The sequence below is a fragment of the Tenacibaculum ascidiaceicola genome (assembly GCF_047470925.1).
GTDB classification, from domain to species: domain Bacteria; phylum Bacteroidota; class Bacteroidia; order Flavobacteriales; family Flavobacteriaceae; genus Polaribacter; species Polaribacter discolor.
In genome coordinates, this window is the sequence record NZ_JAZKJP010000004.1 from 57,672 (window position 1) to 115,342 (window position 57,671).

Annotated in this window: 50 protein-coding genes (1 of these 50 only partly in view); 18 read left to right on the forward strand and 32 right to left on the reverse strand. The window is 31.2% G+C overall.

Going from position 1 to position 57,671, the window contains the following annotated elements; genetic code table 11:
• Nucleotides 1-850 carry the beginning of a response regulator gene (locus VBY68_RS02125; RefSeq protein ID WP_415268729.1) on the reverse strand. The gene continues 1,274 nt to the left of window position 1, outside the view, so 850 of the gene's 2,124 nt are visible here — the first part of the coding sequence; it begins with the start codon at nucleotides 848-850; its stop codon lies off the left edge, out of view.
• A gap of 242 nt (nucleotides 851-1,092) precedes the next feature.
• Between VBY68_RS02125 and VBY68_RS02130 the strand changes: the two genes are divergently transcribed.
• The gene (locus tag VBY68_RS02130) at nucleotides 1,093-5,106 is read left to right on the forward strand and encodes a PKD domain-containing protein (RefSeq protein WP_415268730.1); all 4,014 of its coding nucleotides are present in this window, start codon (nucleotides 1,093-1,095) and stop codon (nucleotides 5,104-5,106) included.
• A gap of 224 nt (nucleotides 5,107-5,330) precedes the next feature.
• A complete protein-coding gene (locus tag VBY68_RS02135) occupies nucleotides 5,331-6,170 on the forward strand; it encodes a hypothetical protein (protein WP_415268731.1) in 840 nt (279 codons plus the stop codon).
• A gap of 72 nt (nucleotides 6,171-6,242) precedes the next feature.
• Here VBY68_RS02135 and VBY68_RS02140 read toward each other — a convergent pair whose 3' ends face one another.
• From VBY68_RS02140 to VBY68_RS02150, 3 genes are read right to left on the reverse strand one after another with little or no spacing between them, the layout of a single operon-like run.
• A complete protein-coding gene (locus tag VBY68_RS02140; protein WP_099214552.1) occupies nucleotides 6,243-6,800 on the reverse strand; it encodes an RsmD family RNA methyltransferase in 558 nt (185 codons plus the stop codon).
• Nucleotides 6,800-7,627 carry a DUF3822 family protein gene (locus VBY68_RS02145; protein ID WP_099214551.1) on the reverse strand — a complete coding sequence of 276 codons (828 nt, stop codon included), beginning with the start codon at nucleotides 7,625-7,627 and terminating at the stop codon, nucleotides 6,800-6,802. Before VBY68_RS02145 ends, VBY68_RS02140 begins: the two co-directional genes overlap by 1 nt.
• Nucleotides 7,605-8,339, reverse strand: coding sequence for a hypothetical protein (locus tag VBY68_RS02150; protein WP_099214550.1), 735 nt, complete (start codon nucleotides 8,337-8,339; stop codon nucleotides 7,605-7,607). The genes VBY68_RS02145 and VBY68_RS02150 overlap by 23 nt, the downstream gene beginning before the upstream one ends.
• Before the next feature lie 103 nt (nucleotides 8,340-8,442).
• Between VBY68_RS02150 and VBY68_RS02155 the strand changes: the two genes are divergently transcribed.
• From VBY68_RS02155 to VBY68_RS02170, 4 genes are all read left to right on the forward strand, one after another.
• On the forward strand, nucleotides 8,443-9,870 hold the full coding sequence (locus VBY68_RS02155; protein ID WP_121146711.1) for an ATP-dependent DNA helicase: 1,428 nt from the start codon (nucleotides 8,443-8,445) through the stop codon (nucleotides 9,868-9,870).
• 131 nt (nucleotides 9,871-10,001) lie between these two features.
• The gene (locus VBY68_RS02160) at nucleotides 10,002-12,503 is read left to right on the forward strand and encodes a PIG-L family deacetylase (protein ID WP_415268732.1); all 2,502 of its coding nucleotides are present in this window, start codon (nucleotides 10,002-10,004) and stop codon (nucleotides 12,501-12,503) included.
• Between the two features lie 173 nt (nucleotides 12,504-12,676).
• Entirely contained in the window at nucleotides 12,677-17,665 is a 4,989-nt protein-coding gene (locus VBY68_RS02165) for a leucine-rich repeat domain-containing protein (protein ID WP_415268733.1), read from the forward strand.
• Nucleotides 17,662-18,345 carry a fibronectin type III domain-containing protein gene (locus VBY68_RS02170; protein ID WP_415268734.1) on the forward strand — a complete coding sequence of 228 codons (684 nt, stop codon included), beginning with the start codon at nucleotides 17,662-17,664 and terminating at the stop codon, nucleotides 18,343-18,345. Before VBY68_RS02165 ends, VBY68_RS02170 begins: the two co-directional genes overlap by 4 nt.
• Nucleotides 18,346-18,400: 55 nt before the next feature.
• Here the strand turns inward: VBY68_RS02170 and VBY68_RS02175 are convergent, their stop codons facing one another.
• The 6 genes from VBY68_RS02175 to VBY68_RS02200 form a co-directional block, all read right to left on the reverse strand.
• Nucleotides 18,401-20,011, reverse strand: a complete 1,611-nt coding sequence (locus VBY68_RS02175) for a class I SAM-dependent methyltransferase (protein ID WP_415268735.1) — start codon at nucleotides 20,009-20,011, stop codon at nucleotides 18,401-18,403.
• Between the two features lie 74 nt (nucleotides 20,012-20,085).
• A complete protein-coding gene (locus VBY68_RS02180) occupies nucleotides 20,086-20,706 on the reverse strand; it encodes a hypothetical protein (protein WP_415268736.1) in 621 nt (206 codons plus the stop codon).
• A gap of 18 nt (nucleotides 20,707-20,724) precedes the next feature.
• The gene (locus tag VBY68_RS02185; RefSeq protein ID WP_415268737.1) at nucleotides 20,725-21,273 is read right to left on the reverse strand and encodes an NUDIX hydrolase; all 549 of its coding nucleotides are present in this window, start codon (nucleotides 21,271-21,273) and stop codon (nucleotides 20,725-20,727) included.
• A gap of 57 nt (nucleotides 21,274-21,330) precedes the next feature.
• Nucleotides 21,331-22,419, reverse strand: coding sequence for a M42 family metallopeptidase (locus VBY68_RS02190; RefSeq protein ID WP_099214543.1), 1,089 nt, complete (start codon nucleotides 22,417-22,419; stop codon nucleotides 21,331-21,333).
• Nucleotides 22,420-22,465: 46 nt separating this feature from the next.
• Nucleotides 22,466-23,281, reverse strand: coding sequence for a lysophospholipid acyltransferase family protein (locus VBY68_RS02195; RefSeq protein ID WP_099214542.1), 816 nt, complete (start codon nucleotides 23,279-23,281; stop codon nucleotides 22,466-22,468).
• 60 nt (nucleotides 23,282-23,341) lie between these two features.
• On the reverse strand, nucleotides 23,342-23,968 hold the full coding sequence (locus VBY68_RS02200) for an NUDIX hydrolase (protein WP_121146719.1): 627 nt from the start codon (nucleotides 23,966-23,968) through the stop codon (nucleotides 23,342-23,344).
• Nucleotides 23,969-24,071: 103 nt separating this feature from the next.
• Between VBY68_RS02200 and VBY68_RS02205 the strand changes: the two genes are divergently transcribed.
• Nucleotides 24,072-24,365: a hypothetical protein gene (locus tag VBY68_RS02205; protein WP_047789548.1), complete on the forward strand. Its 294-nt coding sequence runs from the start codon at nucleotides 24,072-24,074 to the stop codon at nucleotides 24,363-24,365.
• 64 nt (nucleotides 24,366-24,429) lie between these two features.
• Here the strand turns inward: VBY68_RS02205 and VBY68_RS02210 are convergent, their stop codons facing one another.
• On the reverse strand, nucleotides 24,430-27,006 hold the full coding sequence (locus VBY68_RS02210) for an endonuclease (RefSeq protein ID WP_415268738.1): 2,577 nt from the start codon (nucleotides 27,004-27,006) through the stop codon (nucleotides 24,430-24,432).
• Nucleotides 27,007-27,179: 173 nt separating this feature from the next.
• Here VBY68_RS02210 and pheT point away from each other — a divergent pair, with 173 nt between their 5' ends.
• From pheT to VBY68_RS02240, 6 genes are all read left to right on the forward strand, one after another.
• Nucleotides 27,180-29,606, forward strand: a complete 2,427-nt coding sequence (gene pheT, locus VBY68_RS02215) for a phenylalanine--tRNA ligase subunit beta (RefSeq protein ID WP_415268739.1) — start codon at nucleotides 27,180-27,182, stop codon at nucleotides 29,604-29,606.
• Between the two features lie 64 nt (nucleotides 29,607-29,670).
• Nucleotides 29,671-30,705: a quinone-dependent dihydroorotate dehydrogenase gene (locus VBY68_RS02220; protein WP_415268740.1), complete on the forward strand. Its 1,035-nt coding sequence runs from the start codon at nucleotides 29,671-29,673 to the stop codon at nucleotides 30,703-30,705.
• Nucleotides 30,706-30,708: 3 nt separating this feature from the next.
• Entirely contained in the window at nucleotides 30,709-31,323 is a 615-nt protein-coding gene (locus VBY68_RS02225) for a LysE family translocator (RefSeq protein ID WP_121146723.1), read from the forward strand.
• Between the two features lie 112 nt (nucleotides 31,324-31,435).
• The gene (locus tag VBY68_RS02230; RefSeq protein ID WP_099214534.1) at nucleotides 31,436-31,996 is read left to right on the forward strand and encodes a helix-turn-helix domain-containing protein; all 561 of its coding nucleotides are present in this window, start codon (nucleotides 31,436-31,438) and stop codon (nucleotides 31,994-31,996) included.
• A 98-nt stretch (nucleotides 31,997-32,094) separates the two neighbouring features.
• Nucleotides 32,095-32,331: a hypothetical protein gene (locus tag VBY68_RS02235; protein WP_415268741.1), complete on the forward strand. Its 237-nt coding sequence runs from the start codon at nucleotides 32,095-32,097 to the stop codon at nucleotides 32,329-32,331.
• A 161-nt stretch (nucleotides 32,332-32,492) separates the two neighbouring features.
• Complete coding sequence (locus tag VBY68_RS02240; RefSeq protein WP_099214532.1) at nucleotides 32,493-32,822, forward strand: cupin domain-containing protein; 330 nt, start codon at nucleotides 32,493-32,495, stop codon at nucleotides 32,820-32,822.
• A 23-nt stretch (nucleotides 32,823-32,845) separates the two neighbouring features.
• Here VBY68_RS02240 and VBY68_RS02245 read toward each other — a convergent pair whose 3' ends face one another.
• Both VBY68_RS02245 and VBY68_RS02250 read right to left on the reverse strand, forming a co-directional pair.
• A complete protein-coding gene (locus VBY68_RS02245; RefSeq protein WP_415268742.1) occupies nucleotides 32,846-33,376 on the reverse strand; it encodes a YfiT family bacillithiol transferase in 531 nt (176 codons plus the stop codon).
• The gene (locus VBY68_RS02250; protein ID WP_415268743.1) at nucleotides 33,376-34,062 is read right to left on the reverse strand and encodes a tetratricopeptide repeat protein; all 687 of its coding nucleotides are present in this window, start codon (nucleotides 34,060-34,062) and stop codon (nucleotides 33,376-33,378) included. The genes VBY68_RS02245 and VBY68_RS02250 overlap by 1 nt, the downstream gene beginning before the upstream one ends.
• Nucleotides 34,063-34,293: 231 nt before the next feature.
• On the opposite strand from VBY68_RS02250, the gene lon reads away from it, so the two are divergent.
• Entirely contained in the window at nucleotides 34,294-36,750 is a 2,457-nt protein-coding gene (gene lon / locus VBY68_RS02255; protein WP_121146726.1) for an endopeptidase La, read from the forward strand.
• A 61-nt stretch (nucleotides 36,751-36,811) separates the two neighbouring features.
• Here the strand turns inward: lon and VBY68_RS02260 are convergent, their stop codons facing one another.
• Together VBY68_RS02260 and VBY68_RS02265 are read right to left on the reverse strand one after the other, a co-directional pair.
• The gene (locus VBY68_RS02260; RefSeq protein ID WP_121146727.1) at nucleotides 36,812-36,991 is read right to left on the reverse strand and encodes a hypothetical protein; all 180 of its coding nucleotides are present in this window, start codon (nucleotides 36,989-36,991) and stop codon (nucleotides 36,812-36,814) included.
• Nucleotides 36,992-37,018: 27 nt separating this feature from the next.
• On the reverse strand, nucleotides 37,019-37,189 hold the full coding sequence (locus VBY68_RS02265) for a hypothetical protein (RefSeq protein WP_415268744.1): 171 nt from the start codon (nucleotides 37,187-37,189) through the stop codon (nucleotides 37,019-37,021).
• Between the two features lie 479 nt (nucleotides 37,190-37,668).
• Here VBY68_RS02265 and VBY68_RS02270 point away from each other — a divergent pair, with 479 nt between their 5' ends.
• A complete protein-coding gene (locus VBY68_RS02270; RefSeq protein ID WP_099214527.1) occupies nucleotides 37,669-37,881 on the forward strand; it encodes a hypothetical protein in 213 nt (70 codons plus the stop codon).
• A gap of 8 nt (nucleotides 37,882-37,889) precedes the next feature.
• Here VBY68_RS02270 and VBY68_RS02275 read toward each other — a convergent pair whose 3' ends face one another.
• Nucleotides 37,890-39,485: a helix-turn-helix domain-containing protein gene (locus tag VBY68_RS02275; RefSeq protein ID WP_164723414.1), complete on the reverse strand. Its 1,596-nt coding sequence runs from the start codon at nucleotides 39,483-39,485 to the stop codon at nucleotides 37,890-37,892.
• Between the two features lie 395 nt (nucleotides 39,486-39,880).
• On the opposite strand from VBY68_RS02275, the gene VBY68_RS02280 reads away from it, so the two are divergent.
• Nucleotides 39,881-40,315 (forward strand): hypothetical protein, encoded by a 435-nt coding sequence (locus tag VBY68_RS02280; protein ID WP_099214525.1) that lies wholly within the window; start codon nucleotides 39,881-39,883, stop codon nucleotides 40,313-40,315.
• Nucleotides 40,316-40,387: 72 nt separating this feature from the next.
• Here the strand turns inward: VBY68_RS02280 and VBY68_RS02285 are convergent, their stop codons facing one another.
• From VBY68_RS02285 to VBY68_RS02315, 7 genes are all read right to left on the reverse strand, one after another.
• Entirely contained in the window at nucleotides 40,388-42,616 is a 2,229-nt protein-coding gene (locus tag VBY68_RS02285; RefSeq protein ID WP_415268745.1) for a M1 family metallopeptidase, read from the reverse strand.
• A 71-nt stretch (nucleotides 42,617-42,687) separates the two neighbouring features.
• The gene (locus tag VBY68_RS02290; protein ID WP_099214523.1) at nucleotides 42,688-43,182 is read right to left on the reverse strand and encodes a DUF6702 family protein; all 495 of its coding nucleotides are present in this window, start codon (nucleotides 43,180-43,182) and stop codon (nucleotides 42,688-42,690) included.
• Between the two features lie 30 nt (nucleotides 43,183-43,212).
• A complete protein-coding gene (locus tag VBY68_RS02295) occupies nucleotides 43,213-44,010 on the reverse strand; it encodes a carboxypeptidase-like regulatory domain-containing protein (RefSeq protein ID WP_121146731.1) in 798 nt (265 codons plus the stop codon).
• Nucleotides 44,011-44,101: 91 nt separating this feature from the next.
• Nucleotides 44,102-44,878, reverse strand: a complete 777-nt coding sequence (locus VBY68_RS02300) for a carboxypeptidase-like regulatory domain-containing protein (protein ID WP_124588452.1) — start codon at nucleotides 44,876-44,878, stop codon at nucleotides 44,102-44,104.
• Between the two features lie 4 nt (nucleotides 44,879-44,882).
• Nucleotides 44,883-45,698: a carboxypeptidase-like regulatory domain-containing protein gene (locus VBY68_RS02305; protein WP_415268746.1), complete on the reverse strand. Its 816-nt coding sequence runs from the start codon at nucleotides 45,696-45,698 to the stop codon at nucleotides 44,883-44,885.
• Nucleotides 45,699-45,702: 4 nt separating this feature from the next.
• The gene (locus tag VBY68_RS02310; RefSeq protein WP_121146734.1) at nucleotides 45,703-46,479 is read right to left on the reverse strand and encodes a carboxypeptidase-like regulatory domain-containing protein; all 777 of its coding nucleotides are present in this window, start codon (nucleotides 46,477-46,479) and stop codon (nucleotides 45,703-45,705) included.
• A gap of 133 nt (nucleotides 46,480-46,612) precedes the next feature.
• The gene (locus tag VBY68_RS02315) at nucleotides 46,613-47,146 is read right to left on the reverse strand and encodes a hypothetical protein (protein ID WP_415268747.1); all 534 of its coding nucleotides are present in this window, start codon (nucleotides 47,144-47,146) and stop codon (nucleotides 46,613-46,615) included.
• Nucleotides 47,147-47,359: 213 nt separating this feature from the next.
• On the opposite strand from VBY68_RS02315, the gene pepE reads away from it, so the two are divergent.
• Nucleotides 47,360-48,067 (forward strand): dipeptidase PepE, encoded by a 708-nt coding sequence (pepE, locus tag VBY68_RS02320; RefSeq protein WP_415268748.1) that lies wholly within the window; start codon nucleotides 47,360-47,362, stop codon nucleotides 48,065-48,067.
• Between the two features lie 151 nt (nucleotides 48,068-48,218).
• Here the strand turns inward: pepE and VBY68_RS02325 are convergent, their stop codons facing one another.
• From VBY68_RS02325 to VBY68_RS02365, 9 genes are all read right to left on the reverse strand, one after another.
• On the reverse strand, nucleotides 48,219-49,691 hold the full coding sequence (locus tag VBY68_RS02325; protein WP_415268749.1) for a serine hydrolase: 1,473 nt from the start codon (nucleotides 49,689-49,691) through the stop codon (nucleotides 48,219-48,221).
• Nucleotides 49,692-49,809: 118 nt separating this feature from the next.
• Nucleotides 49,810-50,904, reverse strand: a complete 1,095-nt coding sequence (locus VBY68_RS02330; RefSeq protein WP_415268750.1) for a helix-turn-helix domain-containing protein — start codon at nucleotides 50,902-50,904, stop codon at nucleotides 49,810-49,812.
• Between the two features lie 184 nt (nucleotides 50,905-51,088).
• On the reverse strand, nucleotides 51,089-51,718 hold the full coding sequence (locus VBY68_RS02335; RefSeq protein ID WP_415268751.1) for a cation transporter: 630 nt from the start codon (nucleotides 51,716-51,718) through the stop codon (nucleotides 51,089-51,091).
• Between the two features lie 161 nt (nucleotides 51,719-51,879).
• The gene (gene folD, locus VBY68_RS02340) at nucleotides 51,880-52,764 is read right to left on the reverse strand and encodes a bifunctional methylenetetrahydrofolate dehydrogenase/methenyltetrahydrofolate cyclohydrolase FolD (RefSeq protein WP_099214514.1); all 885 of its coding nucleotides are present in this window, start codon (nucleotides 52,762-52,764) and stop codon (nucleotides 51,880-51,882) included.
• Nucleotides 52,765-52,829: 65 nt separating this feature from the next.
• Entirely contained in the window at nucleotides 52,830-53,192 is a 363-nt protein-coding gene (locus tag VBY68_RS02345; protein WP_415268752.1) for a four helix bundle protein, read from the reverse strand.
• Nucleotides 53,193-53,274: 82 nt separating this feature from the next.
• Entirely contained in the window at nucleotides 53,275-54,603 is a 1,329-nt protein-coding gene (ffh, locus tag VBY68_RS02350) for a signal recognition particle protein (protein ID WP_099214513.1), read from the reverse strand.
• A 171-nt stretch (nucleotides 54,604-54,774) separates the two neighbouring features.
• A complete protein-coding gene (locus VBY68_RS02355) occupies nucleotides 54,775-55,329 on the reverse strand; it encodes a DUF1572 family protein (RefSeq protein WP_415268753.1) in 555 nt (184 codons plus the stop codon).
• 52 nt (nucleotides 55,330-55,381) lie between these two features.
• Entirely contained in the window at nucleotides 55,382-55,849 is a 468-nt protein-coding gene (gene msrB / locus VBY68_RS02360) for a peptide-methionine (R)-S-oxide reductase MsrB (RefSeq protein WP_273693743.1), read from the reverse strand.
• Complete coding sequence (locus tag VBY68_RS02365) at nucleotides 55,846-56,718, reverse strand: alpha/beta hydrolase (protein WP_415268754.1); 873 nt, start codon at nucleotides 56,716-56,718, stop codon at nucleotides 55,846-55,848. The genes msrB and VBY68_RS02365 overlap by 4 nt, the downstream gene beginning before the upstream one ends.
• A gap of 132 nt (nucleotides 56,719-56,850) precedes the next feature.
• On the opposite strand from VBY68_RS02365, the gene VBY68_RS02370 reads away from it, so the two are divergent.
• On the forward strand, nucleotides 56,851-57,660 hold the full coding sequence (locus tag VBY68_RS02370) for a M48 family metallopeptidase (RefSeq protein WP_415268755.1): 810 nt from the start codon (nucleotides 56,851-56,853) through the stop codon (nucleotides 57,658-57,660).
• Nucleotides 57,661-57,671: the final 11 nt, after the last annotated feature.

Consider the following 57,671-nt stretch of genomic DNA (forward strand, 5'->3'; position numbering starts at 1 on the left):
TTAACTTATTTATTAAGTAGGGAGTAGGTGATATTTTAAAATTAGCTTCCTTCATTTTGGCTAAATCAAGCACATCGTCAACTATGTTTTTAATTTTATTAACCTGTTTGTTTAGGCGGTTTTTAATATCAAAACCTTCTTTTTCGTATGCGGATCCCTTTAGAAGTTCTAATTGGTCTATTTCACCTTTAATTAAGGTAAGAGGAGTTCTGATTTCATGAGAAACATTGATGAAAAACTGAGATTGAAATTCATTTAGTTCTTCCAGCTGTTTTCGTTGGTTCTCTAGAGTTTCCTCACTTTTAATATTGGCATTTTTAAAGTACTGTACTAAAAAAAAGAAAATAATGAATTGAATTAAAATAAGTACAGGAGAACCAAATGTACCTTCCGGATAAATAGGAAAAATATGTATTGGAATAACAAAAAGCAAGTAAGAAATAATAAAAACACTATAAAGTAAGTATTTGTTATTGGTAAAAAGTAAGAGAAATACAGGTACAACAATGTAAAAGTATTCAATATAACCACCTCTTTCAGCAAAATTACAGAACATAAAATTACTGTATAGAATTAACGAGAAAAATAAAATACGTGCTACCATAAATTTACGTTTGTATTGTAAAAATAAGGTAACCAACAACCCTGTTATACTACCTATATGTATTAAAACAGGAAGTGAATAAATTCCCTTTTTCAGAGTGTCTTCTGTGATTAAAATAAGTTCAATTAAAAACCAATTAGAAATAAAGATATTAAGTAAACGAACCCTCTTCATTTCTAATTTAGAAAGTTTATCTGTTACACCAATATTAGTTATGTTAGTATAAAGTTTAGCTATTTCCCCCATTAGAATAATTAAAAGGTCAAATATATTAATCTATCTATAAACAACATCTTTTTTATGATTTGTTACCAGTGTTTTAGAATGTTTGACACAATAGTGAGTGTAATTGAAGTAATATTGACTCAGAGAAAATTTATGTTTGCAATTCGGTTAATGAGTCATGTTAGGTCAATTCTTTTTTGAACCATAATCGAAACTTTTATTATCAATTTATTTTTAGAGTTTCAACAGAAAGAAAGTAGAATATGAAATTAAAATTATTATACATATTTTTATTATTAAGTTATTTAGGTATAGCAAAGTCTATAAAAGAAGAAAAAAAGGGTTCAAATTTTGAATTAACTAGCTTTACAAAAACGAATAATAAAAAAGCACTTTCAAAATATAATTATTTGAATGCTTACAGAATTAATGTCGGACTTTATTATGAAAGTGAGCTAACTCCAATTACCCCAGATACCAACAACATTTTGTATGTCAATAAAAACGTAAGTGGTGGCGATGGTTCGGGTGACTCTTGGGCGAATGCCGTACCCGAGCTTGCCGATGCTTTGCTATGGGCAAGAACCCAGCATGATGCAGACAATAATTGGTTACAAAATGATAGCTTACAGGTTTTTGTTGCCAAAGGAGTTTACAAGCCTTTATATAATGCGGCCGACGGGAACTATACCACCAACGGCAACCGCGATAACGCTTTTGTAATGGTGAATAACGTACAATTGTACGGAGGTTTTGCTGGGAGTGAAGTCAATCTTAGCGATCGTGATCTTAGTCTTGCCGGAAACGCTACAATTTTAAGTGGTGATATAGGGGGGCTTAATGATCTTAGTGATAATGTATATCACGTGGTAGTGGATGCCGGTAATGTGGGTGCAGCCCTGCTAGACGGTTTTACCATCACCGGCGGAAATGCTAATGATAATGTTAGTAGTATAGCTGTCAACGCAAATAGTATCAGAAGAGATTATGGTGGCGGGATGTATAATGCTTTTTCTTCTTCTTCAAGTTTAACCAATGTAACCATCACCGGAAACACAGCAGCAGGTTATGGTGGCGGGATGTATAATGCTTCTTCTTCACCAAATTTAACCAATATAACCATCACCGGAAATACAGCAAATTATGGCGGCGGGATATATAATAGTCAATATTCCTCTCTGAGCTTAACCAATGTGGCGATTGTTGGAAATACAGCAAATTATGGCGGCGGAATATATAATTATTTTTATTCCTCTTCCAGCTTAACCAATGTAACCATCGTAGGAAACACAGCGAATTCTGGCGATGGGATACATAATGAATATGAGTCTTCGCTAACGATAAATAACAGTATTGTTTGGGGAACGATATTTAACATAGGTCTTCTTTACACACCAAATTATTCTTTAATACAAGACAACACTAATACCGCTAACGGCAATATCGATGCTACAGGGCTTACAGCCGAAGACATTTTTACAGACCCTGCTAACGGAGATTATACTTTAAAACTGAGTAGTCCTGCGATTAACGCCGGTAGCAATACATTATATACCGATGTCGGGGGAGACCTAAATAACGATACAGATTTAACCGGCAACCCGCGTTTGTTTGGTAACACCATAGATATTGGTGCTTACGAGTATGATGGAGTATTGGCAGATTTTACAATTTCAGGAGGATATTGTATTGGTAATGTAGTTACTTTTACAGACAATTCTTCGTCTCCTAATGGAGCTATTGTAAGTTGGGAATGGGATTTTGGAGATGGCACAACTTCTACCGAACAAAGCCCAACTCATAGTTACGCTGACTTAGGTAACTTTACAATATCATTAAAAGTAACTGATGTCATTGGAGAAACAAATTCTATAACTAAATCCTTTAATGTACAATCACCAAAAGCTAGGTTTGTTGCTAACCCTACAAGAGGGCAAGCAACACCACATACTGTATTCTTTACAGATCAATCAACGTTGCCGGATTTATGGTTTTGGGAATTTGGTAATGGAAATACTTCAACAGCGCAAAACCCAATACATACATATACTGCTGCAGGAGATTATACGGTAAACCTTACAGTAAGAGATACCATAAATGGGTGTGTTGACAAAGCAACAAGTTTAATAAAAATAGTAATTCCAAAAGCTCAATTTAGTGTAGATGATACTTTGGGTTGTGGTCCCTTTACGGTAAACTTTACAGATGAATCTACAATAGAAGGAAATGATACGGTGGGAGAATGGTTATGGAATTTTGGGGATGGTAATACTTCTACCGAACAAAACCCTACTCATACCTACGAATCAGCAGGAGTATATAATGTAAGTTTAACTATAAAAACGGCTATAACAGGATTTACAAGAACAGATACTAAAGCAAATTTTATACAAGTTATAGGTCTCACTCCTGATTTTTCTTCAGACGTAACAACTGGCTGTACACCTTTAACAGTTAGTTTTACTGATAATACTGTTTTTTATGGTCCATCATCCGACTGGTTTTGGGATTTTGGAGATGGTACTACGAGTAATGAAACAAATCCTAAACATACATATACAACAGTAGGTGTTTTTGATGTGAGTTTAACAGTTTCTGATATTGACGGATGTAGTAAAACAATTATAAAAAAAGCATATATAAACACTACAGAAACTATAGCACCTATGGTCTTAATCCAGAATGTAACAGTACCGTTAGATGCTTCAGGAGTTGCAACGATAACTGCTGCTGATATAGATAATGGCTCTTATGACAATTGCGAGGTAGCCTCCATGAGTTTAGATAAAACTTCTTTTAATTGCTCAGAAGTTGGTGATAATACGGTAACATTAACAGTAACAGACACAAGTGGTAATAATAACACAGCTACGGCTATAGTAACCGTAGAAGATGTAACTCCACCCGAGGCGATTTGTCAAGATATCACAGTGCCGTTAGACGCTTCAGGATTTGTAACTATTACAGCTGCTGATATTAATAATGGTAGTAACGATACTTGTGGAATAGCTTTAATGAGTTTAGACAAAACAACGTTCGATTGTACCAATGTAGGCGTAAATAATGTAATCTTAACTGTTGAAGATACCAATGGAAATACCAATACATGTGCGGCTAATGTAATCGTAGAAGATGTAACTCCACCCGAGGCAATTTGTCAAGATATTACGGTACAATTAGACGCTTCAGGAATTGCAACAATAACGGCTGCTGATATTGATAATGGTAGTACAGACACTTGCGGGATAGCTTCAATGAGTTTAGATAAAACAACTTTTGATTGTAGTAGTGTAGGAATAAATATAGTAACCTTAACTGTTGAAGATACCAATGGAAATACTAATAGTTGCGCAGCAACAGTAACCATAGAAGATGTAACTCCACCCGAGGCAATTTGTCAAGATATTACAGTGCCGTTAGACGCTTCAGGATTTGTAACTATTACAGCTACTGATATTAATAATGGTAGTTCAGATGCTTGTGGAATAGCTTCAATAAGTATAGACAAAACAACTTTTGATTCTACTAATGTGGGAATTAATACGGTAGCCTTAACTGTTGAAGATACCAACGAAAATACAAATACTTGCACAGCAACTGTAACTGTAGAAGATGTTACCCCACCAATAACTATAACAAAAGATATTGTAGTTAGCTTAGATAGTAATGGAAACGCTATTATTAATCCAGAAGATATAGATGATGGATCTTATGATGCATCAGGAATAGCAAGTATGAGTTTAAGTCAAACAAACTTTAACTGTCCGAATTTAACAGACTATACGGTTACTTTAACAGTTATTGACTCCAATGGTTTGTCGAGTTCTGAAGAAGCTGTTGTAACTTTTATATCAGATGATTTAGATAATGACTCGATAGCAGATGTATGTGATAATGATATAGATGGTGATGGAGTATTAAATATAAATGATAATTGTCCAAGAATGTCAAATCCTGATCAAAAGGATTTGGATAATAATGGAATAGGTGATGTATGTGACTCATCAGAATTGTCAGTATATAATGGGTTTTCTCCTAATGGTGATGGAGTAAATGATGTATTTGTGGTAGAAGGTTTACATAACTACCCAAACAATAAATTAGAAATCTATAATAGATGGGGAAACAGAGTTTACCATTCTTATAATTATCAAAACGATTGGAATGGTATAAGTAAAAACCAAGGAAAAAGATTACCTGCAGGGGTCTATTTTTATATGCTTACAATAGAAGAAAATTCAAGAAACTTAAAAGGTTGGGTTTATATTATCTATTAATTATCATAAAGTAGTTAGAAAATAACTAGTGAAACAAAAAGCACCTTATTTAAATAAGGTGTTTTTTAGTTATATAACCTATTTGATGTAATGGTGAGTATGGTTGACACAATATTGATTATGATATTGTTAATATTTGTAAAATGAGGTTTTATCAATTTCTTTTTGGTAACTCCTAGTATAAAATTTAATCAATTAACACATAACTTAAAAACAGAAAAAAAATGAGATTTAAAAATGTATTAACAGGAGCAAACATTAGAGTAGGGTTCTATAAAACTACAGATGGAAAACCATATTTAGGTACAATCCCAGGAATGGAGATTGATATTAATGAAGGAAGTATAGGAGAGCTTAGAGATGATTCTTATCCAACAGTTAAAGTTAGAGTCTGGAAAAAAGAAGGAATAGGGCTTCCTGTAATTATAGAACCAGGTACTATTTACAATATGACAGATGATTTTTATGTGAATTGGAGCAGTGATAAAGGGCACTTTTTACAAAAGGCTGAATTAAAACCAACAGGAGAAAAAATAGAAGGAGAGAATGTGAGAGTATATTACTTTTTTGATTTAAGAAATTTTAATGAAACTGTAAAAAGGACTATTAAAACAACATTTCAAACAGCTTTTTCACAATCGTCTTCTTTTTCAAAATCACATAGCGAAAGCTCTGAATTTAGCATCAATGGAAAAATTGGAGGCTGGATTGGAGGAAAAGATGATCCAGCAGGAGTTAGTACAGAAGTTTCTGCAGGATTTAAGTCAAAAATAGAGGACTCATTTACTCAGAAGTATGAAAACTCAATAACTAGAATTTGGAGCCAGTCTATAGAAGATGAATACACTCTAAAGCCAGGAAAGATTTATGCACTAACCAGTGTCTGGAATATTAAGTATGCAACAGGAGTAATAGAATATTTTAATGAAAAAACAAGCTATAAAATTCTTGATTCTTCTGAAAGTAAATTAACAGAGCCAGTAGCATACGATAATGTATCTCAAATGGATGATAAAACAAGAAAAATGTATGAAGAGCAATTAAAACTTAATACCGTTTTATAATAATGCAGTATGTATTTAAATAATAGAGTAATAAAAAAGGGAGCTAATTAGCTCCCTTTTTTATAGAATGTTTTATTCTTCTTCGTCATTCTCAACGATTTCAAAAAAGCTAAAAACATTACCTCCGTAACGTTTTTCATAGCTATAAAAAGGGTGTTGAGATAAGTCTGTATGTTTAGAGTGTTCAATAATTAAAAGACCATCTTCATTCAATAAACCGCGATCAAAAATAATATCAGCAATTTTTAAAAACTGACTTTCTTCAAAGTCATAAGGAGGATCAGCAAAAATAACATCTGTTTTAAGAGGTGTTTTTTCTAAAAACTTATATACGTCACTTTTATAGCTATTGATTTCCATGCCTAAATCTTTAGCTGTTTGATTAATGAATTTTATGCAAGCATAATGAGCATCAACAGCATAAATACTTTGTGTTCCTCTTGAGGCAAATTCGTAACTAATATTTCCAGTTCCAGAAAATAAATCTAATACTGAAATGTTTTCAAAGTAATAGAAGTTATTTAAAATATTAAATAAAGACTCCTTTGCCATATCAGTTGTAGGACGTACAGGTAAATTTTTAGGAGCTGTAATTCTTTTACTTTTATATTTTCCAGAAATAATTCGCATTAGGCTATAAGTATAAAATTAGAATGGTTCGAAAAGTCTTCACTATCTGCAAAAAAGCTATTCACAGGATTCATAAAATGAATATTTCGAACGTATGTGTAAGTAATAGAGTATGTATCTGATTCTTTTTCAATATCACCAATAAAAGTTAACTGAAAGGTGTTAGGATCCATTTGTAACTGTTCAGCAGTAAAAAGAATGTAATAGATGAAATCTTCTTTTGTATTGTAAGAAAATGAGTTGTAAAACAATAGTTTACCTTCTTTGCAAACGACAATATCTAAATGAGAAGAAGAAACATGCACAAAAAATTGTTCTTCAGAGTCGTTTTCAGAATAAGTAAGTAGTTTATCAATTAAAACTGTTGAATGGTGTTTATACTCAAACTCACCAAAGTTTTGAAAAAGATAATTGTTAATATTTACATAAGGTATATAAACCGTATTAGCAGCTATAACATTATGTAAATCATAAGTAATAAAGTCTGTTTTTAACGTTTTTACATCATACTTTAAATAAGGGACTAAGTTATTTCTATCAAAAAGCTTGTTGGGAACCAATGTGGCCAAATTATTTTGATGAATAGCAAAAACAGATATAAAATCTTGTTGTAAGTCTTTGTCTGTGTCAAAAACACGGATTATTTCCTCTAATAAGAGTTCAGGAGAAGGAGTAGCGCTAGAGAAGGTGTACTCAGTAAAAAGAAGAGGTTCTTTAGTTTCTGAGTTTGAAATACAAAAAGAAAATCCATCCAAACTAAATTGGATGGATAGACTTTTATGCTGCGCAAAAGCGCTATTTTTTTTACTCTTTTTTTGCAATTGCATCACCTTTATCGTAATAAGGAGGCCAGTTACCACCTACAGTTACTTCAGTTAAAGAACCAACAGAAACAAATTCACCTTTAATTTGGTCTGTTTCAATAGCTTCTAATTCTTGTTTTATTAAAGAAGGATTCATTCCTGTTAAAATAGGCTTCTTAGAAACTTTAGCTTCAAAAACAGGAACTTCTAAACCAGCAACTTTTTCAACTCTACCAGTAGCTAATTCAAATTGCTCTTTAGTACCAGGTACCTCAAACATGGTAGAATACTCTTTACCTTCGAAATATTTTAAAACAGGCTCATACCCAACTGTATCAATAACTTTAACAGATATGTCTTTAGTAATACCTCCACCTAATTCAATTGTTTTTTCAACGTTTTTAGTTTCAGTAATAGCTAATTGACCATTTTTAATAAAGGTAAGTAAAGTGTCTTTATTATCAGTATATGTTCCGTAAACTTCTTTATATTTTACTTCAGCGTCTCGAATCAACTTTAAATTCTTAATAACCTTAGCATAACGTACTCTCTTGTCTTTGTTAAAATTGATAGGCTCCATAACACCATTATAAATTTTATATACTAAAAAGACAGTTGCTCCTAATAATAATAAAGAGACTAACCATCTCATTTTTAGAGGAACAAACTTAACAACAAGTAATGCTAAAAGAACTGCAACTACAACAGCTGCTAAAATCATTAATAATAAACTCATTTTTTTAATTTTTAATGTATGATATTCGCAAATCTACAATTTTTTTTCAATGATGAAAATAATTAATTTATAAATAGACTTATCTTTGAATATTATTTGAAATATGATACAAACTGCTTCGAAATTTTATAAAGAAATACTACAAAAGTTCCCATATACACCTACAGAAAAGCAAAATGAGTTATTAGATGTCTTAACAGACTTTATTTTTTCGGATGATAATCGTGCTTTATTTTTGTTAAAAGGGTATGCAGGAACGGGTAAAACTACCATTATAAGTACCGTGGTTCACAATTTATGGAAGATAGGACAAAAAGCAGTTTTACTAGCACCTACAGGGCGTGCAGCAAAAGTAATTTCAGGATATTCTAACCGACAAGCATTTACCATTCATAAAAAAATATACTTTCCTAAAAAACAAAGTAGCGGAGCTGTGAATTTTGTAATGCAACCCAATAAGCATACCGATACCCTTTTCATTGTAGATGAGGCTTCTATGATTTCTGATGAAAAACAGAATGCTAAACTATTTGAAAATGGTTCTTTATTGGATGATTTAATCTCGTATGTATACTCAGGAAAAAATTGTAAAATTATTTTTATTGGAGATACTGCGCAGTTACCACCTGTAAAATTGACGATGAGTCCAGCTTTGGAAGCCGATAAGTTATCTTTTGAGTTTAACAAAGAAGTTACAGAAATTGAATTAGATGAAGTGGTTCGACAAGAAGAAGGTTCTGGAATTTTGGCTAATGCAACAGACTTACGCTTATTAATTCAGAACGATTCAACACATTTTCAATTTGATGTAAATTATCCTGATATTATTCGATTACAAGACGGATATGATATTCAAGATGCTATAACAACAGCCTACGATGGTGAAATAGGTGTGGAAGACACCGCAATAATTGTGCGTTCAAATAAACGAGCAAATCAGTACAATCAACAGATAAGAACTAAAATTCGCGGACAAGAAAACGAGATTTCTACGGGAGATTATGTGATGGTGGTAAAAAATAACTACTACTGGTTAAAAGACTCTTCTTCAGCAGGATTTATTGCTAATGGTGATATTTGTGAAGTAATGCGTATTAATGCAATTAAAGAATTATATGGGTTTAAGTTTGCCGAAGTAGAAGTTCGTATGATTGATTATCCAGATATGAAACCTTTTGAAACCGTTTTACTCTTAGATACTCTTACAAGTGAAAGTCCATCATTAACGTATGAAGAATCGAACCGTTTGTATGAAGCTGTAAAGGAGGATTTTGCGCATGAAAAATCCAAATACAAGCAATTTATGGGAGTGAAGAAAAATAAGTATTTCAATGCGCTTCAAGTGAAATTTTCATACGCGATGACTTGTCATAAATCACAAGGGGGACAATGGAAAACAGTTTTTATAGAGCAGCCATACTTACCAGATGGAGCTTCAGTAGAATATTTACGATGGTTATACACAGCTGTTACTCGTGCCCAAGAAAAATTATACTTAATAGGTTTTAAAGATGAGTATTTTTTAGATTAGGAATATACCTGTGTTCTTTTTCTCTGGAGAAATAAGTGTTGTTCTCCAGAATGGAAATGTTAGCATTTTGTTAATGTACTTCATACTTTAGTTAAAAAAGCTACATTTGTGTATTACTCAAACTATTAAAAATGCACAAAAAAGTACTTTTATTGCTGTCTTTTTTATTGATTTCACTAACAATAAATGCACAAAAACCACAAAAACTTACTTCAAACCAAATTTATGAGAAAGTTCAAAAATTAAACTTTCTGGGTTCAGCATTATACATCGCTGCACATCCAGATGATGAAAATACACGTTTAATTGCTTATTTATCGAATCATGAAAAAGCAAGAACAGGATATTTGTCGTTAACTAGAGGAGATGGAGGACAAAATTTAATAGGCCCTGAAATGAGAGAACTATTAGGAGTTATTCGTACACAGGAATTATTAGCAGCAAGAGGTGTAGATGGAGGAGAACAACGTTTTTCTAGAGCTAATGATTTTGGGTATTCAAAACACCCTGATGAAACGTTAAAAATTTGGGATAAGGATAAAGTATTAGCCGATGTAGTTTGGGCAATACGTACTTTCAAGCCGGATGTAATCATTAATCGTTTTAATCACAGAACACCAGGAACTACACATGGTCATCATACTTCATCGGCAATGTTAAGTGTGGAAGCTTTTGATTTGGCTAATGACAAAACAAAATATCCTGAGCAATTAGAATATACCAATACATGGAAACCAAACAGGTTGTTTTTTAATACTTCTTGGTGGTTTTACGGTAGTCAAGAGAAGTTTGCAAAAGCAGACAAAAGTAAAATGTTAAGTTTTGATATTGGAACGTATTATCCTTTAAAAGGGTTGTCAAACAATGAATTAGCATCTATTGCAAGTAGTCAGCATTTATGCCAAGGCTTTGGTAGATTAACTACTAGAGGAACTCAAACAGAATATGTAGAGTTCTTAAAAGGAGATTTTCCTAAAGACAAAAAAGATATTTTTTCAGGAATCAATACCACATGGAATAGAGTAGAAGGTGGAGGAGAAATAGGAGATATTTTATATGATGTTGAGCAAAATTTTGATTTTGTAAATCCGTCGAAACATCTTCCAGCGCTATTAAAAGCATATCAAAAAGTTCAAAAATTAAAAAGTGAACACTGGAAGAAAGTTAAAACTAAAGAACTAAAAGAAATTATTGAAGCTTGTGCCGGTTTGTATTTAGAAGCTTCCGCAGAAAGTTCTAGTGCAACACCAAATAGTTCAGTGAATGTTGATTTTGAAGTGTTAAATAGGAGTGGAGTTTCAATGGAGTTATCTTCCATAAAAATACTTCCAGAGAATAAAAAAATAGTAAAAGACTTAGATTTAGCGAATAACGAAAAGAAAACGTTTACAGAAAGTATTTTGATACCTGAAGTTTCGTATTCATCGCCATATTGGTTAGAAAAACCTTGGGGCTTAGGAATGTATACGGTAGAAAGTCAACAATTAAGAGGAAAACCTGAAACTCCTAGACCAATTCAAGTACAATTCAATTTAATGATAGAAAATGAGTCTATTTCTTTTGTAAAATCAATAGTGCATCGTTATTCAAAAAGAGATAAAGGAGAAATTTATGAGCCTTTTGAAGTATTACCTAAAGTAACAACAAAGCTATTGAATAAAGTATTAGTTTTTTCTTCAGAAAAATCTCAAAAAGTAACTGTAGAGGTACTTACAGGTGCAAAAAACATAAATGGAAAAGTTGCTCTAAAAGCACCAAATGGATGGACAGTTACTCCAAACGAAGCAAAATTTTCCATAGCTCAAAAAGGAGATATTCAATTGATTGACTTTATGGTTACTCCAACAAAGAAAGAATCAGAAGGAGTATTAAAAGCTATAGCAAAAGTTGAAGGAAAAAATTATGATAAAGAATTGATAGAAATCAATTACAATCATATCCCTAAGCAGTCAGTATTATTACCATCACAAGCTAAAGTTGTGCGTATGAATATAAAAAAGAACGGTACAAGAATAGGGTATATACAAGGTTCTGGAGATGCAATTCCAGAAAGCTTACAACAAATTGGTTACGAAGTAACAGAATTGAATGTAAATGAAATTAATGGTAATTTAGAGCAATTTGATGCAGTTGTTGTTGGTATTAGGGCATATAATACTATAAAAGAGTTACAGTTTAAGCAAAAATACTTGCTAGAGTATGTGAAAAATGGAGGAAATGTAATTGTACAATACAATACAAATAGAAGAGTAGATGTACAAGCTCCGTACAATTTACAGTTATCTCGTGATAGAGTTACTGATGAAAATGCAAACGTAACATTCTTAGCTAAAGAACATTCTATTTTAAATTACCCAAACAAAATCACTGAAGCTGATTTTGATGGTTGGGTACAAGAACGCGGATTGTACTTTCCGAACAAATGGAGTAAAGAATACACGCCTATTTTATCAATGCATGATAAAGGAGAGTCAGCTAAAGATGGAAGTTTACTCGTAGCGAAATATGGAAAAGGAAACTATATCTACACAGGCTTAAGTTTTTTTAGAGAGTTACCAGCGGGTGTTTCTGGAGCATACAAACTGTTTGCTAATTTATTGTCAGTTAAAGAAAATAAAACTGATGAGAATTAGAATAGTTTTTAATTCAGTAAAAATTAAAGAAAAGCAAGGTTTTAAACCTTGCTTTTTTTATTTAAAATATTAATAAAAATAGATTTCTAAGTAAGTACAAACTAAACGAAAAGTAATCTTTTGTGATTGAGATAACTTTAATTACTTTTGACGCCAAATATTAAAAAAATTATATGAAAAGACTACTACTTTTTACGCTAGTCCTTTTTGGCGTAAATGTGAATGCTCAAGAAATTTCTCAAAGTGATAAAGATGCTTTAATAGCGCTTTATAATGCTACAGATGGAGCAAATTGGACAAACAAATGGGATTTGAATGACTCTCCACAGAATTGGTATGGAGTAAAAACGAATGTGGTTTTTGGTGCATCGGGTGCCGAAAGACATGTTGATGAAATTAACCTACCTAATAACAACCTAGTTGGGACTTTACCATCAGAATTAGGAAGTTTGAAGAGTTTGAATTTGTTAAATCTTTCAAATAATTCAATTTCTGGAGCTATACCAGGAGGCTTAGGTTCTGCAAAAGATCTTAATTATTTATATCTTCAAAACAACCAATTATCAGGAGATATACCTGTTGAACTTTTTACGCTTACTGAAAGGCATTTTGTAGAAATAAATCTAAGTTCAAACTTGTTAACGGGGAAATTACCGGTGGAAATAGGGAATGCAATTGCAAACGTGGGTGATGTTTATGTATCAAACAATTTGCTTACAGATTTACCAGATTATACAGCGAGTACTTTATTTAGAATAAATACATTAGATATAAGTAATAATAATATTCCTTTCGCTGTGTTTGAAAGAGCTTCTTCTTTTGACAACATAGCTAAAGTATTAGAAGATAATGTAGCAACGCTTACTTATAGTCCACAGAACAAAATCAACGAGGAAGAAAACATTGTTTTTGAGGAAGGAACAAATGTTAGTTTTTCGGTAACAGGCTTGTCAAGTACTAATAACACCTATCAGTGGTTTAAGAATGGAGCTTCAATTACTGGAGCTACTAGTGCTACTTACCAAATAACTAGTGCTAGTTTAGCAGATGCAGGTACGTATTATTGTGAAATACAAAATTCAAGTGTACCAAACTTAACTTTAAAAAGGAATAACATTGTTTACAGAACTGTAGAGTCTATTAATGATAAAAATGCTCTTATAGCATTGTACAATGCTACTAATGGGGTTAATTGGACAGATTCTTGGGATTTAAATGAAGACATAAGTACTTGGAAAGGTGTAACTGTAAATACTGCTGGTAGGGTAACAGAATTAAATCTAAGTAATAGAGGACTTAATGGAACATTGCCTGTAGAGATTGGTAATTTATCAGAATTAAAGAGGTTATTTTTGTACAAAAATCAATTAACAGGAATCATACCTTTAGAAATTAAAAACTTAACCAACTTGACTTATTTATGGTTGAATAGTAATAATTTAAATGGTGTTGTGCCTGAAGAAATAGGAAATTTAACCAATTTAGAAAGTTTGAATTTAAGTTATAACGAGTTAATGGGAAGTATACCTTCTGTAATAGGAAACTTAACTAGCCTAACCAGTTTAAATTTAAGAATAAATAAGTTAACAGGAAACATACCTTCAGAAATTGGTAATTTAATTGATTTAACATCTCTAATTTTGAGCTCTAATCAACTAACAGGAAGTATACCATCAGAAATTGGTAATTTAATCAATTTAACAGATCTAAGTTTATCTAGTAATCAACTAACAGGAAGTATACCATCAGAAATTGGTAATTTAATCAATTTAACAGATCTAAGTTTATCTAGTAATCAACTAACAGGAAGTATACCTTCTACAATAGGAAACTTAACTAGCCTAACCAGTTTAAATTTAAGTACAAATAAGTTAACAGGAAATATACCATCAGAAATTGGTAATTTAATTAATTTGACATCTCTAAATTTAGGTTTTAATCAACTAACGGGAGTTATACCATCAGAAATTGGTAATTTAATCAACTTAAAAGTTATATACTTAGGTTATAATAAATTAACTGGGGGTATACCTTTGGAAATCAAAATGTTATCTAATTTAGAAAGAGTGATCTTAGGTTACAATGAATTGACAGGGGTAATACCGTCAGAAATTGGTAGTTTAATAAATTTAACAGATTTAATTTTATCTAGTAATCAACTAACTGGAGTTATACCATCAGAAATAGGAAACTTAACTAAGTTAACAAATCTAAGTTTATCTGGTAATCAATTAACAGGAAAAATTCCTGTAATTTTCAAGGATATGATAAATCTTAGTAGTTTATCTATCCATAATAACAATTTTACATTTGTCGATTTAGAAGATAATTTTTTATTGTTAAAAGACAAATTGAGGAGTTATGACTATCATCCACAATCTGATATAGGTGTTCCAGAAGTACATAACATTGATCAATATGAATCTATTACTTTTACAATAAATAGTACTTCTAATAATAATAATTATCAATGGAAGTTCAAAGGAGAAAATATAATAGGAGCAACCAATAAAAGTTATACTTTAAATAGTGTAAATGCATCTAATATAGGAGAGTACAACTGTGTTATTACTAACAGTATAGTTTCTGGTTTAATATTATCTAGTGAACCTATCACTTTAAATGTTAATATTATTGATACGGATAAAGATGGAGTAAATAATACTATAGATTTATGTCCAAATACACCAACAGGAGAATCGGTAAATGCTTACGGATGTTCGGGTAGTCAATTAGATGATGATAATGATGGAGTAAATAATGCTATAGATTTATGTCCAAATACACCAATAGGAGCGATTGTAAATGAAAAAGGATGTTCAGAAAACAATATTGATAAAGAAGCACTTATAGCGCTTTATAATGCTACTGATGGGGTAAATTGGACAGAAACATGGGATCTTAATGCTCAAATGAGCACATGGAAAGGTGTTACTTTAGATGCTTATGGTAATGTTACGGGATTGGACTTGTATGATAATAACTTAAATGGAACATTACCGCCAGAAATAGGGAACTTAACTAATTTAAAATCTTTAAATATTTCTTCGAATAAGTTAACGGGAGAAATTCCAACACAAACAGGAAACCTTGCTAATTTAAATCAATTAAGATTAAGTTGGAATCAGCTTGAAGGAAAAATTCCGTCAGAAATAGGTAATCTTATCAATTTAAAAGAATTAAGCTTTTCAAATAATCAACTATCTGGAGTAATACCTAAAGAGATTGGAAAATTAACCTTTTTAGAGGATCTAAGTTTAAGTAGCAATCAATTCACAGGAATGATACCAGTTGAAATAACTAATTTGACTAAACTAAAAGACATCTCTTTATCACAAAATCAATTATCAGGAGAAATCCCACTAGAAATAGGCAATCTTACGAACTTAACAGGTTTAAGTATAGGTAATAATAAATTGACAGGAGCTATTCCAAAAAGTATTGGGAATTTAATAAAATTACAAAACATTTTTATGGGAGGAAACCAATTTACTGGTGAATTACCAGTAGAAATAGGTAATCTTATTAATTTGAGGTTTTTATTTCTAGGATCAGCGAATTTAACAGGAAATTTACCTTTAGAGTTGGGAAATCTTATAAGCTTAGAAATCTTATCGTTAGATAATAATAAGTTAACAGGGCTGGTGCCATTAGAACTTGGTAATCTTATAAATTTAAAAAGATTAGATTTAGGAAATAATACTTTAACAGGCACAATACCGCCAGAATTAGGAAACCTTATTAATATAGAAGATTTAGGGCTAGAGGAAAATAAACTAACCGGAGAAATACCATCTGAATTTGGAAACCTGTCAAGCTTAGTAAGTTTATATCTCTATGAAAATAATTTAACAGGGGGGGTGCCAGTTGAGTTAGGGAATCTAAACAAATTAGAAAATTTATATTTAAATAATAATCAATTATCAGGAAAAATCCCAACAACTATAAAAGAGATACCAAATCTTTATCTTTTTACAATAAATAATAATCGTTTTGTTTTTGAAGATTTAGAAGAAGGACATTTGTTATTGAAAAGTAAATTAAAATATTATGTATATGACTCACAAGCGCACTTAGGTGTATCAAAAGAAATAACAGTTAAACAAAATGAAAGTATAACTTTTAGTGTTGAAGGAACTTCAAGTCCAAATAATATTTATACTTGGCGTTTAAATGGAAAAAACATTCTAAATACTAAAGATAAAACGTTTACTATAAGTAAAGCTGACATTGATGATAATGGAGTATATGATTGTCTCATAACAAATAGTGTGGTTACGAATTTAACATTAATTAAAAAAACAATCACCTTAAATGTAGAAATAATAGATGCAGACAATGATGGAGTTAATGATGATATTGATCAATGTCCGAATACAGTTGAAGGTAGTGTCGTTGATGCTAATGGTTGTGCTCAATACCAATTAATTGATATAGCTCCTAGTGATATTCAGGTCATGGTAAGCAGTACCACTTGTCCTGATAAAAGTAACGGTGTTGTAAACCTTTCATTTAATAAAGATTATACCTATAAAGTAATTTTGGTAGGACAAGGTGTAATAAATAAAACTTTTGATAATGTAAATCATACTTCTGGATTAGAAATTACAGAGTTACCTGTAGGAAGTTATGAAATATGTGTTACTGCGTCAGAGTTACCTAGTTTTAGCCAATGTTACAATGTAATGGTTAGCGCTCCAGCAGCCTTAAAAGTTTCTCAAACTAGTTTAAAAGGCACTTCACTTACGTATCAAGTTTCAGGAAGTGAAAATTATAAAGTAACCGTAAATAGTAAAGAATATTTATACTCTTTTAAAGATGCTGGTAAACAAGAAATAACAGTAAGTTTAGATAAAGGAAACAACTCTGTAGAAATAACTACGAATAAACCATGTCAAGGTGTTTATAACAAGAGCGTTACAGTTAATGATATTACATTGTACCCTATTCCAGTTACAAATTACCTAAACATTTCTGGTGTTACAGATAATTCAGCTATAGTAACCGTAAGAAGCCTTGAGGGAGCTACTGTATTATCAACTAAGCTTGATGTTTATAACGGAGTAGCTAAACTACCAATGAATACTATTGCTACAGGAATGTATCTTGTAACAGTTACTACTTCAACACAAACTGTTAATACCAAAATATTCAAAAAATGAGAAAACTAATATTTATACTATTTATACAATTAATATTAACTTCTTGTGGAGGAGGGGGAAGTGAAGATCCAGTACCAGTACCATCAGAACCAGAATTAGGAGCTTTTGAATTAATCTTTCCTGAAAACAATACGCTTTGCACAGAAGGAACTGAAATATCCGATACCGAAGTTTCTATTCCTCTAAAATGGAGTAACTCTACAAATGCCACATCTTATGAAGTAGTGCTTACTAACACTGAAAGTGGAAGTAGAATTGAAAAAATGACTAGTACTAATTCTATTAATATTATTTTGCCAAAAGCAACAAAATTTTCTTGGAATGTAACTGCTATTTTACAAAATAAAGGAAAGCAGAGTAATAGTGCTTGGAATTTTTATACAGAAGGAGTTTCTGTTTCTAATCATGCTCCATTTCCTGCGAGTATAACATTAGAAGATAATAAAGATGGTACAATTAATATCAGTTGGGAAGCATCTGACCTTGACAACGACATTTTAAAATACAAAGTATATTTAGGGGAGTCAAAAGATACAGTTGAATTGATAAAAGAAACAGAAAGTACTTTTATTGAAAAGCAAAGTATTGATTATAACACGACTTATTTTTTAATGGTCGTGGTCTTAGACAAAAATGGAAATTCATCGTCTATTTATAAGGAGTTCCGGTTTAACAGTTAAATAAACGGGACTTATATCTTATAAGAGCTAGAGTAAGTAAACTACTCTAGCTTTTTTACTTAAAAAGATTAATAGAAACCGTTGCCAATTCTGAATTTGGAAATTTTCTAAACGTATTTTTATCGTAAGTCAACCCAATAGCTTCCATAGCGTTCATATATTCATCAAGTTCAATGATGTATTGGTCAGAATATCCGTGTGTAGCATCATAAGCAGTTGCAGCTGTTTTTCCTATGTTTTTAGCAACCGATTCTGGTTTTGAGGTATGTAATTCAATTAATAACAATCCAAATTTACTGATATAGGGCTTCCATTTGTTGAAATGTTGTTTTAATGATTCTATCACAAGGTTATTATTCAAACGTTTTCCTTTGTAAGCATAAGCTCCAGTTGAATTGGTAATAGTTAAATCATCATTAGGTGCGGGCTCCTGCCAAATTCTGTTGTGATCTAAGAAGGTGCGGACATTCAATAAATCAGAAAGGTTGATACCATATTTATCTTGTAAATCTTTTGATAACGCTTTAGGATTCCCAATATCTCCCCAAATCACTTTTGCCCAAATATCGGCTTGTACCAGATTTTTACGAGTAATTTTTAATGCAGCTTCGTTATAGTCGACACCAATAAGTAAGAGCGGGTAGTCTTCTAACATGGTACCTCTCAAAGTTTGATGCTCAATTACGTTAAATAAATGTTTTAAAAAGGCACCGTTACCACAACCAACATCTAAAATTCCTTTAGGTTGCTCATTAATAGGTTTATTGAATAGGTTGATGATAATTTCATCAATTACTTTAAAATAGGTAGAATGCGCGCCACCGCTTCCCCAAACGTTCATTTCTCTATCTACATGAATTTCGTCATTACCTATGTCAGAAGTTCTAAAAATATCAGGGTTTCCAAATATAAGTTTGTCTAATTTTCTAAGGGTAGGAATGTACGATACTGTAACTCCATAAGCACTTGCTCTTCGTGCAAAAAATAAGCCTTCATCAGTAAATTCATACGAGTCATTTGTTTTGGAAAACCAACCTAAACTGGTTAATAAATCAAGTAGTCGACTAAAATTATCAGCGTCTTTATGAAATTCATCGGCACTAAACTTAGTTTGCATAAAGTATTTATGAAACATACCGCTCATTCCTAATAAAACTATTGTTGGACCAACGATAATTCCTTCAATGTGTGTAAGAATTTGCGCTATAATTTCTTTCTCTTCGGAAGTTGATGGAGGCTTAATACCGAAGTCACTAGTGAAATTTTTATAGAGGTTTTCTAGCTTAACAAAAGGTTCAATTTCAAATTTTCGTGCGCTATAATTTTCAGAAAACTTCAACAATGAAAAAGCTTCTTTATATAAGTGAAAATAAGAAAAAGCAATAGCAGAAGCTTTATTTACTTCAAACTGAACTTTATTTTGAGTATTGTCTACATGTTGTGTTAGCCAACCTTGTGAGCAGAGTGTTCTTAAGGCGACATTTAAGTAACCTTCATTGGCTTTGAAATGATTGGTGATTTCAGTTAAACTAACTGATTTTTTATCTAACAAGTATTCTGTAATTCCTTTTTCATGTAAAGTGTAGGCTGTAGGACAAGTTACAATTCCATCTAAGTGACGAAACAACCTACTTCTTAATGCAGATTTTTCTTGTTTTGTTAACATATAGAGAGATTATTTGTCTTAAATATAGCTATTTAAGTTTAAACGTACTCTATCTAATTTTAAGTTTTTGAGAGCTATTGATAGGTGAATGTAAAAGATGTAATTATGATAGTATCTGAACTTGTAGATTCCTGCTTTTGCTCAAGGCAATTTCCTTTGTAGTCTTTAGAGAGACATTCAAACTTGATTGTATTTACAAGATTGTTGTATTTATCAGTAACTAAAATTTTTGAAAGTTGACCATTTGTGTATTGGTATTGATGTGTGTAAAACGTAGAGAAATTATCTACTATCTTATCAATTAATCCTTTTTGAGTATAATAAGCAATGACTTCATTTTGCTTATACTGTTTTTGGGTGTAACAACTAATACGTTCTCGTTGTTTTGGTTTCCAGCGTGTTTTACAGTAATAAGGAAGTTTATTTGGATAAGAGCGTTTTTCAAACCAAAGACGTTTTTCGGTTTGTTCGATAATATTGCCTAGGTTATCAGTGGTTTTTGATGATTTTACACGTCCATTTTTAGTAAAATGTAGTTTTTTAGTTTGAATTAACTTTTTTTGATTGTTTTCTATTACATATGTCTCTTCTACCAAGCTCTTAATATCACTTGAAAAACCATGTTTTTTCAAATATTGTTTAGAGGCACAGGATTGAAGTATGCAAACAAATAAAAAGAATAGTAACTGTTTCATCTTAAATGAAATTTGATACTATAATATACTAAGTTTTTTTACAATTTGGTTATGCACAAACGAATAATAGTCTTGATATTGAGGTAGTAGTACGTTTTTGTAGTTTTTGGTGTGTAGAATTGTTTCTAAAGGAAATAATTTAAGCTCGGCAACTTCTTCTTCTTGAAGGGTTAAATCCTCAACAGAAACTGTTAATTCAGCAATAAATACATGATGAAACTCATTATCGATAATTCCATTCGGATGATTTACCATATGTTTTCGTGTACCTATTTTATGTAAGTTTTCAGAAAGGATATCAAAACCTATCTCTTCTTTAATTTCTCTAATAGCAGCAATTTTAATGTCTTCTCCAGCGGCTATATGTCCTGCTACAGAAATATCCCATAAACCAGGAAACACTTTTTTTGTTAATGCTCTTTTTTGAAGTAGTATTTGTTGATCTGGAGTATATAACCAAATATGAATAGTAGGGTGGAAGTAGCCATTTTTGTGAGCTTCGGATTTTAAGCAGGTTTTACCTGTGTAGTTTCCGTTTTCGTCAACAATATCTATTAATTCATCCATAAAAGGTCGGTAAAAAAAACGTCATTACAGGGAAGTAATGACGTTTAATTATTTCTATTATTTGAAATAAGAGAAATTTTCTCCGTCTTCAATTTTTAATAAACTTTCGTAAATCATTTTAATTACGTTTTCAACATCTTCACGGTGTACCATTTCAACGGTAGTGTGCATGTAACGTAATGGTAAAGAGATTAAAGCAGAAGCAACACCACCATTGCTATATGCAAATGCATCAGTATCAGTTCCTGTAGCTCTTGATAGGGCAGAGCGTTGGAAAGGAATTTTGTTAGCTTCGGCAGTATCAATAATTAAATCTCTTAATTTTTGTTGCACAGCAGGAGCATACGCTACTACAGGACCTTTACCTAACTCTAAATGACCTTCTTTCTTCTTGTCGATCATAGGTGTAGTAGTGTCATGTGTTACATCGGTAACAATAGCAACATTAGGCTTAATTGTTTCAGTAATCATTTGTGCACCACGTAAACCAATTTCTTCTTGAACTGAGTTTGTAATATACAGTCCGAAAGGTAGTTTTTTCTTGTTTTCGTGTAATAAACGAGCTACTTCAGCAATCATAAACCCTCCCATACGGTTATCTAGAGCACGACAAACAAACTTATTTCCGTTTAAAATATGGAATTCATCTGGATATGTAATAACACAACCAACATGTACACCTAATTTTTCAACCTCTTCTTTAGTAGAGCATCCCAGATCAATAAAAATATTATCAGGTTTAGGAGCTTCTTCTTTAGCTTTATTACGTGTATGAATTGCTGGCCATCCGAAAACACCTTTTACAATTCCGTTTTTAGTGTGAATATTTACAATTTTACTAGGAGCAATTTGGTGGTCGCTACCTCCGTTACGGATTACATAAATTAACCCGTCATCAGAAATATAATTTACATACCAAGAAATTTCATCAGCATGTCCTTCAATAACTACTTTATATTTAGCATCAGGGTTTATAACTCCTACAGCAGAACCATAAGTATCTGTAATGAACTCATCAACATAAGGTTTTAAATAGTTCATCCATATTTTTTGCCCTTCCCACTCGTATCCAGTGGGAGCAGCATTATTTAAATATTTTTCTAAGAAGTCTATCGACTTTTTATTTAAAATAGATTTATCAGCCATAACTTAAACGTTAATTTTAATGTTATTAATCTTTCTTTTCTTTTTCTTAAGGTTTATCAGCTCCCCAAAAACGTCTTTTTTCAATGAACTCTTCTTGTTCTTGAAGTTGTTTAGGTGTTAACACCTTTAAAAAAGATGGATGTTGCTCTATAGCATATTCAATTTTTTCAACAATGCTAGCTACATCCTCATTTTCGTAATCAATTTCTAAAGGCTCTTTAATAACCATAGATTGTAGTACGTTACGTTTTTTTATCATCAATCCTTTTTTGTCAAAAGAACGTCTAAACCCGTCAATCACTATAGGAACTACAATAGGCTTATAGGTTTTAATAATATGAGCTGTACCACGACGAATAGGCTTAAAAGGGGTAGTTGTACCTTGTGGGAAGGTGATTACCCAACCATCATCTAATGCCTTACCTATATTAGAAATGTCAGACATTTTTACTTGTCTGTTTACATCTTTACCTGCACTTCTCCAAGTTCTTTCAACAGAAACAGAACCTACATAAGCAAAAATTTTAGGAAGTAAACCAGAACGCATGGTTTCACCTGCAGCAACATAATAAATGTTTAGTTTAGGTTTCCATAAATAACCTACGTTTCTAATATTGTCGTCTCTACCTTTTAAAGCAGCGTTAAATACATGAAACATGGCTGCTACATCGGCAAAGTAAGTTTGATGGTTAGAAATAAATAGTACTTTTTGGTCGGGGAGACTTCTTAAAACATCCATTCCCTCTATTTGTAGGTCATTAAACTTACGGTAACGTCCGTGAGAAATAACTCCGAGAACTTGTATTAAAAATCTTTTAATGAACAATATATGTCCAAAAGGATTCCTTTTAAATAAAGGCATTTTTATAATCAGGTTTTATTAGTGTAAATGCTAAATTACAAAAGAAAACCATAAAAAAAACTATTTAAATAAATCTTTAATTTCTGAAAGCATCATGGCAGTTGCACCCCACACAATGTAATCGTTTAATTTAAAGCATGGTACCTCAATGTTTTTCATATATGAGGTTTCCATTTCTACTGAAGTTAAGTTTGAATCGTCTAATAAATCAGCTAATAAAACTTCAATAATTTCTGCAACTTCTTCATTTGGAGTAAAATGAGGTGTTTTTTCTGAAATACCTATAAATGGAGCTACTAAAAAGTTACTAGGAGGAATATAGGCGTCTGAAGTTTGTCGTATTATTTCAATAGATTTATAGTGTACACCAACTTCTTCAAAAGTTTCACGTAAAGCAGTTGTTTTTAAGTTATTATCCTCTTTATCGAACTTACCTCCAGGAAAACTTATTTGTGATGAATGTGCTCCATTATAACTGGCTCTTTCAGTAAGTAAAAAACGTGTTTGGTTATTATTGTCAGGATAAAATAACGCTAAAACAGCTGCTTTTCTAGGATTTTTACTTTGTATTAATTCTTCTGAAAAACGTGTTCTTAACTTTGGAGCTAATTTAAATTGAGATGTTAAACCACCCAGTTGCTTTTGCTGCAATCTTTCTATTTGATTGATGAAATCAGAAAAAGTCATTCGTTTTTAGTATTTTAGGACAAACTTATCAATTTACAAGATAAAAGTTATAAATTTTGGCTTGAATTTTGATTTGTTAAGTGTGGAATTAATTTAATACTAAATGAATAAAGAAAAAAAGTACCAAAAACTAGCATTAAGTTTATTGTTTGACGCTATTGGGTATGTATCTTATTTGATACCTGGGCTTGGAGAGTTGTCTGATATTGTTTGGGCACCAGCATCTGCGTATATAATGACAAAAATGTATAAAGGAAATAAAGGTAAAGTAGCAGGAGCTATTGCTTTTATTGAAGAAGCAATGCCGGGGTTAGATGTTGTACCAACATTTACTCTTATGTGGTTATATACTTATGTGTTTTCTTCAAAAGAGTCAAAAACTACAATTGAAGTTTAGTCTTTTAAATTGTATAAAAAAATAAAGAGCTTCCAATTTTGGAAGCTCTTTTTGTATTCTATAGCTATAAACTATTTTTGATAATCTTTTTAGTAAACGATTTTTGACCGTCGTTTACTTCAAGAATATAAATTCCGTTATTTAAGCTTGAAATGTTAAGATTGTTATGAGTAACTTTTCCTGTTAAAACTTGTTGACCTGTTAAGGTTGTAATTTTAAAAGTAGCATTTCTGTCATCTGCTAATTTAATTTTTACGAAATCAACACTAGGGTTTGGTAAAACACTAGCATCAAAGATAGAAGCTTCATTTCCTAACTTTCCATCAATAGTAATATTGTTGTATCCAATACCTTTTGAGCTACCACCTATGTTAACAGTGTAATCTTCAACTTCACCATAAGAAAATGTTTCACAAGGTGAAGGAGCTGCATTCCATTTCATTGATACACGCATTCTTGTAGCACCTGCTAAAGCAGAGGTAGGTACAGAAAAATTATATGATAAATTACCAGAGCTAGATGAAGAGCCACTAACAACTTCTTCAGAAGACTCAAAAGTTCCGTTTTGGTTAAAATCAATCCAAACTTTCCAATATTCAGTGTAAGAAGAGCTAGAAAAACCTGCGCTTACTACTATAGTATTGCTTCCGTAAGGTAAATTACCAGTTAAAGAAGTAAAGTCTGCATATCCATTATTAGCACTAGTAGTATTTGAAATACCTCCAATAGCAACATTGTCAATCCATTCATAATTTACGTTATTTCCTTTAGTGCTACAGTAAGAAACTGTGTTTGCTAAAGTTGTTACATTTACCGTATTACTAGCTGAAGAAATATTATTAGCAGCATCTTTTGCTTTTACGGAAAATGCATAGCTTGTTGAAGCTGTTAACCCACTAACAGAATAGCTTGTAGCAGTGACAGTTGTTATTTTTGTGCTTCCTTGATACACTTCATATCCTGTAACACCAGTATCATCTGTTGATGCCGTCCAACTTAAATTAACAGAAGTTTGTGTTATGCTAGAAGCAGCAACGTTAGTAGGAGTTGATGGAGCAGTAGTATCTGGAGTAGTAGATCCGCCATTAATGTTGTGGTTTCCCAGGCCGCTAAATGTATCTTTAGCTAAGATATCCCATTCAGAAGTTGTATAAGAACTGTTAGGAGATGTAACAGAAGATTTTCTTTGCATTGTTTTGTCTTGCGCAAATGTAGAAGAGCTATTAGGATCTCCAATTAAGTCGATAAGGGTACTTCCTTTAAATAAACCAACAGCGTCGTTTCCGTTAAAAGAAATTACACCTGTGTCTGTTCTGTCAGCTTTGTTAAGTATTGTGCTAGAGGCACTGCTATTAGCAATTACATAAACATTTCCATTTGTTAATTGGCCACTTAAAGTTAAAGTATTAGTCCACCCGCCACCATTAGCAGCTTTTTTTAACGAATATCCAGATAAGTTTACAGTAGCTCCAGTAAAATTAGCAATTTCAATAGCTTTATTATTTGAAGAACCTTCTACATATTCAGAAATTAATAAATCTGTTGCTGTTCCACTTCCTCCACCTGAACTAGCGTTAGTTGTTACAGAAACTGAATTACTAGAAGTAGATTCATTACCTGCTGCATCTTTGGCTTTTACAGAAAAAGTATAATTAGTAGCTGCTGTTAAGTTTGTAACAGTATAGGAAGTTGAAGAGGTTGTGGTTATTTTAGTAGCTCCATTATATATATCATATCCTGAAACACCAATATTATCTGTAGAAGCAGACCAAGTTAAATCAACTGTAGTTTCAGTAATGTTAGAAGCAGATAAGTTAGTAGGAACAGTAGGAGCTTCGGTGTCAGAACCACTACCACCTCCAAATAAATCTTCAGCTTGAGGGCCTCCCCAAATTTCAGTAGCAAAAGCAGGATTGTCAATAAATGGATTACGATTTCCTTGAATTCCTTCTAAAATAGGATTACGTTGTTTTTCAAAGTCAGATACAGGATCATCTACATTCCATTGAATAAACAAAGCAAGCATGTTAGAGTCTGAAGCCATAGTAGCTCCTGTACCAACACCAGTAGGTAAACATTGGTTGCCATAACGTAAATACATATACATCATCATACGGGCAACATCACCTTTCCATTCATCACCAGGGTACCAACCACCAGAAACATCACCAGCATTACCAGAGCCATCTGCAAATTTTTTGCTGCTTCTTTGAGAGTTGAAAGAAATATCAGCAGCTCTTAAATGATGCGCATCTGCACCAGGACCAGAAGTTCCTAAATTAGGATTTCCTAATGATTTAGCATATACGTGTTCTCTGTTCCATTGTGTACCAGCTGTACCACCGTTAGCATCCTTGTCTCTAGTTCTGTCGGTAACATAATTACCGTCAGTGTCACTATATCCGTAAATTAATAAAACTTTACTAGGATCGTTAGGATCTAAATCGGTTTGTTTTAAAGCATTCCACACACCAGGAGTATAAGATAAGTTAGTGGTATGTGTATTAATAATTTTTGTAGCCAGTTCATTTTTTAGAGCAGAACCTGATAAATTCAAGTTTACGTCGTTATAATATGAAGGGGCTTGAGAAAAAATTGATAGAGATACTATCAAAAAAAAGAAGAGTAGTTTATGTTTCATAATATTTTTCTTGAAATGTTAAAATTTTGTTAACTCGTTACAAATCAATAAAAAATATAATTTCCCAATGTTACCAAAAGGTTAATAATCAATCGTATATCTTTTGTAGATAACTAGTTTATAGTTTTTCCTTTATTTTGCGTAAATTTGCACGCTAAAATTAGAGATTGATTATGAAGATATCATACAATTGGTTACAACAATTTTTACAGACAGACTGGGAGGCAGATAAAACAGGTGAGTTATTAACTGATTTAGGTCTTGAAGTTGAAGGAATAGAAACTGTAGAGAGTATTAAAGGAAGCCTTAAAGGAGTTGTCGTAGGTGAAGTTAAAACTTGTGAAAAGCATTCAAATGCAGATAAGTTAAAAGTTACCACTGTAGATTTAGGAGATGGTAACCCTGTGCAAATTGTATGTGGCGCACCAAATGTTGCAGCGGGTCAAAAAGTACCTGTAGCTACTGTTGGTACTATGTTGTATGATGAAAAAGGAGAAGGCTTTAAAATCAAAAAAGGAAAGATTAGAGGAGAAGAGAGTCACGGAATGATTTGTGCTGAAGATGAATTAGGTTTAGGACAAAGTCATGACGGAATTATGGTTTTAGATGAAAGCTTAGTACCAGGTACTCCTTGTTCAGAAGTTTTTAATATAGAAACGGACCACGTTTTTGAAATAGGTTTAACACCAAACCGTGCGGATGCAATGAGCCATTACGGTGTTGCACGTGATTTAAGAGCTGGATTAATTCAGCAAGGAACTAATATTGAATTAATATCTCCATCAGTATCAGACTTTCATGTTGATGAGCGTACTCACAAAATCGATATCGAAATAGAAGATAAAGATTTAGCTCCTCGTTATTGTGGTATTACAATAACTGATGTAGAAGTAAAAGAATCACCAGAGTGGATTCAAAATAGGTTAAAAGCAATAGGGTTAACACCTAAAAATAATATCGTAGATATTACAAATTATGTATTACACGAATTAGGACAGCCATTACATGCTTTTGATGCTTCTAAAATTAGAGGAGGTAAAGTAGTAGTAAAAACTTTAGAGGAAGGAACAAAATTTACTACTCTAGATGATGTAGAAAGAGAGTTGTCTTCTGAAGATATTATGATTTGTGATGCAGATGATAATCCATTATGTATAGGAGGTGTGTTTGGAGGAGCAAAATCAGGAGTAACAGAACATACAACTTCTATTTTCTTAGAAAGTGCTTACTTTAATCCAGTATCGGTTAGAAAAACAGCAAAACGTCACGGATTAAATACGGATGCTTCTTTCCGTTTCGAAAGAGGAATTGATATTAATACTACAAAGTATGCTTTAAAGCGTGCTGCTTTATTAATTGAAGAATATGCAGGAGGAAAAATGTCTTCTGATATTTTAGATTTTTACCCAGTAAAGGTGGAAGATTTTGAGGTATTCTTATCGTTTGATAATGCATATAAATTAATAGGTCAAGAAATACCGAAAGAAACTATAAAAAAGATTTTAGCTTCACTAGATATTAAAATAAATAGTGTTACTGAGGCAGGTTTAGGGTTAGTGGTACCTTCTTATAGAGTAGATGTACAACGTGAGTCGGATATTATAGAAGAGATTTTACGTGTTTATGGGTATAATAACATAGAGTTTTCTCATAAACTAAACACATCAATTTCTTTTGATAGTGATAAAAACGTTAAGATTGAAAACATTGTAGCTGACCAATTAACGTCGATAGGTTTTAATGAAACTATGGCTAATTCGTTAACGAAAGCTGATTATATTGAGTTATCTGATAACTTAAACGCTGACTTTAATGTTGAAATGCTTAATCCGTTGAGTAACGATTTAAAAGTAATGCGTCAATCGTTACTATTTAGTGGTTTAGAGTCAGTTGCTTACAATATTAATAGAAAGAATAATTCATTAAAGTTTTATGAGTTCGGAAAAACGTATCATAAATACGAAAGTGGATACCAAGAAGACAAGCATTTAACATTGTTTGTTACAGGAAATAGAACACAAGATAGCTGGAAAGTTGCTTCACAAGCATCAGACTTCTTCTATGTTAAAGGAGTTGTAACAGCTTTATTAAGTCGTTTAGGAATTGATAAATTAAAGACTACTCCAACAAAATCAGATGTGTTTTCTGAAGGAATTACGTTAAGCTTAGGGAAAACTAAATTAGTAGAGTTAGGAGTTGTTAAAAGAACAATTTTAAAAGAATTTTCAATTAAACAAGAAGTATTATTCGCTGATTTTAACTGGCAAAATATTTTAGGTTTAGTTGGTAAGAAAAAAATAAAAGTAGCTGATTTACCTAAATTTCCAGCTGTAAAGCGTGATTTAGCCTTGTTATTGGATAATAAAGTTGAATTCAAAGAGATTTATAACTTAGCATTTCAGTCAGAAAGAAAGCTTTTAAAAGAAGTGGATTTGTTTGATGTATACGAAGGAGATAAATTACCAGAAGGTAAAAAATCTTATGCTGTAAGTTTTGTTTTACAAGATGAAAACAAAACATTGGCAGATAAACAAATAGATAAAATAATGCAGAAACTACAGCAAACATTCGAAAAGAGTTTAGATGCTGTATTACGATAATTCAGAAGCTCCATTTATGGAGCTTTTTTTATATTTAATAAATAAGACAAACTAAAATAAACTGATGTACAAATTACTTATTCGTCCAATTTTTTTTCTTTTTGATCCTGAAAAAATTCATCATTTTACATTTTCATTGGTAAAGTTTTTATCAAAAATACCAGGAGTGCCTTCTATTTTTAGAGGAATGTATCAAATAAAAGATAAAAAATTAGAACGTAACTTATTTGGGCTAACTTTTAAAAATCCTGTAGGATTGGCAGCAGGGTTTGACAAAAATGCAGTGTTGTACAATGAGTTGGCTAATTTTGGATTTGGTTTTGTTGAAATAGGTACCGTAACACCAAAAGGTCAAGTAGGAAACCCAAAAAAACGTTTATTCCGTTTAAAAGATGATAAGGGAATTATTAATCGAATGGGTTTTAATAATGAAGGTTTAGAAGCAGCAATTGAACAATTAAAAAAGAATAAAGGAAAAATAATTATTGGAGGAAATATTGGTAAGAATACGAATACAGCTCCTGAAAATTATACACAAGACTATGTAGCGTGTTTTAAAGGATTACATCCGTATGTAGATTATTTTGTGCTTAATGTAAGTTGTCCAAATGTATCTAGTCATGCAAAACTTGAAGATGCTGATTACTTAAAGGAACTAATTACTGAAGTTCAAAAGTTAAACAACACTGAAGCGCAACAAAAACCAATTCTATTAAAGATTGCGCCAGACTTAAATAATCAACAGTTAGATGAAATTATTGAATTAGTTGCTGAAACAAAGATTGATGGAGTAATAGCGTCGAATACTTCAGTAAATAGAGATAATTTAAAAGCTTCTAAAGAGCGTTTACAAGAAATAGGTAATGGAGGAGTAAGCGGACAACCAGTTAAAGATAGAAGTACGAGGGTGATTAAGTATTTAGCAGATAATTCTAATAAAGCATTTCCTATCATTGGAGTAGGAGGTATCCATTCTGAAAAAGATGCTTTAGAAAAGCTTAAAGCAGGTGCAGACTTAGTACAAATTTATACAGGCTTTATTTATGAAGGACCAAGCTTGGTAAAAAGAATCAATAAAGCTATTTTAGCTGAAAGTTAATTTATGCTAGAAACTCTCATTTCTTTTGTATTTGCTACGGCTACTTTAGCTATTTCGCCAGGACCTGATAATATTTTTGTGTTGACACAAAGTATCGTCAATGGAAAAAAATATGGGTTAGCCACGGTTGCTGGTTTAATGACGGGATGTATTATTCATACAACTTTGGTTGCTTTTGGAGTTTCAGAAATCATAAAACAAAATCCCAATTTATTTTTTATTATTAAGTTATTTGGAGCAGGATATTTACTGTACTTAGCTTTTCAAGTGTATAAAAGTGATGCTAATATTGCTTTTTCAACAGAAAATGTACAGAAAAAATCAACACTACAATTATTCAAAACAGGTTTTTGGATGAATGTGCTAAACCCCAAGGTTACAATTTTCTTTTTGGCGTTTTTCCCACAGTTTTTGTTTTCTGACACCTTGTCAAACGTTATTCAGTTTTATGTATTAGGAGGTCTGTTTATACTAACGTCATTTTTTATATTTTCTTCAATAGCTATTTTAGCAGGAAAAATTTCCGATTACATCAAACAGCACAATAAAGTAGGAATATACTTAAAGTGGGCTCAGATTGTAGTGTTTGTAGGTATTGCTCTGTTGATTTTATTATAGTTAAAGCTTTTTTGTAAAAAATAGGATAAATACTAGTTGTTATTACTCCTGTATAGGTATTTATAATGTATCTTTAACTAATTTTAAATCAGGTATTTACTAATAAAACACGATGAAGCTATATGTAAAGTATATGGTAAGTTTAAGGTGCAAACTAATGGTTAAACAAGAGTTGCAAAAACTTGGACTTCATTATACCAATATTGAGCTTGGTTTGGTTGAAACTCAAGAAAAACTTACTGAAAAACAAAAAGAACAGTTAAAATCTAATTTAGCAGTTTCTGGCTTGGAGTTATTAGATGATAAAAAAAGTATTCTCATTGATAAGATAAAGAACACAATTATTAATATGATACACTATTCAGAGGAAGTACCTAAGGTTAATTACTCTGATTTTATTAGTGAAAAATTAGGATATGATTATACGTATTTATCCAATTTGTTTTCAGAGGTTAAGGGGATTACAATTCAGCATTTTATTATAAAACATAAAATAGAAAAAGCCAAGGAACTTATACTTTATGATGAGTTAAATCTTACTGAGATTTCTTACAGATTGCACTATAGTAGTGTGGCTCATTTATCTAATCAGTTTAAAAAAATAACAGGACATTCACCTTCTTATTTTAAAAAAACAGGAAAAAAGAGAAGTAAAAATCTTGAAAATCTGTGATTTATGTAATATAATACTTTGATTATGTAATAGAATTAGTGTTATTTAGAACAATCTTTGTATAAATGTAATTCAGCATTATTTTAAATTATGTAATCATGGAAACCGAAAACAAAGGAGAGCAGAAAAAAACAAATGAGTTTTTTAAATTTAGTGGAGATTGGGGTAAACAGTCTAAAGCATTAAAGGTTAAGTATCCTAAATTAACAGAAGAGGATGTGAAATTTGAATCAGGAAAAGAAGTAGATTTATTTAAAAGACTAGAAACTAAACTACATAAGGATCGTGGTGAGGTAATAGGTATTTTAAAGGCTAACTACCAAGCTACTCTTTAAAACTAGTTTTTATAATGATCATTAATAAAAGAATCGTTTTAGCTCAAAACGATTTTTTTTATATAAAAATCTGTGATATATGTAATTTAAAGTAGGTTTTATGTAATAAATAATAGACCATTTCAATGTAACTTATAGTTCAATTTTAACCTTTATATTACATGAAAAATGATGAATTTAAGAAGTTGATAAGTTATAATATAAAAGATAAGTTACATTATGTTTCAAACACCATAGTAATTGAACATATATCATACGCTGAAACAAACGATATTATAGTACTAGCTTTGGATTATGGTAAAATATATAAGCCAGAGCCAACTCCTTTTTCAACATTTATTCAAGTTATAGAAGGATCAGCAGAAGTATTGGTAGATGAAGTATTTACTAACTTGCAAAATGGAGACTCTATGATTATACCAGGAAATACAGCAAGCACAATTGAAGCTCATCAAAGGTTTAAAATGCTCTCTATTATTTTAAAAAAATAACAAATGATTTTTTATCATGTCTTTTAACACCAGCCTTTTCTAATTAATAATTGTTCAATATGTGCATAATGATGGTTACAATGCCAAGCATAAATACCAATGTTTTCTTTTAAACTTACTTCTTCATTTCCATCTGGATGGATAAACGACTTGTTTAAGTCATCCTGAGTTAACCCTTTAATGAAGTAAACCCATTTGGCATGTAATGCCTTTAGAATATCTAACGAAAGTTGAATAGGAGCAGTTTTAGAATCAAATAATTCAGCCCAACGATCTTCAAAATAAGCCTTTATAACTGGTTTATCTTCAGTAAGAGCCCATTTAAAGCGAGTATAAGAATTATGATGACTATCAGCACAGTGATGTATCACTTGCCTAATTGTCCAACCTTCTTCTCTGTACGGAGTATCTAATTGTTCTTCGGATAAATCAGAAACTAACTTGTTTAGTCTTTTTGGGAAGTCTTCTATGGTTTCAATCCATTTAGCAATATTTTTAGAAGAAATATTGTTTGGTATCTCAGGTTTACCAATAGGGTATTTTAGCTTTTCCATTATTCTTCATTTTTTGAAGTTAGTTTTTCTAAATTTCGTTTAGAACTACTATTTTCAGGATTGATAGCTAGTGCTTTTTTATAGTATTCAATAGCTTTTATAGTATCTTTCATTTTAGCGTAAGCATCAGCAGTACTATCGTAGGTATTAGAACTATTAGGATACAATTCAATGTTGATTTTAAAAACATTAATTGCGTTTTCAAATTCATCTTTTCTAAGATATTGATATCCCAATCTGTTTAAGTTTCTCTCTCTAATTACAGGATTTAAGCTATCTTTTTCTTTAATAGCTTTATAACCTTTTAAAGCAGCTTCAAAGTTACCTTCTGTTAAATATTCACTAGGTGTTCTTTCCCCTTTTTTTAGCTTCTTGAAAACATATTTTTCACCATTGTGTTCTCTTTTTTCAGCTAATTCTATTTTGTTTTCAGATGTATTAAAAATTAGTTTCTCATTCAATTCTCTAACATAAAAAGAAGAATCGTTTACTTTTAAAGGCTCTAAATCTTGATTACGCCATTTTATAAGCAATTTATTATCTTCATTAAAAGTAACTTCTATAATTTCATCAGCATTAAAATAATAACGTCCAGCTGCTTTTTCTGTAAACTCAGGAGAGTTTGTTTTAGAAGAACAACTAGCAAATAATAGTATAAGTGAAAGAATTAAAAATTTAAATTTCATTTTTCTGGTTAGTTTTTGTTGAAATAAGATATTAATAAGACGATTCAAAATAAAATAAGTTACAAATTAAGTTATTTATAGCTTTTGTTGGCATAAGAATTGAAATATAGATAGTATGATAGATATTAGAGTGTTTATATTCTTTTGTTTATCAGTGGTTTATGATTTTAAAAAAGTGGTTTTATTTTAAGTAAAAAATTAAAAGTGCCACTATGACAGAATAAATAAGATATGAGCAAATCAAAAATATTACATTTAGACAATTTGTCGCTTCAAGATGTTTTTAATGAAGATTCTGAGTTAATCCCATTACTAACACCAGAAGATGAAGAGTTAATAAATAGAGAAAGTATTCCAGAAGAGTTACCAATTCTTCCATTACGTAATACAGTTTTATTTCCAGGAGTTGTAATACCAATTACAGCAGGTAGAGATAAGTCTATTCAGTTAATTAAAGACGCTAACAAGGGAGATAAAGTTGTAGGAGTGGTAGCGCAAAAAGATAGTGAAGTAGAAGATCCAGGAATAGATGATATTTATCAAACAGGTGTGGTTGCACAAATATTACGTGTGTTAAAAATGCCTGATGGTAATACAACTGTGATAATTCAAGGTAAAAAGCGTTTTGAAATTGAAGAAATTACGCAAGAAGAACCTTATTTAAAAGCAAAGGTAAAAGAAGCTGTTGATGAACGAGAAATTGACGATCAAAAAGAGTTTGATGCAATTATCGATTCTATTAAAGACTTGGCATTAGAGGTTATTAAAGAAAACCCTATGTTACCTTCAGAAGCATCGTTTGCAATTAAAAACATTCAGTCAAGTTCATTTTTGGTGAATTTTATTTCATCAAATATGGAGTTAAGCGTATCGCAAAAACAAGTATTGTTAGAGAAAGACAATTTAAAAGAGCGTGCGCTACTAACGTTAAAGAACTTAGATAAAGAGCTTCAAAAATTACAATTACGTAATGATATTCAATCTAAAACACGTTCTGATTTAGATAAGCAACAACGTGAATATTACTTAAACCAACAGTTAAAAACCATTCAAGATGAGTTAGGTGGTGTTTCTCATGAACAAGAGCTAGATGAAATGCGTGCTAAAGCAAAGTCAAAGAAATGGAATAAAGAGGTTGGAGAAACTTTTGAAAAAGAGTTAAACCGTTTAAGACGTATGAATCCTCAAATGGCCGAATATGGTGTTCAACGTAACTATTTAGAGTTAATGTTGGAGTTACCATGGGGAGAGTATTCAAAAGATAAATTTGATTTAAAAAGAGCTGAAAAAATCTTAGATAGAGATCATTTCGGATTAGAGAAAGTAAAAGAACGTATTATAGAACATTTGGCTGTTCTTAAGTTACGAGGCGATATGAAATCGCCTATTATCTGTTTATATGGACCTCCAGGAGTTGGTAAAACATCGCTTGGTAAATCGGTTGCTGAAGCACTAGGGCGTAAGTACGTACGTATGTCTTTAGGTGGTTTACGTGATGAAGCTGAAATTCGTGGACACCGTAAAACTTATATAGGAGCGATGCCAGGTCGTTTAATTCAAAATATTAAAAAGGCCGGGACTTCAAACCCAGTGTTTGTATTAGATGAAATTGATAAGTTAAGTCAAAGTCATCAAGGAGATCCTTCTTCTGCTATGTTAGAAGTTTTAGATCCAGAGCAAAATACATCGTTTTATGATAATTATTTAGAAGTAGGGTACGACCTTTCTAAGGTATTATTTATTGCTACAGCTAATAACATTAATCAAATTCCGTGGGCATTGAGAGATCGTATGGAAATTATTAATGTTACAGGTTATACTATTGAAGAAAAAGTAGAAATAGCAAAAAAATACTTATTTCCTAAACAGTTAAAAGAGCACGGATTATCTAAAGAGCATTTAACGGTAGGTAAAAAGCAAATAGAGAAAATAGTAGAAGGATATACAAGAGAATCTGGAGTTCGTGGTTTAGAGAAACAAGTAGCAAAAGTAGTTCGCTTCGCTGCAAAGTCTATAGCAATGGAGGAGGAGTACAATGTTGTTTTAACGAATGAAGATATAGAAACTATTTTAGGACCTGCACGTTTAGAACGTGATAAATATGAAAGTAATGATGTAGCAGGAGTAGTTACCGGATTGGCTTGGACAAGTGTTGGAGGAGATATTTTATTTATTGAATCTATTCTTTCTAAAGGAAAAGGTAACCTTTCAATTACGGGTAACTTAGGTACGGTAATGAAAGAATCTTCAACAATTGCAATGAAGTATATTAAATCTAATGCGGAGGAGTTTGGAATAAACCCTGAAGTATTAGATAAGTATGATGTACACATTCACGTACCAGAAGGGGCAACTCCAAAAGATGGACCAAGTGCTGGTATTACTATGCTAACTTCTTTAGTATCTTTGTTTACGCAACGTAAAGTGAAAAATAAATTAGCTATGACAGGTGAAATAACGTTACGTGGAAAAGTACTTCCAGTTGGAGGTATTAAAGAAAAAATATTGGCTGCAAAACGAGCAAACATCAAAGAAATTATTTTGTGTGCTGATAATAAAAAAGATATAGAAGAGATAAAAGAAAGTTACTTAAAAGGATTAACATTCCATTATGTAACCGATATGAGTGAGGTAATTGATATTGCACTTACCAAACAAAAAGTAAAGAATGCTAAGAAACTTGTATAGTTTATAAAAAAAGCCACTTATTAAGATATAAGTGGCTTTTTAATTTTAACAAGTTACTTGATTATCTAGTAGCTATTTCATCACCTGGTTGAAAATAAGGTTGACACCAACAAGATACCATAGGAGGTGTACCTATACATGTATATACTGTATGATCAGGACATTGTAGTATTCCCCCATTAATTTCTCTTTGTTCTGATTTATTCAAAACGTTTCCTAATTTTGAAATTGAGTTTAACATAATTAATTAGTTTTAGTTATTAATTTTTTAATGATCAAAGTCTTTTGGAAGTTCTACAACAATTTCTGGTTGGCACCAGCATCGTCCAAACTTACAAACTAGTATTTCATTTACTCCGCATGGTATTTGGCCTCCATTGATTTCTTTTTGTTCTGTTTTGTTTAAAACGTTTCCTAAGTTTACAATTGATTTTAACATGATTGATTAGTTTTAGTTATTTGTTTTTAATGATCAAAATCTTCAAAAGGTTTTTCAGTATATTCTGGCTCACACTAGCATCTTATCCAGTCACATTTTAAATAAGTTCCTCTAGGACATACAATTTGACCTCCATTAACTTCTCTTTGTTCTGATTTATTCAAAACGTTTCCTAAGCTTGAAATTGATTTTAACATGGTTAATTAATTTTAATTTTCCTTACTCTAAGTATATGCTTTTCAGGTTCCGCATTTAAGAATTATGTATCACAAATATTAGGAGATTAGCAAAGGAAAAGAAGCATATTAAGTGACTATTTAAGAAAAAAGCAGGTACTATTTAAAAAAAATAGCACTATAAAAAAGTGTTTAAGTGCTTGTTTATGAGTTATTTGTTGTTGTGTTTTGGAGTGATGTATGTGTAAGTGAAAAAGAACTGATAAAAAAATTAACTTTACCTAAACAGAAAAATTAAAACTTATGAAATGCTTATCTATTGAGTCGTTAATGAAGTATGAATTAACATCAGAAGAAAAATTTAAAATATTTGCAGGAGACCCAATTGCAAAACCAAACACAGAAGTATTTGGTGGACCTGATACAGATGGAGAAGAAGATTGTTTACCTCCACCTCCTGGAGAGGATAGTAAAGATAAATGCTATGAGTACAAAGTTTTTAGTATTTACAAATAATTATAACATTATAACTCTTTATTAATTTTTTCTATAAATTGATAAGGAGTTATACCTATATGTTTTTTAAAAATTCGAGTAAAGGACTTAGAGTTCTTGTATCCAGCTATTTCTCCAATAGCTTGAGTTGTATAAGATCTCACTTTCTTGTCATTACTTAATACTCCAATAATATAATTAATTCGTAACTCATTTGTATAATCATTAAAACTCATCTTTTTATAATCCTTAATGATTTTTGATAGGTAGGTAGTATTAGTGCCTATTTTTTTTGCCGCATTATACAGGTTAAACTCTTCTTTTAAAAAGTATTTTTTCTCCTCTATTTTTAATAAACCATTAATAATTTGTTGATGTTGTTCATCTTTTATTTTTACGGTATTAGGTGATGAAAAAGATTTTTCATTTAAGTCTTCTTTTTTTGAGATTTTAGCTAATAATTCATCTAGTTTTTCATTAGCTTTTCTTTTTTCTTTAGAGTTTTTAACAACTAGGAAACTAATAATTAATAGGGTGAGGATTAGTATTATAAAAATTGTTCTATAATAAAAACTTTTGTTAGCAATGTATTCTTTTAATTCTTTTAACTCTTTTATTTTTTTATCAAGATCTATCTTGTAAGCTCCATTGATTTGCTGTTTTTTTCTTGAAGTAAGTTTATCATAATCAATAATAAAAGTGTTTAAATGATATTTAGCAGAGTCTATTTTATTTTGCTTAGAGTGAATTTTAGAAAGATAATAATGAGTGTGTAAATAATTGTAATCTAGAATTGTGTCTTTTTTTATTTTTAAAACCTTTAGAAAGTTCTCTTTTGCTTTGTTTAGATTATTAGACATGTAATAATTATAGGCATTATTATAATAACCTTTATACAAGTATGACTGTGATTTACTTTTTTCAAATAACTCTAGGCTTTTTTCAAGGAAAGAACTGGCTTTAGAGTATTCTTCTTTTAAGGTATAAACAGTTCCCTTGCCATAATAAACTTTGCCAGTGTAATAGCTATTAAGATTAAACTCTTTTGTTTTTAGTATGGAATTATAGTAATGTAATGAAGAGTCTGCATATTGTTGTTTCTTTTTATCATTTTTATATAAGGTAGCATAAATAGCGGCAACATTAAACATTCTTTTATACTTACTACTATAGTACTTATTAGAAAGAGCTTCTTTATTTATTTCTATAAGTTCAAGAGTTTCTTTTGCTTTATTAAGAGCTTTGTCTAACTCTCCCATATCTTGATAAATGAGCGCTATATTACCTTTAATTTTAATAGTTCGCTCAATATCTTTAGCTAAAAAAGCGTAGTTTTCAGCTGCTATATAATTTTGTAAAGCAGATTTAATTAACTTTTTTCTTTTATCAGAATTACCTAATAATATATGGATATCGAATAGTAAGGGAAAATTTTTATTGGTTTTGGCTATCTTGGGTAGATACTTATTTATACTATCTTTAAAAGGAATGTTTATAGGCTGTTTTTCTCTTACTTTTAAATATTCTGTAGCAGCATATCCAAAAGTCTTGTAAGCAACATTATTACTTTGTAAAAGTTTGTTCATGTAATATAGAGAGCTATCAACACCAATTTCTCTATTCAAGTAGAACTTTTTTTTAAAATCTTTTAAATCACTCTCGCTATACTTCTTTGTTGTTTGAGAGAAAGAAACAAAACAAGTAAAAAATACTAAGAAGAGAAACGAAATTTGTTTTAACATGATTTATTGGAGGAGTTAAAGAATTAATAGGAACTGCAAAATAAAAAATATTTAAATATTTTGAGCTATTAATCAGCAGCTTGTTTTGTTCTTTTTTAATGGTTTATAGAGTGTTATTAGTCTATATACAGATTACTTTAGTAAATAATGTCCAGATAAAAGAAAAGAACTTAGACGATAATTAAAAAGATAAAATACTTTTTATAGGTAAAAAACGTTGTTGTTTTAGTTATATTTAAAAACTTAAAAACAATATCAAATTTAAACCCTTGAATTTTATGAAAAAACTACTTTTATTAACAGGTCTTTTATTCTCTGTAGCTTCGTATTCTCAAATTGAATTTATTGAAACTACTAAAACAGAAATAGTAGGAAAGATAGAGTATGTTTATTTAGAGAAAATAGGAAATGAAGCTTATAACTTTTATTATAAGAATATTAACGATCCTATTCACGAGTATGTTCATTTTTCTTTTAAAAACTTAGATAATGATGTGGAAAAACTACATCAAATAATCGTAAAAGGTTTTGAAGAAAACCCAAGAGATCCTTATAAAATTAAAGCAAACGGGGATGTAATTTGGTTAAAATATACAAAGGTTGACGGAGTTGTTATGTTGCAAATTCAACAATATGTAAGCAGAGATCCAGATATTATGACAGTTTCTAAATTACTTACTTATGAAGAAGTAAATAAGTTATTTAGTAAATAATAATTAAGATGATAAGTTAAAAAAAGCAGCCTTTAAGGCTGCTTTTTTTATGACTAGGTTTTTGTAACCTTATTAATTTTTTGCTTTGTTTTTAAAAGCATCAAATTTGTTTGTTGTTTGTTTAGGCCAGCTGTTGTTTGAAGTATCAATATCAGCAGTTTCTAAATCTGGATCTACAACAATACTTTTAATTTCTTGTGATGAAGTAAATACTCTGAATACTTTACGTTCATCTTTCTTCCATATTTGAGCAGGGAAGGTTTCACGTTTTTTAGTACCATCAGCATATGTTAACTCCACAATAATAGGCATTACTAAACCTCCTGGTTTTTCAAACTCTACCTGATACATGTAGTTAGGAATCTCTTTTAAGCTAGCTTTTTTATCAGAAGGTAACCCTTTGATGTATGCTTCTACCTCAGATTTATCAGCATCTTTTTTATCAGTTGTTAAGTATATTAATTTACCTAATTGAGCAAAGTAAGAAGGGTATTGCTGTTGTATTTTCTTAGTTTCTTCATTTGGTTTATTAGTTAAATATAAAGGCTTAACCTCTTTAATTCCAATATCAGTATAATCAGTTGTATAGAACCAACCTCTCCAGAACCAATCTAAGTCCATACCAGAAGCATCTTCCATTGTTCTAAAGAAATCAGCAGGAGTAGGGTGCTTAAACATCCATCTTTTAGAGTATGTTCTAAAAGCATAGTCAAATAATTCAGGTCCCATAATTGTTTGACGTAACATATATAAACCTGCTGCTGGTTTAGTATAAGCATTAGGTCCAAAATTATGCACATAATCACCTTGAGACATAATTGGGCTTAACTTATTCTGATCTAAACTCATGTAACGAACAATATCTTTAGGTAAATTACCAGTATTAAAGTTAGGATCGTAATCTAATTCAGCTAAAATTTCTACAAAAGAGTTTAACCCTTCATCCATCCAAGTCCACTGACGCTCATCAGAATTTACAATCATAGGGAAGAAGTTATGACCAACCTCATGAGTAATTACTCCAATCATTCCGTTTTTAACTCTATCAGAATATGTTCCATCAGGATTTGGACGTCCGTAGTTAAAACAAATCATTGGATATTCCATTCCTTGACGTTTTGCGTGTACAGAAATAGCTTTAGAATATGGGTAATCAAAAGTCATTTTAGAGTACTCTTCTAAAGTATTAGCAACAACACGAGTTGAATGCTCTTCCCATAAAGGATTTCCTTCTTTTGGATATAATGAAATAGCCATCACATCTTTTCCGTTGATGTTTACTGCCATTGCATCCCAAATATATTTTCTTGACGAAGCAAAAGCAAAGTCACGAACTTTGTTTGCTCTAAAATGCCAAGTTTTAGTTTTTGTAGTTCCTTCTTTCTCGTTTGCTTCAGCTTCAGCCTGCGTTACAATAAATACAGGGTTTTTATACGATTTTCTAGCTTTTTCAAAACGCTTGCGTTGTTCTTTTGTTAAGACTTCTTTTTCGTTTTGTAATTCACCAGTAGCCTCTAAAATATGATCAGCAGGAACTGTAATTTTTACATCGTAATCACCAAATTCTAAAGCCCATTCACTACGACCCCAGAACTGCATGTTTTGCCATCCTTCAACATTATTATAAACACATAACCTTGGGAAAAACTGAGCAATGGTGTAGTTTTTATTTCCGTCAGGGAAAGATTCAAAACCAGAACGACCACCGTCTTCAACAGAATTGTTGATTAAGTAGTTCCATTTAATTCTAAACTTAAAAACTTCACCTGGTGCCAATGGTTTAGGTAAGTTTATACGCATCATAGTACGATTAATAGTATGAGGTAAGTCTCTACCATCAGCATACTTTACTGCTTCAATATTAAAACCGAAAGCTTTTGGCTTGTCCATGTTTTCACTCACAAATTTATCAGGAGTTTGAAAACCATTAGCTCCTTTAGATTCTGCCAAAGGCGATTTAGAATCTGGAGCTCTCATATTTTGATCTAACTGTAACCATAAATACTCTAAATGGTCTTTAGAGTTATTGTGGTAGGTAATATCTTCATCTCCGTATAACCTGTCTGTAGCTTCATCTAAACGTAAGCTCATTACATAGTCCACTTTTTGTTGCGTGTATGCATGACCTGGCGCTCCTGATGCTGTACGTTGATCGTTAGGAGTTGCTAAAACATCTTTTAATTGTCGAAATTTGTTTTGGTCGGTATGACCTTGCTGGCGTTCTTTTTTAGGAGCTTCTTGGGCAAATAAGGAAGCGGATACAAAGAGTGCCGAGAATAATAGCGTAGAATATTTTCTCATTATATGCTTATTAGTTTTTGAATAAATAAGCGGAAAGTTAATGAAATCTTATTACTAAAAAAGAAGGTTTATTAAAAATTTAACAAACCTTTATCATTATCACTCGATAAAAACAAACTTTTACGTTCTTTTTTAACAGTTGCTTTAATAAGGTTTTGTTGATCAGGGAAATGATCTACTAAAATATCGTTTTCTACTTTTATTGTTTTTGGGAGTGAAACATTTTCAATTTCTAAATAAAAATAAACAATGTCACCATCATATTCTTTACCTATAAATTTATAGGCTTTTTCATCATCATTTATATTAATCTTAAAATGAGCTTTTAAGTATTTATAAAAGTATTCGTTAATAGATGGTAACTCATTTTTAGTAGCAATTTGAAGATTAGTGTTATAATCTTTGTTTATGGCTAGTTCAATATCATCCATAAAAACATTCATAATCATTTGTACACTTTGAGTATCTTCTCTGTATTCAATTTCAGTTAACGCAACATAGTATTTATGTAAGGTAAATGATAGTAGTAATGGAAGTACTAATAAAAGGATGATAACTTTCTTCATGGTTGATTAAAAATCAATTATTGCGCCAAATTAGTGTTTTCCAATAATTTTAAGGTATTCTGTATGCTCTTTTCTAAAAATTTTAATCACTTTTAACACTTCGCGGTTTTGGTAGAGTTTTTCTATGCCTAACGGATTGCAATACTCTAAAAAGTGATAATACTTATCTACAGGAATTTCAAGCTCAACAAAAAAGAAGTCTTCACCTAGTTCATTAAGTAGTTTTGCAGGCATACTTTCTTTAAAAGCTAATTCTTTACGAAGTTTCCATAGTTTTTCTGAGTCTTTTACAGGAAACGTATTGGTAGTACCCATACCTTCAAAAGCTTTAGTAGGATCTACTCTAACCACATTAGGCTTTACATGTTTGCTTATATAATCGTCTGAGTGATAATTAGTATAGTTAACATTAGAAAAGTTGGTAGCTTTACTTGCGATTTCTAAGTTTTTATCTTGTTTTACTTTTTTAAGGTCTTTGGCTAATTCTCCTGAAAGTTCATTGTTTCTTAGTAAAACCTCATCTAACTCATAGTCTTGCTTTTCAAGAGTGGTTCTTTTTCTATAAGTATTAAAATCAGCTTTGGTAAGCTTTTCATATATGGTTTTATAACCTATACTACTATACCTTATAGAGTCGGTAGGTCTGGCAAAAAGTTTGTATTCTCCTTTATCATTAGAAAATGTTGCTTGGTTTGTTGAAAAGTTAACAATATGAGCATTTTCTAACACACCGTTTTCATCATAAACAATTCCAAAAAGTGTTTTTCGTTCTTCTTGAGAGAATACTAATTGAGATAAAAACAATAAGGTTATTAGAACTTTTTTCATGGTACTTTATAAGGTTAGATTAGTATACACCTAAAGGTACAAAATATTTTAAGAAAGCGTAACTTAAATAACCAAATAGGGAAGAGGTATTTTAATTGTATTTTTTAGGATTTAGCTTTTTAAATTCTTCTGATTTCTGCTGTAAAAATGTAATCATTGCTACTTCATTATTTAAATAAAGAGTATTGAAGTCATCGGCAGATTCGACAAAGTAAATGAATCTGTCAATATCCTCTTTTAGTATTTTTATTTCATGCTCAATAACTATATGGTAGTTGTTACGTATATTTTCTATTCTTTTTTCTCTGTCTTCAATAGCTTTAAACTTTTTAAGTTTTTTTATTCTACCAGAAATCCAATTTAGCAAAGGGTCAATTGCTATACCTCCATAGCTTGAAGTAGCAGTATGTAACCTCCTTTCAGCAGGAGTAAGTATTCTAGAACCGGCAAAAGGTAGGTTTAGTGTTTCGGCATTTATTTCTTTTTCAGACTTTATGTGTTTTGTGTCCGAAGAAATATATCCAAGCAAATTATGTTTTTTTATCGCTACTTCATCCAGTTCAATAGGTACTTTTTTTAGCTGAATATAACTTTTTTGTATTCCGAAGTTATTTATACTTACCACAACGTTTTTGGTTTCATAACCAACAAACGAAATTTGTAAGGTATCACTTACTTTGGCTAAAATCCTAAACTCACCATTGTTATTAGTAAAGGTTCCTTGCTTAGTGTTTAGGTTAATAACATGTGCGTTAGAAACGGCACTTACTTCATCTTGTATGGTAGCGTAAAAGAATTTTCTGCTTTCTTGTGCTGTAGCTTTTATTATAAAAAACAGACAAATAATTGAAGGGAGTATATTTTTCATGTGCTTAGTTATTACTAATTACTTTTAAATAGCTCTTACTTTCTTGCTGTAAGATGGCAATCACTTTTAAGAGTTGTTGTTCTTTATATAATTTTTCTATACCTAAGGGATTACAATATTCTAAAAAATGGAGATACTTATCTTTAGGTATGTTAAGTTCTTTATAAAAGAAATGTTCTCCAAATTCTGAGAGCAGCATTTTAGGAAAGCTTTCTTTAAATTTTATTTTTTTTCGGGTTCTTTTTAGCTGTTCAGAATAATTATCTTTCCCTAAACTAATTGCGCCTCCAACACCAGCAAATTTAGCAGTAGGGTCAGTTACTTTTCTCATATTAGGAACCCCCATTTTATCAATCTCATCAATAGGCATAATAATAGGGTCTTGAAAATCAATCATAGAAAAATCCAAAGCTCTTTTAGCTTTTTCCATGCCAATATCTTTGGGCGTTTGTTTGGCATCAATAGCAATAGAACCTATTAAGTTATGTTTTTTAACTTCCACTTCATCTAATTCAAAAGGAACTTTAATCAGTTTAATCTCGTTTTCTTCCATTCCAAAATGAAGACTCGTAACCTTAACTTTTTTGGTTTCGTATCCTACAAACGAAACCTGTAAGGTATCGTTAGGCTTTGCCAATATTCTAAACTTACCTAAATCGGTACTAAATGTACCTTGTTGGGTATTTAGGTTGATAATATGAGCATTGGGTATAACACCAAGTTCATCATTTAAAACCCCGTATAAGAACTTTCTTTTTTTCTGGGCAGTAGCACCTAACGTAATAAGAAGTAAAAGTGTGATGGGTAGTTGTTTAATCATGCAATTATTTTTTGGTAACTCTTATATTTTCATTTTCTAATAGGTAAGGGGAGGTTTTACTATTTTCAATTAAAACAGCTGTAAGCTCTAAAACTTTATCTTTATTATATAAGTTTATAATTCCTTTTGAAATGCATGCTTGCAAAAACTGATTAATGCTTTCTCTCTTTATTTTTAGTTGTTGTACAAAAAAGCCATCGGTAAAGTGCTTCCTGATTTTTTCAATATTTTTATCTTCAATAGTTGCCTTTTTTAATTGTTTTTTTAGCTTGTTCTTTCCATTTAAAGCATTAATAAGGCCAGTTAAATTAATTGCTACTCCCGATTGAATTTTTACTGTTTTTTCATCTTTTGGTTGTATAACATTAGCATAGGGGAGTTTTAGGGTTTTTGCATTAACAATAGGAGCATTGCTAAGAATATCGTTATCAATTTCTAAAATACTTTTTTGTCTTTCTAGCACAACTTCATCTAACATGTGTGTTTTACTATCAACAAAAATTACAATGTTTTTAGCTTTTATATGCTCTTTAGTAATAGTAACCTCTTTATACTCTAGGTTAAGGTGAGAAATTAATAAGGTATTATTTTCTGCAGCTAAAATTTCAAAACGTCCATTTTCATTAGATACCGCACCAATGGCCATTTTTTTATTAATAATATGTACATCTTGTGTAGCAATACTATCTATAAACACAGTACCAGTAATAATTTTAGGTGTGTTTTGCGCGATAGCAATACAAGAGAAACAAGTAAAAAGAACAAGTAACAATTTTTTCATATCACAAATAAACCACCAAGCAGTCTTAAAAATGTTTTAAGAACATGGTAAATTTTTGTTAAACAAAGAAAAAAGACCGTTTGAAAAATAACTTTCAAACGGTCTTACGGCATTTAATAAAAAGTATAAAATGTTATCTTTCTAAAACAATTGTTGCTGTTCCTTCTGTTTTAATAACATCATTATCTACAACCTTATTTTCAGATAAATCTTGTTTTAACACCATTCTGTTTTTAGAAAATGACTCAACAGTAAATTTTGATTGTATTACATTACTATTACCGTTTTTAAATATTAGTTCATTTCCTTTCACTTCCCATTTACCAGCACTTAAACCTTGTATAGCAGTTGCATTATGGTTTGTAGTTTCTACCTTATCATTAATCTTTGTTTTAGTTACTATTTTCACAGCTCCTTTGGTTGTATATTTATTAGAGCTTTGTGAAAAGTTAAACGAAAAGTTATAATCTTCTCCATGAATGTTAGACTTGCTGTCGTATGATAAAACACGCGAAGTAACTTTAGTTGTATACTCAGAAGTTAAACTAGTTAAATTCCATGTACCTTCAAGTTCTATAAACGAAGTGTTTTCTGTAATAGGAATTTCAACAGAATCTGAACAAGAGAATAATAATGTAATTGTAAAAAGGAAAAATAAATTTTTCATAGTTTTATATGCTTTTGATTTATAAAATAACACCTACAAAAACAACTAGGACTTGAATAACCCTACTTTATTTATCAAATAATTTTACGGTTTATTTTTAACTACATATTTTAGCCATAAATACTCGCAAAGCATAGTGTTTATAGTAGGTTGTAAAACATACGTTTAGCACAAACAAAAAGTAAATTATTAAACATTTAATAAAAATAAAAAATGAAAAAACTAATTGTAGCAAGTACATCTACCGTTCATGGTAGTGGGTACCTAGAATATATTTTACCCACCTTAAAAAACTTTTTTAAAGAAGCAACTACCATACTATTTATTCCGTATGCACGCGCAAGCGGAAAAACATATGATGAATACACTTCTGTAGCTCGCAAAGCTTTTGCTACCATTGGTAAAGAAGTAGTAGGGATACATGAGTTTGATAACCCGAAGGATGCTGTTTTAAAAGCTGAAGCAATTTTTACAGGTGGAGGTAATACGTTTGAACTGGTAAGCCAATTATATAAAAATGATATACTACCAGATTTAACAACGGCAGTTGAAAACGGAACTCCGTATTTAGGTACCAGTGCAGGAAGTAATATTTGTGGGGTAACTATGATGAATACGAACGATATGCCTATCGTATATCCACCGAGTTTTAAAACCTTAGGGTTTATTCCGTTTAATATTAATGCGCATTATTTAGATCCTAATCCAGACTCTACCCACATGGGCGAAACACGAGAAACGCGTATTAAAGAGTATCATATATTTAACGAAACTCCTGTGTTAGGACTACGTGAAGGTAGTTGGTTAGAGGTTAACGGAGCAACTATTACGTTAAGAGGAAGTTATACCGCACGTTTATTTAAACAAGGAAAAGAACCAGTAGAGTTGCCTACTGATACTGAGGTTAATCAGTATTTTTAATACGATTTTATAGAGAATAACTTATAAAAGAGAACTCCAAACAGCAGTTTGGAGTTTTTTTATTCATAAAGGTTGTTGATTAACTATTTTCTTGTCTTCACTCATAAGCTAATATGGTGTTTTTTGGAGGTGAAAATCTACTCACACAAGTTTACTGTATCTTATTAAACTCTATAGGTTCTTTTTGAGAGTACATTTTTAATGATGTAATTTTTCCTTTAATATTATTCATAAATTGAATGTCAAATTGAGGATTAAATACGTCTTTAAACTCTTTAGTAGTTTTTAAGAAAAAAGAGTCATAGTTTAAATGCTCCAACTGAAATTTATAGGTAGGTAAAATAGCATATAGTTTACCATTTTCTTTTACAATATCTATCCTTCCAAACCCTTTAGCCTTATAAGAACCACAAAATGAATTTAAAGAATGGGTTGGCATTTTATCCTTATTAAATTGCTTATAAGGCATAGGCTTATATATTTCTTTTATATTAACCGGATAGTTAGGTTCTGGGGTAATATTGAATAATCTTCTTGTAATAGTGTCCACTATCATATACGGTAAGAGAGAGTTGTCTTGGTTGGTTAAAACCACAATTCCTATGTTTTCAAAAGGAAATAGTGCCAGATCTGAACTAAACCCGTAGGTGTTTCCTCCGTGTTCAACTCTAAAACGTCCGTAGCTAGATCGTAGACGCCATCCAAAGCCTTCTCCGAATAAAAAAGCGTCTTTTTCATAATTTCCTTCGTTAAAATTTTGAAGAGTTGTTGCTTTCTTTATGTACTCTTTAGGAATGATTTGAGAGTTTTTATATACGCCGTTGTTTAACCAAGTTAATATCCAATTGGCCATATCATTTACAGTACTCTTAATAGCACCTGCAGCATTAATGGTGTTAAATTCTTCGAAGGTTACTTTCTCAATTTCTCCTTTATATATACCATAAGGCAAAGAGTAATTAGACGTTTTTTTCATTTTATCTAATATGGTATATGAGTTAGTCATTTCTAGTGGAGTGAATATCTTTTCTTTAATATTGGTTTCCCAACTATCTCCTGTAACTTGCTCAATAATTGTTCCTGCAAGGGTGTATGCCATATTACTATAGGCAAAACTATTTTTTACTTCAGCTTCAGGTTTTAAATATTTGAGGCGTTGTACCATTTTTAATCTGTTTTTCTCTGGAAAGAATATTTGTGTAGTTCCTTGATTCCCTATTCCGCTTTTATGGCTTAAAAGGTCTTCAATGGTTATTAAATTGTTCATGGTCTCGTTATAAAACTCAAAATTTGGAAGATAAAATGCTGGTTTGTTTTTTAGAGATACTTGATTTTTAGATTCTAAAATACCTAAAACAGATCCTGTAAATGATTTAGTAACAGACCCAATAGGAAAAATAGTATTGGTAGTAATCGGTAGTTTATTTTCTAAATCTCTATAACCAAATCCTTTTGAGTATATCACTTTATCATTCTTAACTACAGCCACAGATACCCCGACTGCCTTATATTTCTTCATCAATAGATTAATCTCACTTTCAATACCCTTTAGTTCTTTTGGTGTTTGTTGGCTAAAGCAGAATTGAATAGATATTATTAATATCAGCGTGTTAATAAACTTCATGTTTGTACAGTTTTAATTTGAGGCAAATATGAATCATTACGCATCTATAAACGTCCGAGTAAAGAAAGTCGGACTCATTTTTATGTAAAAAAGAGTACAATTAAAAGTAAGACCAAGTTTAAACTCTTGATTTTCTGTATTGTGTTGGAGTTTGGTTTGTTGCTTTCTTAAAAGCACTATAAAATGAAGACTTAGAATTAAAACCTACTTCGTATAAGATTTCTAATACCGTAAGGTCTTTTTTAGAAGGGTTTTGTAGTAGTGTTTTTGCATCATTTATACGGTACTCATTTATAAAATCAAAAAAGTGTTTTCCTAAATGATGATTAATTAATAGCGATAATTCTTTTTCTGGAATCTTGGTTTTAACAGACAGTTTTTGCAAGGTTAATTCAAAATCTAAATACGGTTTTTTATCATTCATAAACGTGATGAGTGTTTCTAAGTACTGGCTTTCAACCTCGCTTTCTTTCGCACTTAATGCCTTAGTTTTCTTTTTTGAAGTAGTACTAAGTGGCTCTAAGTTGATGTTTATACCCGTAAAAAGTTGTGGATAGTACAACGCTTTTAACACAAAAAAGATAGTAATAGATAAAACCGAAAAACTTATTAATAGATTAATATTTAAAACGTATTCTTGATAGATAGAGTTGGATAAAAACCATCTTACCAGCACAAATGAGTGAGCTATGCAAGAAAATAATGTAATTTGAAATAGCCATTTATAAACGGCATAATTGGAGTTTGAATAGTTTTCAAGATAGATTGTTTTGTATTTTTTCAAAACTATAAATATGGCAATGATGTAACTAATAAATTGTATTTCACTGACTATTTCATAAAGTAATAAGCTCTGATTAGATGCATCCGTAATATAAAAAATGACTAAAAAAACGATAAATAAGAAGAAATGAATAGCATGCTTTTTTGTAATCTTAAAATTTGAATAACAAGCTGATAATACATAGAGATAGAACAAAGGTAATTGCAGTAGGCTAGAGGCTACTTTTAAATTTTGAATAGCAGGATATTGTAGAGTTTTGTTTGTAAATAAGCCTATTAAATCAAATGTAATAACCAGTAAGTAAATACCAAAAATTGTATTTGGCACTTTATTTTTTGTTTTAACAGTAAAAAGAAAAACAGAAAGAAGTATCATCATAAATACAATAATCTTTCCAATACTTTCAATAAGTTCTATTTTACTTTCCAATAGCCTTGTGTTTTTATGAGTAATCTCTCTGTACGCTACAAAAAACAATATTCATATTTATTGTACAATCGTAGCCAAAGGTGGCTAATATAACAAAAAAGGTAATTAAACAGGTGTTTAAGAAGTAGAGGGTTAGAAAGGAGGAGAGTAGTAGTTTTATATTTATTGCACGTTGACTTTTTATTTAATCGCAACAGCAGTTTTTATCGCTTTTAGCTTTTTCAAAGCATTCTCTTCCTTCTTTAAAGGCAAAGTAAGAAAGTCCAAGTGTTCCAATACTGTCTATGTAAGGAATATTAAACAATTCATAAACTCCGCTACTCACAAGTAAAATTATAGACATATAAATACAGACCATTGTACAATTTGCATCGGCTAAAATTGGTGCGGAATTAAGTTGATTACCAACCTTTCTTTTCCAAACAACCAATATCCACATTATTAGGATAGAAATTATAGAAATAACAACTCCCCAAAAAGTTGTAAGTGGTTTATGTCTTGTCCAGATATTATAAATACTAGTTACTACTAGTCCAAAAACCAATATATAAAAAGCAATTCCAGTAATTCTTAAAGCCGTTCGCTCAAAATCATCACGTTTACTATTAGGATTTTTTTGAATTCTTACTATCATATGGGCAATTCCAAGTCCTGAAATAACCTCTATAAAACTATCTGATCCAAAACCAAAAAGAGCAAGACTTTCATCTTCAAACCCTAAGTATGTTGAGATAATTCCTTCTGCAATGTTATAGATTATTGTAAATATTGCAAGTCCAAATGCTATTTTATATAGTTTTTTGTTATCTGCCATTAAAATCTATTTTATTCTGTTTCTCAAGACTTTTACAACTTGATACTAAACAATATAACAAAAAGATAGTTAAATATGGTTAACAAGTGCTTTTAACTGATATTACAACAAAAAAAGACTGCTTTTAAAGGCAGTCTTTTGTATTATATATAATGTGTTTTTTAATCTTCTTCTTGTCTACGTTCACAAGCTAATAAGGTGTTTTTTAGCAGCATTGCAATTGTCATAGGTCCTACACCGCCTGGTACAGGCGTAATGTGAGATGCCTTTTCTTTTACCTCATTAAAAGCAACATCACCTACTAATCTAAATCCTCTTTTCTTAGAAGGGTCGGCAACTCGTGTAATACCTACATCTATAATTACTACATCGTCTTTTACCATATCACCTTTTAAAAACTCAGGAATACCAATAGCAGCTATAATAATATCTGCTCTTTTAGTAACCTCTTTTAAGTTTTTGGTTCTACTATGTGTTAGGGTAACGGTTGCGTTTCCTACTTTTCTTTTTTGTGATAGTAAAATACTCATTGGGCTTCCTACTATATGGCTACGACCAATAACTACTACATCTTTACCAGAGGTTTCAATATTATAACGATCTAACAATTCTAAAATTCCAAAAGGAGTTGCAGAAATGTAGGTTGGTAGGTTTAAGGCCATTTTTCCTACATTCATAGGATGGAAACCGTCTACATCTTTATCAGGATTTACAGCCATTAATACCTTTTGTTCGTCAATATGATCGGGTAGGGGTAGTTGTACTATAAAACCATCAATATCATTATCAATATTTAAAATAGCAATTTCGTTTAATAATTCTTCTTCAGTAGTTTCTTCAGGAAGACGAATTAAAGTAGATTCAAACCCTACGCGTTCGCACGCTTTTACTTTTGCATTTACATAGGTTAAACTTGCTCCGTCGTTACCAACGATAACAGCTGCTAAATGTGGTGTTTTTTTATCGTTAGCTTTTAATGCTGCTACTTCTAAAGCAATTTCTTCTTTAATGTCTGCTGATGTCTTTTTACCGTCTAGTAAAATCATAGTCTTGTTAAGTTTTCAGTATACAGTTTTCAGTATACAGTTGTTGTGTTGTAATTGTTGTGTTGTTATATTCCAAATTTATTAGGATTTTTAATCATATAATTGATTAGTTTCCCAACTTCTTTGCTTTTGTTTTCTAGTTCTTTCTTTTTTTCAATATCAATATAGTTACATGCTAAAGCAAAATCTAACCAAAGTTGTGTTTCAGAGTTTTCGCTATCTGCGTCAGAAAGTTTACTCTTAAAATGTTTTGGATATTGTCTTTTTCTGTAAGCTTCAGTGATTGATGAACATACAGACCTGCTTGAGCGAATAATTTGCGAGGTTAAAGCAAATTGTTCAGTAGCAGGGAAGCTTTTAGTTATATGAAAAATTTCCATAGCTAATTCAAATCCTTTTTTGTATGCTAATAAAGTTTTAAAACCCATAAATGCAGCTTACTGAATACTGTTTACTTTGGTACTGTAAACTAAATAAAAAAAAGACAGGCAGAAGCCTATCTTTTTTATATTATCTCATGCCTTTCATCATTTGCATCATTTTTCTTCCGCCACCACCTTGCATCATCTTCATCATTTTGCTCATTTGATCGAATTGTTTCATTAACTGGTTAACTTCTTGCACCGAAGTTCCGGAACCTTTAGCAATTCGTTTTTTACGACTCGCATTAATAACAGAAGGAGTACTTCTTTCTTCAGGAGTCATAGAGTGTATAATGGCTTCAATTCCTTTAAAAGCGTCGTCGTCAATATCAACGTCTTTTAATGCTTTACCAGCACCAGGAATCATACCTACTAAGTCTTTCATGCTACCCATCTTTTTGATTTGATTGATTTGATTTAAGAAATCATCAAAACCAAACTGATTTTTAGCAATCTTCTTTTGTAATTTTCTAGCTTCTTCTTCATCGTATTGTTCTTGGGCACGTTCTACTAATGAAACAACGTCTCCCATTCCTAAAATACGATCAGCCATACGACTTGGGTGGAATACATCAATAGCATCCATTTTTTCACCCGTACCTATAAACTTAATTGGCTTATTTACTACCGATTTAATTGATATTGCAGCACCCCCACGTGTATCACCATCTAACTTGGTTAAAATAACTCCGTCAAAATTTAAAACATCGTTAAAGGCTTTAGCTGTGTTTACAGCATCTTGCCCTGTCATAGAGTCTACCACAAATAAAGTTTCTTGTGGTTTTACTGCTTTATGGATGTTAGAAATTTCGGTCATCATTTCTTCATCAACAGCTAAACGACCCGCGGTATCGATAATTACCACATTTTTACCGTTTGCTTTTGCATGCTTAATAGCATTTTGAGAAATTTCTACCGGATTTTGATTTCCTTCTTCTGCATATACCTCAACTCCAATTTGCTCTCCAACAACACGTAACTGGTTAATTGCGGCAGGACGGTATACATCACACCCTACTAATAAAACTTGTTTAGTTTTCTTAGTTTTAAGATAGTTAGCTAATTTACCAGAAAAGGTTGTTTTACCTGAACCTTGTAAACCAGACATTAAAATTACAGTAGGTGAACCTCCTAGGTTTATACCAACAGTATCACCCCCCATTAACTCGGTTAATTCATCCTTAACCAATTTTACCATTAATTGCCCAGGGTTTAACGTTGTTAATACGTCTTGACCTAAGGCTTTTTCTTTTACTGTTTTGGTAAAATTCTTTGCTATTTTAAAGTTAACATCGGCATCTAATAAAGCTCTACGAACTTCTTTTAGAGTTTCCGCAACGTTAACTTCAGTAATTTTTCCGTGTCCTTTCAGCGTGTGTAACGCTTTATCTAACTTTTCGCTTAAATTATTAAACATGTATCGGCTTCATTTTTTAGAGGCACAAATTTAGTTATTAGTTGTTAGTTTTTAGCAATTTGTTTACAGATTTTTTCTGCTTAATAGTATAAAAGTGTGTGTTTTTTTATGATTTGTAAGAATAGCAGTCTGTTTTTTTAGTTTTTCTATTGGTGTGAATAGGAGTAAATGCTATAAATCATCAGTAAAATGTTTGCGACTTTTTTCTTGACTAAATTTTTCTTGATTGAAGTTTTTTGAAGCATTTTTAGGAATGGATAAGGATTCCCACTTTTCGTTTTGTAACATTTTCCCTAAAAATACAATTTGACCAATATGGTATGGGTAGTGACAAATTTGACGATTAATTGCTTCGATTACAGTATGTCCTTGGTTTCTTATGTAGATGATTTTTTCTAAATCGGTTTCTTTTAAAGAATTAATAGTGTTTAAAAAGCAATTCCATCCTTTTTCCCAATAGGTAATCATTTCTTCTTTGGTTGAAAAGGTATTTACAAATTCATCATCTCTATTTCTCCACGATTTTTCTCCATCTTCAGTAAAAAAGTTGGTCCAACGTGATAGCATATTACCCGCAATATGTTTAGCTATTACAGCAATAGAGTTACTTTCTTGATTATATTGGTAAAATAGTTCTTCTTGAGTAAGTTGATTAAAAGTTTTATCACCTAAACTTTTATAGTAGGTTATTTGTTTTCTTATACTTTCTAAATAGGAGTTTTGCATGGCATATTTTTTAATAAAAAAGACTGGTTAAAACCAGCCTTAATTTACAATTTTATTTTTTAGGAATAAACTCTAAAGCAACTCCATTAATACAGTGACGTTTACCAGTAGTTTTTTTAGGACCATCATTAAAAGAATGCCCTAAATGTCCGCCACACTTATTACATTTTAACTCTGTTCTAGCATAGCCTAGTTTATAATCTGTATCAAGCTCTACATTTCCCTTAATTGCTCTATCAAAAGAAGGCCATCCACTACCTGAATCATATTTGTTTTCAGATTTATATAGCGGGGTTTTACAGGCTGCACATACATAGGTCCCTTCTTTCTTGTTAAAGTTTAAAGGACTTGAGTTTGGACGTTCTGTACCTGCTTCTCTAAGAACATAATATTGTTTTGGCGTTAACAACTGTTTCCACTCACTATTGGTTTTATTTATCGGGTATTTTTTCTTTTTTTGAGCACTTACAGTAGTACTAACCGTTACTATTAAAAGGAATAAAACAACTAATTTTCTCATGGTTCTTTAATTATAAAATCAACAATTTTGGAAGCTACTTTCGGGTTACGAAGAATTCTAGTGTGTCCTAAGCCTTCAGTAATTAAAAGTTTTCCATTCTGTAAGTTTTGACGTATTGCTATAGCACAACTTACATCAACATCACCATCAAATGAGTCATGGACTACTAGAGTAGGTATTTTTACACTTTTAGCTTTTACACTTGAAGAGTGAGTATCAATATCTCGTTGCCATTTTTTATCAAACAAGCTCTTCATTTTATGAGCTATGATAGGTTTTACTTGTAAGTTTTTAGTAAAGTTTAAAATAACATCTGATATTTTATCTGCTGCTCCTACGGTAACCAATTTGTTTACAGTAAAACCTTCTGAAAAGGCATTATAAAGGCATATACCTCCGAAAGAGTGTCCTATAGCAGCTTCAAATGGTCCAAATTGTTTATTGATTTCAGTAATGGTTTCTAAAAATTCAGGCATTTCAGTAGTTTTTCCTGTAGATTTTCCATGTGCTGGTCCGTCGAAAGAAATAACCATATAGCCTTTTTCTAGTAACTTATCAGCAATCATATATAATTGAGTACTTCTTCCTGCCCAACCATGTACCCATAATACTTTTTTAGTAGAGTAACCATACGATAGTACTTGAACATCTCTTGAAATAGATGGCACATTTATTGTTTTCTTTTGAGCACTTTCTAACATTACTTTTTCCCTTTTAGGAATAGGGAAGTTAACAGGAGTCGTAAAAAGCCTAGCCCCAAATTTAGCAGCTTTACTTACAGATATAAACTGCAAAGCTTTAGCTGAAAATATTACAGGTTTAGGAATTTTAATACTAGGTTCAGCAGTTTTTGAATGCGTAAAATTCATGAATTGGTTTTTAAGATAAAGATAGAATTTGTAGCTTTAAAGACATAATATATTATCAAGTTTGTGACAAATAAGTTAATTTCGTGTCATAAAATATACAACCAAGAACATAGAACTTTAAACTATTAAACAATGAAAAAAATTATAGCCCTAACATTTTTAGCCGCTTTTTTAGTAGAGTGTAGCACTGTGCCAATTACGGGAAGAAAAAGATTAAATTTTGTGAATGATGCTCAAATATTACCAGCAAGTTTTGCACAATACAAGGGGTTTTTAGAAGAGAATAAACTATCTACTAACACTGCTAAAACGAATGAGATTAGACGTGTAGGGAAAAATATTTCTACAGCTGTAGATCGTTTTATGCGAGCTAATGGTATGAAAGCAGAAGCTGATGCTTATAAGTGGGAATTTAATTTAGTTGAAGATAAAACTGTAAATGCATGGTGTTTACCTGGTGGGAAAGTAGTTTTTTACACAGGAATTCTACCAATTTGTGCTAATGAAGATGGTATTGCAGCGGTGATGGGACACGAAGTTGCTCACGCATTTGCAAAACATGGGCAAGAACGTATGTCTACAGGTCAGTTACAACAATTAGGAGGAGTAGCTTTAGCTTTAGGTACTCAAAACAGTGAAAATGCTGAAATGTGGAATATGGCTTATGGTTTAGGAACTCAAGTAGGGGTAATGTTACCATTTAGTAGACAACATGAAACTGAAGCTGATAAATTAGGGTTGGTTTTTATGATTATGGCAGGGTATAAAGGAGAAGAAGCAGCAGAAGTATGGGTACGAATGAGTCAACGTTCAGGAGGAGGAGCTCCACCAGAATTTATGAGTACACACCCATCTAATCAAACGCGTATTCAGACTTTAAGAAATTTTTTACCTGAAGCTAAAAAGTTAGCGGCAAAATACAACATGCCTACGAGTAAATAAGATTGATAAAT

Bases quoted from the DNA above. Each gene is read 5' to 3' on its own strand.
- VBY68_RS02130 (WP_415268730.1), top strand. From the start codon at position 1,093: ATGAAATTAAAATTATTATACATATTTTTATTATTAAGTTATTTAGGT.
- VBY68_RS02135 (WP_415268731.1), top strand. From the start codon at position 5,331: ATGAGATTTAAAAATGTATTAACAGGAGCAAACATTAGAGTAGGGTTC.
- VBY68_RS02140 (WP_099214552.1), bottom strand. From the start codon at position 6,800: ATGCGAATTATTTCTGGAAAATATAAAAGTAAAAGAATTACAGCTCCT.
- VBY68_RS02145 (WP_099214551.1), bottom strand. From the start codon at position 7,627: ATGCAATTGCAAAAAAAGAGTAAAAAAAATAGCGCTTTTGCGCAGCAT.
- VBY68_RS02150 (WP_099214550.1), bottom strand. From the start codon at position 8,339: ATGAGTTTATTATTAATGATTTTAGCAGCTGTTGTAGTTGCAGTTCTT.
- VBY68_RS02155 (WP_121146711.1), top strand. From the start codon at position 8,443: ATGATACAAACTGCTTCGAAATTTTATAAAGAAATACTACAAAAGTTC.
- VBY68_RS02160 (WP_415268732.1), top strand. From the start codon at position 10,002: ATGCACAAAAAAGTACTTTTATTGCTGTCTTTTTTATTGATTTCACTA.
- VBY68_RS02165 (WP_415268733.1), top strand. From the start codon at position 12,677: ATGAAAAGACTACTACTTTTTACGCTAGTCCTTTTTGGCGTAAATGTG.
- VBY68_RS02170 (WP_415268734.1), top strand. From the start codon at position 17,662: ATGAGAAAACTAATATTTATACTATTTATACAATTAATATTAACTTCT.
- VBY68_RS02175 (WP_415268735.1), bottom strand. From the start codon at position 20,011: ATGTTAACAAAACAAGAAAAATCTGCATTAAGAAGTAGGTTGTTTCGT.
- VBY68_RS02180 (WP_415268736.1), bottom strand. From the start codon at position 20,706: ATGAAACAGTTACTATTCTTTTTATTTGTTTGCATACTTCAATCCTGT.
- VBY68_RS02185 (WP_415268737.1), bottom strand. From the start codon at position 21,273: ATGGATGAATTAATAGATATTGTTGACGAAAACGGAAACTACACAGGT.
- VBY68_RS02190 (WP_099214543.1), bottom strand. From the start codon at position 22,419: ATGGCTGATAAATCTATTTTAAATAAAAAGTCGATAGACTTCTTAGAA.
- VBY68_RS02195 (WP_099214542.1), bottom strand. From the start codon at position 23,281: ATGCCTTTATTTAAAAGGAATCCTTTTGGACATATATTGTTCATTAAA.
- VBY68_RS02200 (WP_121146719.1), bottom strand. From the start codon at position 23,968: ATGACTTTTTCTGATTTCATCAATCAAATAGAAAGATTGCAGCAAAAG.
- VBY68_RS02205 (WP_047789548.1), top strand. From the start codon at position 24,072: ATGAATAAAGAAAAAAAGTACCAAAAACTAGCATTAAGTTTATTGTTT.
- VBY68_RS02210 (WP_415268738.1), bottom strand. From the start codon at position 27,006: ATGAAACATAAACTACTCTTCTTTTTTTTGATAGTATCTCTATCAATT.
- pheT (WP_415268739.1), top strand. From the start codon at position 27,180: ATGAAGATATCATACAATTGGTTACAACAATTTTTACAGACAGACTGG.
- VBY68_RS02220 (WP_415268740.1), top strand. From the start codon at position 29,671: ATGTACAAATTACTTATTCGTCCAATTTTTTTTCTTTTTGATCCTGAA.
- VBY68_RS02225 (WP_121146723.1), top strand. From the start codon at position 30,709: ATGCTAGAAACTCTCATTTCTTTTGTATTTGCTACGGCTACTTTAGCT.
- VBY68_RS02230 (WP_099214534.1), top strand. From the start codon at position 31,436: ATGAAGCTATATGTAAAGTATATGGTAAGTTTAAGGTGCAAACTAATG.
- VBY68_RS02235 (WP_415268741.1), top strand. From the start codon at position 32,095: ATGGAAACCGAAAACAAAGGAGAGCAGAAAAAAACAAATGAGTTTTTT.
- VBY68_RS02240 (WP_099214532.1), top strand. From the start codon at position 32,493: ATGAAAAATGATGAATTTAAGAAGTTGATAAGTTATAATATAAAAGAT.
- VBY68_RS02245 (WP_415268742.1), bottom strand. From the start codon at position 33,376: ATGGAAAAGCTAAAATACCCTATTGGTAAACCTGAGATACCAAACAAT.
- VBY68_RS02250 (WP_415268743.1), bottom strand. From the start codon at position 34,062: ATGAAATTTAAATTTTTAATTCTTTCACTTATACTATTATTTGCTAGT.
- lon (WP_121146726.1), top strand. From the start codon at position 34,294: ATGAGCAAATCAAAAATATTACATTTAGACAATTTGTCGCTTCAAGAT.
- VBY68_RS02260 (WP_121146727.1), bottom strand. From the start codon at position 36,991: ATGTTAAACTCAATTTCAAAATTAGGAAACGTTTTGAATAAATCAGAA.
- VBY68_RS02265 (WP_415268744.1), bottom strand. From the start codon at position 37,189: ATGTTAAAATCAATTGTAAACTTAGGAAACGTTTTAAACAAAACAGAA.
- VBY68_RS02270 (WP_099214527.1), top strand. From the start codon at position 37,669: ATGAAATGCTTATCTATTGAGTCGTTAATGAAGTATGAATTAACATCA.
- VBY68_RS02280 (WP_099214525.1), top strand. From the start codon at position 39,881: ATGAAAAAACTACTTTTATTAACAGGTCTTTTATTCTCTGTAGCTTCG.
- VBY68_RS02285 (WP_415268745.1), bottom strand. From the start codon at position 42,616: ATGAGAAAATATTCTACGCTATTATTCTCGGCACTCTTTGTATCCGCT.
- VBY68_RS02290 (WP_099214523.1), bottom strand. From the start codon at position 43,182: ATGAAGAAAGTTATCATCCTTTTATTAGTACTTCCATTACTACTATCA.
- VBY68_RS02295 (WP_121146731.1), bottom strand. From the start codon at position 44,010: ATGAAAAAAGTTCTAATAACCTTATTGTTTTTATCTCAATTAGTATTC.
- VBY68_RS02300 (WP_124588452.1), bottom strand. From the start codon at position 44,878: ATGAAAAATATACTCCCTTCAATTATTTGTCTGTTTTTTATAATAAAA.
- VBY68_RS02305 (WP_415268746.1), bottom strand. From the start codon at position 45,698: ATGATTAAACAACTACCCATCACACTTTTACTTCTTATTACGTTAGGT.
- VBY68_RS02310 (WP_121146734.1), bottom strand. From the start codon at position 46,479: ATGAAAAAATTGTTACTTGTTCTTTTTACTTGTTTCTCTTGTATTGCT.
- VBY68_RS02315 (WP_415268747.1), bottom strand. From the start codon at position 47,146: ATGAAAAATTTATTTTTCCTTTTTACAATTACATTATTATTCTCTTGT.
- pepE (WP_415268748.1), top strand. From the start codon at position 47,360: ATGAAAAAACTAATTGTAGCAAGTACATCTACCGTTCATGGTAGTGGG.
- VBY68_RS02325 (WP_415268749.1), bottom strand. From the start codon at position 49,691: ATGAAGTTTATTAACACGCTGATATTAATAATATCTATTCAATTCTGC.
- VBY68_RS02335 (WP_415268751.1), bottom strand. From the start codon at position 51,718: ATGGCAGATAACAAAAAACTATATAAAATAGCATTTGGACTTGCAATA.
- folD (WP_099214514.1), bottom strand. From the start codon at position 52,764: ATGATTTTACTAGACGGTAAAAAGACATCAGCAGACATTAAAGAAGAA.
- VBY68_RS02345 (WP_415268752.1), bottom strand. From the start codon at position 53,192: ATGGGTTTTAAAACTTTATTAGCATACAAAAAAGGATTTGAATTAGCT.
- ffh (WP_099214513.1), bottom strand. From the start codon at position 54,603: ATGTTTAATAATTTAAGCGAAAAGTTAGATAAAGCGTTACACACGCTG.
- VBY68_RS02355 (WP_415268753.1), bottom strand. From the start codon at position 55,329: ATGCAAAACTCCTATTTAGAAAGTATAAGAAAACAAATAACCTACTAT.
- msrB (WP_273693743.1), bottom strand. From the start codon at position 55,849: ATGAGAAAATTAGTTGTTTTATTCCTTTTAATAGTAACGGTTAGTACT.
- VBY68_RS02365 (WP_415268754.1), bottom strand. From the start codon at position 56,718: ATGAATTTTACGCATTCAAAAACTGCTGAACCTAGTATTAAAATTCCT.
- VBY68_RS02370 (WP_415268755.1), top strand. From the start codon at position 56,851: ATGAAAAAAATTATAGCCCTAACATTTTTAGCCGCTTTTTTAGTAGAG.